The organism is Paracoccus sp. pheM1, from assembly GCF_018499825.1.
Taxonomy (GTDB): domain Bacteria; phylum Pseudomonadota; class Alphaproteobacteria; order Rhodobacterales; family Rhodobacteraceae; genus Paracoccus; species Paracoccus versutus.
This window is the reverse complement of the sequence record NZ_JAGXCX010000001.1, coordinates 835386-891273: the sequence shown is the minus strand read 5'-3', so window position 1 is coordinate 891273 and position 55888 is coordinate 835386. Positions and strand designations below refer to the sequence as shown.

At 67.2% G+C, this 55888-nt stretch carries 59 protein-coding genes and 1 tRNA gene (2 of these 60 only partly in view); 33 read left to right on the top strand and 27 right to left on the bottom strand.

The genetic code is table 11. The features are described from left to right. The 8 genes from KF941_RS04445 to KF941_RS04410 form a co-directional block, all read left to right on the top strand. Positions 1–28 carry the 3' end of a thiolase family protein gene (locus KF941_RS04445; RefSeq protein WP_036761366.1) on the top strand. 1196 nt of this gene lie to the left of the window's left edge, so the window shows 28 of its 1224 coding nt (coding positions 1197–1224); the start codon falls outside the window, past its left edge; the stop codon is at positions 26–28. 11 nt (positions 29–39) lie between these two features. Next, complete coding sequence (locus KF941_RS04440) at positions 40–453, top strand: OB-fold domain-containing protein (protein WP_036761365.1); 414 nt, start codon at positions 40–42, stop codon at positions 451–453. A gap of 57 nt (positions 454–510) precedes the next feature. Further along, on the top strand, positions 511–2007 hold the full coding sequence (locus KF941_RS04435; protein ID WP_214272642.1) for an aldehyde dehydrogenase: 1497 nt from the start codon (positions 511–513) through the stop codon (positions 2005–2007). A 72-nt stretch (positions 2008–2079) separates the two neighbouring features. After that, on the top strand, positions 2080–2841 hold the full coding sequence (locus tag KF941_RS04430; RefSeq protein ID WP_036757619.1) for an SDR family NAD(P)-dependent oxidoreductase: 762 nt from the start codon (positions 2080–2082) through the stop codon (positions 2839–2841). A 292-nt stretch (positions 2842–3133) separates the two neighbouring features. Next, positions 3134–4132 carry a TRAP transporter substrate-binding protein DctP gene (dctP, locus tag KF941_RS04425; protein WP_214272641.1) on the top strand — a complete coding sequence of 333 codons (999 nt, stop codon included), beginning with the start codon at positions 3134–3136 and terminating at the stop codon, positions 4130–4132. A 57-nt stretch (positions 4133–4189) separates the two neighbouring features. Then, a complete protein-coding gene (locus tag KF941_RS04420; protein WP_166435586.1) occupies positions 4190–4579 on the top strand; it encodes a cupin domain-containing protein in 390 nt (129 codons plus the stop codon). A 223-nt stretch (positions 4580–4802) separates the two neighbouring features. Continuing rightward, the gene (locus KF941_RS04415; RefSeq protein WP_214272640.1) at positions 4803–5168 is read left to right on the top strand and encodes a hypothetical protein; all 366 of its coding nucleotides are present in this window, start codon (positions 4803–4805) and stop codon (positions 5166–5168) included. A gap of 63 nt (positions 5169–5231) precedes the next feature. Next, on the top strand, positions 5232–6857 hold the full coding sequence (locus KF941_RS04410; protein WP_214272639.1) for a GMC family oxidoreductase N-terminal domain-containing protein: 1626 nt from the start codon (positions 5232–5234) through the stop codon (positions 6855–6857). 184 nt (positions 6858–7041) lie between these two features. On the opposite strand, the gene KF941_RS04405 is transcribed toward KF941_RS04410, so the two are convergent. Next, a tRNA-Arg gene (locus tag KF941_RS04405) sits at positions 7042–7118 on the bottom strand. Between the two features lie 44 nt (positions 7119–7162). Next, positions 7163–7645, bottom strand: a complete 483-nt coding sequence (locus tag KF941_RS04400; RefSeq protein WP_116222851.1) for a GNAT family N-acetyltransferase — start codon at positions 7643–7645, stop codon at positions 7163–7165. A gap of 277 nt (positions 7646–7922) precedes the next feature. On the opposite strand from KF941_RS04400, the gene KF941_RS04395 reads away from it, so the two are divergent. The 5 genes from KF941_RS04395 to KF941_RS04375 all read left to right on the top strand — a co-directional run bounded on the left by KF941_RS04395 (position 7923) and on the right by KF941_RS04375 (position 12490). After that, entirely contained in the window at positions 7923–9023 is a 1101-nt protein-coding gene (locus tag KF941_RS04395) for a sulfate/molybdate ABC transporter ATP-binding protein (protein WP_114536216.1), read from the top strand. Next, the gene (locus tag KF941_RS04390; protein WP_214272638.1) at positions 9020–10018 is read left to right on the top strand and encodes a sulfate ABC transporter substrate-binding protein; all 999 of its coding nucleotides are present in this window, start codon (positions 9020–9022) and stop codon (positions 10016–10018) included. The genes KF941_RS04395 and KF941_RS04390 overlap by 4 nt, the downstream gene beginning before the upstream one ends. Beyond that, complete coding sequence (cysT, locus tag KF941_RS04385; RefSeq protein ID WP_214272637.1) at positions 10015–10860, top strand: sulfate ABC transporter permease subunit CysT; 846 nt, start codon at positions 10015–10017, stop codon at positions 10858–10860. The genes KF941_RS04390 and cysT overlap by 4 nt, the downstream gene beginning before the upstream one ends. Continuing rightward, a complete protein-coding gene (gene cysW, locus KF941_RS04380; RefSeq protein WP_072463167.1) occupies positions 10860–11684 on the top strand; it encodes a sulfate ABC transporter permease subunit CysW in 825 nt (274 codons plus the stop codon). The genes cysT and cysW overlap by 1 nt, the downstream gene beginning before the upstream one ends. Before the next feature lie 62 nt (positions 11685–11746). Next, complete coding sequence (locus KF941_RS04375) at positions 11747–12490, top strand: molecular chaperone DjiA (RefSeq protein WP_214272636.1); 744 nt, start codon at positions 11747–11749, stop codon at positions 12488–12490. A 217-nt stretch (positions 12491–12707) separates the two neighbouring features. Here the strand turns inward: KF941_RS04375 and KF941_RS04370 are convergent, their stop codons facing one another. From KF941_RS04370 to hmpA, 10 genes are all read right to left on the bottom strand, one after another. Then, entirely contained in the window at positions 12708–13547 is an 840-nt protein-coding gene (locus tag KF941_RS04370; RefSeq protein ID WP_036757629.1) for an ATP-binding cassette domain-containing protein, read from the bottom strand. Then, entirely contained in the window at positions 13544–14383 is an 840-nt protein-coding gene (locus KF941_RS04365; RefSeq protein ID WP_052096078.1) for an ABC transporter ATP-binding protein, read from the bottom strand. Before KF941_RS04365 ends, KF941_RS04370 begins: the two co-directional genes overlap by 4 nt. Positions 14384–14386: 3 nt before the next feature. Next, positions 14387–15289 carry an ABC transporter permease subunit gene (locus tag KF941_RS04360; RefSeq protein WP_036757630.1) on the bottom strand — a complete coding sequence of 301 codons (903 nt, stop codon included), beginning with the start codon at positions 15287–15289 and terminating at the stop codon, positions 14387–14389. Next, complete coding sequence (locus KF941_RS04355; protein WP_036757631.1) at positions 15286–16293, bottom strand: ABC transporter permease subunit; 1008 nt, start codon at positions 16291–16293, stop codon at positions 15286–15288. The genes KF941_RS04360 and KF941_RS04355 overlap by 4 nt, the downstream gene beginning before the upstream one ends. Positions 16294–16365: 72 nt before the next feature. Next, positions 16366–17970: an ABC transporter substrate-binding protein gene (locus tag KF941_RS04350; protein WP_072463165.1), complete on the bottom strand. Its 1605-nt coding sequence runs from the start codon at positions 17968–17970 to the stop codon at positions 16366–16368. 298 nt (positions 17971–18268) lie between these two features. Next, positions 18269–18454 carry a hypothetical protein gene (locus KF941_RS04345; RefSeq protein ID WP_114536211.1) on the bottom strand — a complete coding sequence of 62 codons (186 nt, stop codon included), beginning with the start codon at positions 18452–18454 and terminating at the stop codon, positions 18269–18271. Positions 18455–18843: 389 nt separating this feature from the next. Beyond that, entirely contained in the window at positions 18844–19518 is a 675-nt protein-coding gene (locus KF941_RS04340; protein WP_116222628.1) for a DUF2270 domain-containing protein, read from the bottom strand. Between the two features lie 85 nt (positions 19519–19603). After that, positions 19604–20413: a DUF72 domain-containing protein gene (locus KF941_RS04335; RefSeq protein ID WP_214272635.1), complete on the bottom strand. Its 810-nt coding sequence runs from the start codon at positions 20411–20413 to the stop codon at positions 19604–19606. Positions 20414–20471: 58 nt separating this feature from the next. Continuing rightward, on the bottom strand, positions 20472–21506 hold the full coding sequence (locus tag KF941_RS04330) for a GlxA family transcriptional regulator (RefSeq protein WP_114536210.1): 1035 nt from the start codon (positions 21504–21506) through the stop codon (positions 20472–20474). 121 nt (positions 21507–21627) lie between these two features. Further along, positions 21628–22836, bottom strand: a complete 1209-nt coding sequence (gene hmpA / locus KF941_RS04325; protein ID WP_116222626.1) for an NO-inducible flavohemoprotein — start codon at positions 22834–22836, stop codon at positions 21628–21630. A 123-nt stretch (positions 22837–22959) separates the two neighbouring features. Between hmpA and KF941_RS04320 the strand changes: the two genes are divergently transcribed. Beyond that, entirely contained in the window at positions 22960–23403 is a 444-nt protein-coding gene (locus tag KF941_RS04320; RefSeq protein WP_036757642.1) for an Rrf2 family transcriptional regulator, read from the top strand. A gap of 6 nt (positions 23404–23409) precedes the next feature. On the opposite strand, the gene KF941_RS04315 is transcribed toward KF941_RS04320, so the two are convergent. Further along, positions 23410–24315: a LysR substrate-binding domain-containing protein gene (locus KF941_RS04315; RefSeq protein ID WP_214272634.1), complete on the bottom strand. Its 906-nt coding sequence runs from the start codon at positions 24313–24315 to the stop codon at positions 23410–23412. Between the two features lie 124 nt (positions 24316–24439). Here KF941_RS04315 and KF941_RS04310 point away from each other — a divergent pair, with 124 nt between their 5' ends. Further along, positions 24440–25666, top strand: a complete 1227-nt coding sequence (locus KF941_RS04310) for an aminopeptidase P family protein (RefSeq protein WP_214272633.1) — start codon at positions 24440–24442, stop codon at positions 25664–25666. Positions 25667–25813: 147 nt separating this feature from the next. Further along, positions 25814–27148, top strand: coding sequence for an MFS transporter (locus KF941_RS04305; RefSeq protein ID WP_036757645.1), 1335 nt, complete (start codon positions 25814–25816; stop codon positions 27146–27148). Positions 27149–27210: 62 nt separating this feature from the next. On the opposite strand, the gene KF941_RS04300 is transcribed toward KF941_RS04305, so the two are convergent. Continuing rightward, positions 27211–28140, bottom strand: coding sequence for a LysR family transcriptional regulator (locus KF941_RS04300; protein WP_214272632.1), 930 nt, complete (start codon positions 28138–28140; stop codon positions 27211–27213). Between the two features lie 93 nt (positions 28141–28233). Here KF941_RS04300 and KF941_RS04295 point away from each other — a divergent pair, with 93 nt between their 5' ends. From KF941_RS04295 to cbbX, 7 genes are all read left to right on the top strand, one after another. Then, entirely contained in the window at positions 28234–29226 is a 993-nt protein-coding gene (locus tag KF941_RS04295) for a class 1 fructose-bisphosphatase (protein ID WP_214272631.1), read from the top strand. 21 nt (positions 29227–29247) lie between these two features. Next, positions 29248–30120 carry a phosphoribulokinase gene (locus tag KF941_RS04290; protein ID WP_036757648.1) on the top strand — a complete coding sequence of 291 codons (873 nt, stop codon included), beginning with the start codon at positions 29248–29250 and terminating at the stop codon, positions 30118–30120. Positions 30121–30134: 14 nt separating this feature from the next. Further along, the gene (gene tkt / locus KF941_RS04285) at positions 30135–32138 is read left to right on the top strand and encodes a transketolase (protein ID WP_214272630.1); all 2004 of its coding nucleotides are present in this window, start codon (positions 30135–30137) and stop codon (positions 32136–32138) included. Next, entirely contained in the window at positions 32138–33217 is a 1080-nt protein-coding gene (fba, locus tag KF941_RS04280) for a class II fructose-bisphosphate aldolase (RefSeq protein ID WP_036757649.1), read from the top strand. Before tkt ends, fba begins: the two co-directional genes overlap by 1 nt. A gap of 15 nt (positions 33218–33232) precedes the next feature. Continuing rightward, positions 33233–34696 (top strand): form I ribulose bisphosphate carboxylase large subunit, encoded by a 1464-nt coding sequence (locus KF941_RS04275; protein ID WP_036757650.1) that lies wholly within the window; start codon positions 33233–33235, stop codon positions 34694–34696. A gap of 12 nt (positions 34697–34708) precedes the next feature. Beyond that, positions 34709–35098, top strand: a complete 390-nt coding sequence (locus tag KF941_RS04270; RefSeq protein ID WP_036757651.1) for a ribulose bisphosphate carboxylase small subunit — start codon at positions 34709–34711, stop codon at positions 35096–35098. A gap of 72 nt (positions 35099–35170) precedes the next feature. Next, positions 35171–36097, top strand: coding sequence for a CbbX protein (gene cbbX / locus KF941_RS04265; RefSeq protein ID WP_214272629.1), 927 nt, complete (start codon positions 35171–35173; stop codon positions 36095–36097). A 35-nt stretch (positions 36098–36132) separates the two neighbouring features. Here cbbX and KF941_RS04260 read toward each other — a convergent pair whose 3' ends face one another. From KF941_RS04260 to KF941_RS04230, 7 genes are all read right to left on the bottom strand, one after another. Next, on the bottom strand, positions 36133–36663 hold the full coding sequence (locus KF941_RS04260) for a DUF3016 domain-containing protein (RefSeq protein ID WP_214272628.1): 531 nt from the start codon (positions 36661–36663) through the stop codon (positions 36133–36135). Between the two features lie 68 nt (positions 36664–36731). After that, positions 36732–38330 carry a GMC family oxidoreductase N-terminal domain-containing protein gene (locus tag KF941_RS04255; protein WP_214272627.1) on the bottom strand — a complete coding sequence of 533 codons (1599 nt, stop codon included), beginning with the start codon at positions 38328–38330 and terminating at the stop codon, positions 36732–36734. A 43-nt stretch (positions 38331–38373) separates the two neighbouring features. After that, positions 38374–39372, bottom strand: coding sequence for a branched-chain amino acid ABC transporter permease (locus KF941_RS04250; RefSeq protein ID WP_036757655.1), 999 nt, complete (start codon positions 39370–39372; stop codon positions 38374–38376). A gap of 1 nt (position 39373) precedes the next feature. After that, positions 39374–40261 carry a branched-chain amino acid ABC transporter permease gene (locus tag KF941_RS04245; protein WP_214272626.1) on the bottom strand — a complete coding sequence of 296 codons (888 nt, stop codon included), beginning with the start codon at positions 40259–40261 and terminating at the stop codon, positions 39374–39376. Between the two features lies 1 nt (position 40262). Further along, on the bottom strand, positions 40263–40967 hold the full coding sequence (locus KF941_RS04240; RefSeq protein WP_036757657.1) for an ABC transporter ATP-binding protein: 705 nt from the start codon (positions 40965–40967) through the stop codon (positions 40263–40265). Then, a complete protein-coding gene (locus KF941_RS04235) occupies positions 40964–41740 on the bottom strand; it encodes an ABC transporter ATP-binding protein (protein WP_072463153.1) in 777 nt (258 codons plus the stop codon). Before KF941_RS04235 ends, KF941_RS04240 begins: the two co-directional genes overlap by 4 nt. Next, a complete protein-coding gene (locus tag KF941_RS04230; RefSeq protein WP_116222848.1) occupies positions 41740–42939 on the bottom strand; it encodes an ABC transporter substrate-binding protein in 1200 nt (399 codons plus the stop codon). The genes KF941_RS04235 and KF941_RS04230 overlap by 1 nt, the downstream gene beginning before the upstream one ends. 189 nt (positions 42940–43128) lie before the next feature. On the opposite strand from KF941_RS04230, the gene KF941_RS04225 reads away from it, so the two are divergent. From KF941_RS04225 to KF941_RS04205, 6 genes are all read left to right on the top strand, one after another. Then, entirely contained in the window at positions 43129–44046 is a 918-nt protein-coding gene (locus tag KF941_RS04225) for a LysR family transcriptional regulator (RefSeq protein ID WP_114537477.1), read from the top strand. Between the two features lie 210 nt (positions 44047–44256). After that, complete coding sequence (locus tag KF941_RS04220; RefSeq protein ID WP_214272625.1) at positions 44257–44430, top strand: hypothetical protein; 174 nt, start codon at positions 44257–44259, stop codon at positions 44428–44430. After that, positions 44421–44546 (top strand): hypothetical protein, encoded by a 126-nt coding sequence (locus KF941_RS28280; RefSeq protein ID WP_275600364.1) that lies wholly within the window; start codon positions 44421–44423, stop codon positions 44544–44546. Before KF941_RS04220 ends, KF941_RS28280 begins: the two co-directional genes overlap by 10 nt. A gap of 9 nt (positions 44547–44555) precedes the next feature. Further along, positions 44556–45038 (top strand): autotransporter-associated beta strand repeat-containing protein, encoded by a 483-nt coding sequence (locus tag KF941_RS04215; RefSeq protein WP_214272624.1) that lies wholly within the window; start codon positions 44556–44558, stop codon positions 45036–45038. 11 nt (positions 45039–45049) lie between these two features. After that, complete coding sequence (locus KF941_RS04210) at positions 45050–45235, top strand: hypothetical protein (RefSeq protein WP_214272623.1); 186 nt, start codon at positions 45050–45052, stop codon at positions 45233–45235. A gap of 961 nt (positions 45236–46196) precedes the next feature. Further along, entirely contained in the window at positions 46197–48482 is a 2286-nt protein-coding gene (locus tag KF941_RS04205; RefSeq protein ID WP_214272622.1) for a FepA family TonB-dependent siderophore receptor, read from the top strand. An 82-nt stretch (positions 48483–48564) separates the two neighbouring features. Here KF941_RS04205 and KF941_RS04200 read toward each other — a convergent pair whose 3' ends face one another. The 4 genes from KF941_RS04200 to KF941_RS04185 form a co-directional block, all read right to left on the bottom strand. Continuing rightward, entirely contained in the window at positions 48565–49407 is an 843-nt protein-coding gene (locus KF941_RS04200; RefSeq protein WP_036757660.1) for a metal ABC transporter permease, read from the bottom strand. Further along, complete coding sequence (locus tag KF941_RS04195) at positions 49404–50270, bottom strand: metal ABC transporter permease (RefSeq protein ID WP_214272621.1); 867 nt, start codon at positions 50268–50270, stop codon at positions 49404–49406. The genes KF941_RS04200 and KF941_RS04195 overlap by 4 nt, the downstream gene beginning before the upstream one ends. Next, a complete protein-coding gene (locus KF941_RS04190; RefSeq protein ID WP_276315856.1) occupies positions 50267–51151 on the bottom strand; it encodes a manganese/iron ABC transporter ATP-binding protein in 885 nt (294 codons plus the stop codon). Before KF941_RS04190 ends, KF941_RS04195 begins: the two co-directional genes overlap by 4 nt. 117 nt (positions 51152–51268) lie before the next feature. After that, entirely contained in the window at positions 51269–52171 is a 903-nt protein-coding gene (locus KF941_RS04185; RefSeq protein ID WP_214272620.1) for a metal ABC transporter substrate-binding protein, read from the bottom strand. A 465-nt stretch (positions 52172–52636) separates the two neighbouring features. Here KF941_RS04185 and KF941_RS27810 point away from each other — a divergent pair, with 465 nt between their 5' ends. The 4 genes from KF941_RS27810 (at position 52637) to KF941_RS04165 (ending at position 54658) form a co-directional block, all read left to right on the top strand. Further along, positions 52637–52837 carry a hypothetical protein gene (locus KF941_RS27810; RefSeq protein ID WP_240540215.1) on the top strand — a complete coding sequence of 67 codons (201 nt, stop codon included), beginning with the start codon at positions 52637–52639 and terminating at the stop codon, positions 52835–52837. A 78-nt stretch (positions 52838–52915) separates the two neighbouring features. After that, positions 52916–53467 carry a hypothetical protein gene (locus KF941_RS04175; protein WP_072463141.1) on the top strand — a complete coding sequence of 184 codons (552 nt, stop codon included), beginning with the start codon at positions 52916–52918 and terminating at the stop codon, positions 53465–53467. Positions 53468–53753: 286 nt separating this feature from the next. After that, positions 53754–53939 (top strand): hypothetical protein, encoded by a 186-nt coding sequence (locus KF941_RS04170; protein WP_208861644.1) that lies wholly within the window; start codon positions 53754–53756, stop codon positions 53937–53939. 281 nt (positions 53940–54220) lie between these two features. Further along, positions 54221–54658 (top strand): Fur family transcriptional regulator, encoded by a 438-nt coding sequence (locus KF941_RS04165; RefSeq protein ID WP_181180826.1) that lies wholly within the window; start codon positions 54221–54223, stop codon positions 54656–54658. Positions 54659–54685: 27 nt separating this feature from the next. Here KF941_RS04165 and KF941_RS04160 read toward each other — a convergent pair whose 3' ends face one another. Further along, on the bottom strand, positions 54686–55264 hold the full coding sequence (locus tag KF941_RS04160) for a hypothetical protein (protein WP_214272618.1): 579 nt from the start codon (positions 55262–55264) through the stop codon (positions 54686–54688). A gap of 131 nt (positions 55265–55395) precedes the next feature. Beyond that, positions 55396–55888 carry the 3' portion of an ABC transporter substrate-binding protein gene (locus KF941_RS04155; RefSeq protein WP_214272617.1) on the bottom strand. It continues 329 nt past the right edge of the window, so the window shows 493 of its 822 coding nt (coding positions 330–822); its start codon lies beyond the right edge, outside the window — the gene reads right to left on this strand; its stop codon occupies positions 55396–55398.

Genomic DNA, 55888 nt, shown 5'->3' with positions numbered 1-55888 from the left:
CGTCGCCATCCTCGGCAACCGGACCTAAGGGGAGACGCCATGGAAATCGAATATGTCGACGGCTTTCCGCAGCCTTATGCGCAGATGGACGCCGCGCCCTATTGGCAGGCCTGCGCGCGGGGCGAGCTGACCTACCAGCATTGCACCGGCTGCGGCGCGGTGGTGTGGCCGGCGCGGTCCTTCTGCCCGGAATGCGACGGCGAGGCCTTGGAATGGCGGCGCTCCTCGGGCAAGGGGCGGATCTATTCCCACAGCACGGTGGGCCGCGGCCCGACCCCGGCCTGGCAGGCGATCGCGCCCTACACCGTCGGCTTCGTGGTGCTGGAGGAGGGCTATCACCTCTTCACCCAGATCGAGGGCAAGCCCGAGGACATGCGCATCGGCCGCCCCGTCGAGGTCGCCTTCATCAAGCGCGGCAGACAAACCCTGCCCGTCTTCCGATGCGCAGAATGAAAATGAGCGTTTCCGGCAGGCTGGTCGGGGACGCCGCAGGAATGGGAGGAGGAAATCATGATCTGGGAAGGAAGGCACGACCGGCTTTTCATCGGCGGGGAATGGGTGCGGCCGCATTCGACGGCATTCGTCGATGTGATCTCGCCCTTCACCGAGGAAAGGCTGACCAGCGTCGTCACGGCCGATCGCGCCGATATCGACAGGGCGGTGGCGGCGGCGCGCAACGCCTTTGACCAGGGCCCCTGGCCGCGCATGTCGCTGGCCGAGCGGCGCGAGACCCTGCGCCGCCTGAGCGACGGGCTCAAGGCGCAGGAAGACCTGATCGCCCAGCTCGTGACAGAAGAAATGGGCAGCCCGATCACGCTGTCGAGATGGATGCAGTCGGCGGGGGCGCGGGCGATGCTGGACATCGCGCTGGATGTCGTGGACCGCTATCCGTTCGAGGAACTGCGCCAGTCGCCCTCGGGCTACGGGCTGGTCCTGCGCGAGCCGCTGGGCGTGGTCGCGGCGGTGGCGCCGTGGAACGGCCCGCTGGTGGTGGCGATGCTCAAGCTGGCGCCGGCGCTGCTGGCGGGGAACACCGCCGTCTTCAAGCCGGCGCCGGAAACCCCGGTCGACGCCTATCTGCTGGCCGAGCTGTTCGAGCGGGCGGGCCTGCCCAAGGGGGTGGTGAACGTCGTCCCCGCCGACCGCGAGACCAGCGAATACCTGTGCCTGCATCCGGGCGTGGACAAGGTCAGCTTCACCGGTTCGACCGCGGCCGGGCAGCGCCTGGGCGGGCTTTGCGGCGCCGAGATCCGCCGCATCACGCTGGAGCTGGGCGGCAAGTCGGCGGCGATCATCCTGGACGGCGCCGACATTCCCAAGGCGGTGGAATCGCTGCGCATCGCCTCGCTGCGCAATTCGGGGCAGATCTGCAGCAACAAGACCCGCGTGCTGGTCGCGGCCAACCGCAAGGCCGAGTTCCTGGACGCCTTTTCCGCCATGGTCGCCTCGATGCCGGTGGGCGATCCGATGGACCCGGCGACCGAGATCGGCCCCATGGTCAGCGCCCGCCAGCGCGACCGGGTCGAAGGCTATATCGCCAAGGGCAAGGCCGAGGGCGCACGCCTAGTCCTGGGCGGCGGCCGGCCGGGCCACCTGAACCACGGCTGGTTCGTCGAGCCGACGATCTTTTCGGACGTGGCGCCGGGGGCGGCCATCGCGCAGGAAGAGATCTTCGGCCCCGTCATCGCCGTGATCCCCTTCGACGGCGAGGACGAGGCGGTCGAGATCGCCAACGGCACCCAATACGGGCTGCATGGCGCGATCTTCGCCGCCGAGGACGAACATGCCCTGCGCATCGCCCGCCGCATCAGGACCGGGGCCACGGACATCAACGGCGTCGGGCCCGGATATTACTGCCCGGTGGGCGGCTTCAAGAAATCCGGCATCGGGCGCGAGGCGGGGCTGGAGGCCTTCGATTCCTATGTCGAGGTCAAGTCGGTGGGCATCCCCGCCGGGCTGGCCGGAAAGCTGGAGGTTCCGCTGCGGGACTTCCGGCCGGCGGGGTGATCGCCGCACCCGGTCCGGCCGCTTCCCCCGACGCATCGCGAAAGACCAGAACTCTCGGAGAGGAGGACGAGAATGGCACGGTTTGAAGGAAAGACGGCATTCATCACCGGCGGCGGCAGCGGGATCGGCGCGGCCACGGTCCGCAGGCTGTTCGACGAGGGCGCCAATGTCGTCGTCGCCGACCTGCAGCAGGAAAACGCAAACCGGGTGGTCGCGGAACTGGGCGGCGGCGACCGGCTGCTGGCGGTGGCGGTGGATGTCTCGGACGACGGCCAGGTGGTCGCGGCCTTCGAGGCGGCAAGGCAGCGCTTCGGCGCGGTGGACTATCTGGTCAATGCCGCCGGCATCAAGGGCTGGGGCAGCGCCTCGGACACCACGGACGAGTTGTGGCGGAGCAACATGGGGGCGAACCTGGACGGCTCCTTCCATACCTGCCGCGCCTATGCCCAGGCCAGCGAGGGGCGCGACAGCGGCGCGGTGGTCAATATCTCGTCCCAGGCCGGGCTCGAGGGGCTGCCCGCCCGCCTGCCCTATGTGACCTCGAAACATGGGGTCATCGGCCTGACGCGGGCCGCGGCGATGGACCTGGCGCCGCGCGGCATCCGGGTGAACTGCGTCGCGCCCGGCATCATCAACTCGCCCTTTACCGAGGCGATGTTCGCCGACCCCGAACGCGCCCGCAAGATGCGCGCCGCCCATCCGATCGGGCGCGAGGGGCGCCCCGAGGAAGTCGCCTCGGTCATCGCCTTCCTGCTGTCGGAGGATGCCAGCTTCATGACCGGGGCCGTCGTTCCCGTCGATGGCGGGATCACCGCCGGCGCCGCCTCGTTCTAAGCGCGCCCCAGCGAATGCGGGCGGCGTCCAGCCGCCCTGCCCTGAACACGCGCCGCGACGCCACCGAAGCCGAGCTTCGGAAAAGCGCCTGATCGGCACCAGGACCGGCTTGCGCCATCCTTGTGAGACGGCATCGCATGGCGTGATGCGAAATGCCTGCCGTTTCCTCGTATCGCAGCCGGGAATGACCGCGACGCCGCCCCCTGGGGACGGCGGGCAACAGACAGACCGTTGAGCGAAAACGGCTTCATCCCAGCATATTGGAGGAGAAATGCTGCACAAGACGACGAAAATGGCCGCTGTCGCGATGGCGGGCGTCCTGGCGCTGGGGCAACCGCTGCAGGCGCAGGAAGAGGTGAAGCTGCGCTTTGCGCATCCGCTTTCCTCGACCCATTACGCCTGGGTCGAGGGGCTGGGGCGCATGGCGGATGCCGTGGTCAAGGCCAGCGACGGCACGGTGTCCTATGAGGTCTATCCCGCCGGTCAGCTTGGCAAGGACTATGTCTCGGTCCTCAACAGCAAGCTGGCGGATATCGTGGTCCTGATCCCGTCCTATGCATCCGACAAGATGCCGCTGACGACCGTGGCGGAACTGCCGGTGAAATACGAGGACGCCTGCGATGCGACGCGCAAGCTTTGGGAAATCGCCAGGCCCGGCGGCGTGCTTTCCGAAGCGGAATACAAGCCCCAGGGCATGCGCGCGCTGTTCGTGACTATCCTTCCCGGCTACAAGGTTCCCACCACCACCAAGCCGGTCCGGTCGCTGGCCGACCTTCAGGGCCTGAAGATCCGGGCCTCGGGTGCCGCCATGGAGCAGACGGTCCGTGCCCTGGGTGCGGTTCCGATCCAGCTGACGGCCAGCGAGATCAACGATTCCCTGCGCCGCGGCACCATCGACGGCGCGATCTGGCCCTATCACGCCGCGCCGCCCTATGAGCTTGAATCGCTGTTCAAATACGGCGCCGAGGGGCCAAACCTGGGTTCCGCGACCATCGTATTCGCCATGGCGGAAAGCAAATGGCAATCCCTGCCCGAAAACATCCGGCAAGAGATCACCGCCGCCGCCGCCGAGGCGCAGGAGAACCTGTGCCGATGGACCGAGGGCGAAGAGGCCAGGGTCCGCCAGGACATGATCGACAAATACGGCTATCAGCCGACGGTCCTGAGCGACGAGGAGATCGCGTTGTGGAACGAAAAGACCGCGACGGTGGCCGAGGGTTGGGCGGCGCGCATGAACGACAACCGCAAGCCGGGCACCGAGATCCTCGAGGCGTTCCGGCAGGCTGAATGAATGCGCTCCGGGACGGGCATCCCGTCCCGGAACCGCCGGGAAAAAGGAAGGCGCAGCATGTTCGAAGTCGATCTGGCCACGGGTTGGGAGCCGGTCGCCGGCACCGCCGGCATATTCGTCAAGCCGCTCAGCGGCGCCTGGAACGAGGCGGAAGCCGAGGGGTTTCGCACCCGCTATGTCCGCTTCGAACCGGGCGGCGAGACCTTCGCGGCCTTCACCCATCCGCATTGGGAAGAGGCGCTGCTGATCGAGGGCGCGCTGACGCAGAAGGAAAGCGGCATCACCTTGCGCGCCCCGGCCTATGTCATCCGCCCGCCGGGAACGCCGCACGGGCCGCTGGTCTCGGCGTCCGGCTGCCTGATGATCGAGATGCAGTATTTCGCCCGGCGCCGCCTGGGCCTGGCGGATTATCTCGACCCCAGGGCGCCCCAGGGCCCGGCCGGCTGAACCCGGCGATCCGGCCGCTGCGACAACCCCTTGGCAGGTCGGCTTGTCCTGGCCCGGCGAATTCGTAACCAGCGGGAGGAAAAGGCGATGAAAAGACCGGCGAAGCTTGCCGCCCTGGGCCTCTTGCCGCTCATGACCGCCGGAAATGCGGCGGCGCAAGCGCTTAAGGTCTCCGATCCGTGGCCGGCAAGCAACTCCATGCGGCCAGGTTCTTGTCGATACCGTGGCCGAAGCGACCGGCGGCCGGGCCGGGTTCCATACCGGGCGGCTAGGCAAGGGCCAGCTTTCGGTGCGGCCGTCGGGCATGGCCGACATCGCCCTGGCTCCCGCGCCCTCCAGCCCGGACAGGATGCCGCCGAGCGGCGGCCTCGACCGGCCGCGGATCACCAGGGACACCTGCGACAGGCTCGGCCGGCCGCGGTCGCCGGCGCAGGAAGGCGGCCTGCTGGGCATGCATGCGCTGTTCGCGACCGCGCCGCCGGGCGTGAAGGGGCGCTGGAACGCGCGCATCGCGTCGATCGAGCCCGACGGGGCCGCCTCCGGCAGCCAGAGGCTCGAGACCCATATCGCCGCCGGCGAAACCAACTGACGGGACGAAACAGGACAGCCCGGACGCACCCCCATGCGTCCGCCATTCCGGGAGGGGATTGATATGGAACCATACGATTATCTCGTTGTCGGCGCCGGTTCCGCCGGTTGCGTGATGGCGAGCCGCCTGTCCGAGGATTCCAGGAAAAGCGTCCTGCTGATCGAGGCGGGACCGTCGGCGGATTATTTCTGGATCAACACCCCCGCCGGCATGGGCCCGCTTTTCCTCAACAAGCGCTACAACTGGGCCTTTACCACCGAAACCGTTCCGACCCTTGGCGGGCGCACGGTCTATTGGCCCCGCGGCAAGACGCTGGGCGGATCGAGTTCCGTCAACGGCATGGTCTATTCGCGCGGCCATCCGATGGATTACGACCATTGGGCCAGCCTCGGCAACGAGGGCTGGAGCTACCGCGATGTCCTGCCCTATTTCAGGAAATCCGAGTGCAACGAGCGGGGCGCAGACGCGTTTTTCGGCGGCGACGGCCCGCTGGCGGTCAGCGACCCGGTGATCCGCCACCCCTCGACCGAGGATTTCGTCGCCGCCGCCGTCAGGAACGGCATCCCCGAGATCCGCGGCCTGAACGCGCCGCCCTACGAAGGCGTCTCGTATCAGCAATTCACCATTCGCGGCGGCCGCCGGGAATCCGCCTATACCGCCTTCGTCAAGCCGGTCCTGCATCGCCGCAACCTGACCGTGCTGACCGGGGTCCAGGTTCTGCGCATCGTCCTCCGAAACGGCGAGGCGACCGGCGTCGAGGTGATCCAGGACGGCGCCAGGCGGATCATCCACGCCGCGCGCGAGGTCATCCTGTCCGCCGGCGCGCTGGCCTCGCCGCATCTGCTGATGCATTCGGGGATCGGCGATGCCGGGCAGCTTCGCAAGTTCGGCATCCAGGCGGCAAGGCACCTGCCCGGCGTCGGGCAGAACCTGCAGGACCATTGGTTCGCACCCTTCCTGATGCGGGTGACGCCCGACAGCTCCTATAACGGCCACCTCGTCGGATGGCGCAAATATGTCGAGGGGATGCGCTACCTGCTGACCCGTCGCGGCTACCTGGCGATGGGATCCTCGGCGGTCAGCGCCTATGTCCGGTCCACGCCCGACCAGCCGCAGCCCGACCTGCAACTGGCGATCCGGCCGATGACCTCGAACTTCCTGCCCAGCGGCCAGGTCGTCGTCGACCCCGAGCCGGGGATGAGCGGGGCGACGGTGCTGGTCGGCCCGAAATCGACCGGCCATATGGCGCTGAAATCCGCTGACCCGCTGGCGGCACCGGCCTTTCACCCGAACTATCTGGGCGACGAGGACGACATCCGCCGCACCCTGATCGGCATGAGGCTGTTTCGCAGGATCCTCGCCACCGAGCCGCTGTCGCCGCGGATCGTCAGCGAACTGGCGCCCGGACCCGATGCCGTCACCGACGACCAGCTGCTGGATCATCTGAAACAGGCCGGCAGCACGGGCTGGCACCAGACCAGCACCTGCAAGATGGGCAGGGACGAGATGGCGGTGGTCGATCCGCAGCTGCGCGTTCACGGCATCGGCCGGCTGCGCGTGGTGGACGCCTCGGTCATGCCGCGCATCACCCGCGGCAACACCAGCGCCCCGACCATCATGATCGCCGAGAAGGCCGCGGACATGATCCGCAAGTCGCCGCTGCCGCCTTGGCAGGCTGCGCCGCGCTGAGGCGCATCGGATCGCGGCCCGGCCGGCCAGGCGGGCCCGCCCGAAGCCCGGCGACGCAAAGCAAGGCGCGGGCCGCAAGCGCATCCCCTACGCGGCGGATCAGGCATGGAAACGGGGAACCGATCAGAGCCAGAATGGAAACCGGGCGTCTAGCGCCTGATATTCAAAGCATTCCTTGATAGGATGGCGACCCCGCCAGGACTTGAACCCGGAACCTAGCGCTTAGAAGGCGCTTGCTCTATCCAGTTGAGCTACGGGGCCGCATGGCGGCAGTCATGGCGCAGGACGGCGGCTGAATCAACCGTTCAATCCGAACCGCGCAGCGCAATCGTCATGAAGACGCTGTTCGGATCGGGGTGGTAGTCGCCAAAGGGCGGGCATTCGACGAAACCCGCCCGCGCATAAAGCCCGCGCGCGGCGATGAAGGTCGGCTGCACCCCGGTTTCCAGGCTCAGCCGCGCCATGCCCTCGGCCCGCGCATGGGCGACCAGCGCCCCGAGCATGCGGCGGGAATGGCCGCGCCCGCGCGCCTCGGCCAGCACATGCATGGACTTGATCTCGCCATGATCGGGGGCGATGCGCTTGACCGCGCCCATGCCGACCGGCACGCCGCCCTCGCGCAGCACGAAAAAGGCGATCTCGGGGCCCTCCAGCGCGGCGCGCGGCAGCATGTGGATCGATTCCGGCGGCGTGTCGGCATGCATGTCGGCGGTATGGCGCCGAAACAGCAGCGCCAGATCCTCGCCCAGGGGGCTTTCCCGCCCGATCACCAGATCCCCGCCACCCATCGCGCCGTCCCTTTGCTGCTGCGCGCCGGACCCTAGCAGCGGCCGGCGCGATTGCGAAGCCCCGCGCGGCCAGGCGGCATGAAAAATAAGGAAGAATGCGCGCGCCAGCCCCTTGCGGCCCGGACGCTTTCCGCGCCGGGCCGGCGGCAGGGGAACAGCGGTCCGCCGCCCGGCCAGCCTTGGGAAAACATTCGCCGCCCGCCGGGGCAGCCGGGGCCCGCCCGGCTTGCCCGGCCTCGGCCCGCCCGCTACCTCTGGCGCGGAAACGGAGGCGCCCATGTCCATCGTCATCGAGCACATGACCAAAAGCTTCGACGGCACCGCTGTCCTGCGCGGCATCGACCTGACCATCGAATCGGGCGAGCTGGTGGCGCTGCTCGGACCCTCGGGCTCGGGCAAGACCACGCTTCTCAAGATCATCGCCGGGCTGGAATGGCCGGACTCGGGCGGGCTGGTGGTGCATGGCGCCGACTGGCTGCACCTGGCGGCGCAGGACCGCCGCATCGGCTTCGTCTTTCAGCATTACGCGCTGTTCCCGCACATGAGCGTGCGCGACAACATCGCCTTCGGCCTGACCGTGCGCCCGCGCGCCCAGCGGCCGGGCAAGGCGGTGATCGCGGCCAAGGTGGACCAGCTGCTGGAATTCCTGCAGATCGCGCATCTGGGCGACCGCTACCCGGCTCAGCTTTCGGGCGGCCAGCGCCAGCGGGTGGCGCTTGGGCGCGCGCTGGCCATCGAGCCCACGGTGCTGCTGCTGGACGAGCCCTTCGGCGCGCTCGACGCCGCCGTGCGCCGCGACCTGCGCGCCTGGCTGCGCCAGGTGCATGACGAGACCGGCTCGACCACGATCTTCGTCACCCACGACCAGGAGGAAGCCTTCGAGCTGGCCGACCGCGTCGTGGTGATGGGCGAGGGCCGGATCGAGCAGATCGGCAATGCCGACCAGATCCACGATCATCCCGCCAGCCCCTTCGTCGCCCGCTTCATGGGCGCGACCATCGAATTGCCGGTGATGCTGCAGGCCGGCCGGGCCGAGGCGCAGGGGCTGGACCCGAGCCGCCTGCCGCGCCGCGCCCTGCCCGACGGGCCGGCCACGCTGTTCCTGCGCCCCGCCGACGTGACGCCCCTGGCAGATCCCGCCGGGCGCTGGCAGGTCGCCCATCGCACCAGCAACGGCGCCCTGCTGCGGCTGGAGCTGACCGACGGCACCGGCCAGTTCGGCATCGACCTGCCCCGCCGCGCGCCCGAGGCGCAGGGGCTGGTCCCCGGCGCCCGCGTCAACCTGCGCCCCGAGGCGGGCACGATCTTTCCCGGCCCGCGCGCCCTGGCTTCGCAGGCCGCCACCGCCGCATTCCCCCGCAAGGAGAAAAGCCTATGACGATCCGCAAGCTTCACGTCGCCGCGCTGGCGCTGATGCTGGGCAGCAGCCCGGCGCTGGCCCAGGACAAGATCCTGAACGTCAGCTATGACATCGCCCGCGAGCTGTTCGAGGCGCTGAACCCCGAGTTCCAGGCGCATTGGAAGGAAAAGACCGGCCGCGACGTGACCATCGACCAAAGCCACGGCGGCTCGTCGAAACAGGCGCGCGCCATCCTCGAAGGGCTGCCGGCCGATGTCGTCACCTTCAACCAGGAAACCGACGTGGACGTGCTGGCCCAGAACGGCCTGGTGGCCGAAAACTGGCGCGAGGCCCTGCCGAACGGCGCCTCGCCCTATTACTCGCTGCCCGCCTTCCTGGTGCGCAAGGGCAATCCCAAGGGGATCAAGGACTGGTCGGACCTGGCGCGCGACGACGTGCAGGCGGTGTTCCCCAATCCCAAGACCAGCGGCAACGGGCGCTATACCTATCTGGCCGCCTATGCCTATGCCCTGACGCAAGAGGGCGGCACGCCCGAGACGGCGCAGGAATTCGTCGGCAAGATCTTTGCCAACGTGCCGGTCTTCGACACCGGCGGCCGCGCCGCCACCCAGACCTTCGCCGAGCGCAATATCGGCGACGTGCTGATCACCTTCGAGGCCGAGACCAAGGGCATCGCCAGGCAATACGAGGCCCAGGGCTTCGAGGCCGTGACCCCCGCGACCAGCCTTTTCGCCGCCTTCCCGGTCGCCGTGGTGGCCGAGAACGCCGAAAAGAACGGCTCGACCGAGGTTTCGACGGAATATCTCAACTGGCTCTACTCGCCCGAGGCGCAGGACACCCTGGCCGAGAACCACTATCGCACCACCGACGAGGCGGTGACGGCGAAATACGCCGCCGAGTTCCCCGAGGTGAAACTGCTGACCGTGGACGAGGTCTTTGGCGGCTGGCAGAAGGTGCAGGATGAGCACCTGGCCGAGGGCGGCATCCTCGACAAGGTCTTCGTCAACCAATGAGCGCCGCCGCCGCGCCCATCCGCGCGAAACGCGTGCTGCCGGGGTTCTCGCTGAGCCTCGGCACGACGCTGCTTTACGTCGGGCTGGTGATCCTGATCCCGGTGGTGGCGCTGGTGCTGAAGGGGGCCGAGATCGGGCCGGCGCGGTTCTGGGCCATCGTCACCGCGCCGCGCACGCTGGCGGCGCTGCGGGTGACGCTGACCGCCGCCGCCGCGGCCACCGTCTTCAACGCCTTCTACGGCCTGCTGATGGCCTGGGTGCTGACGCGCTACGACTTTCCCGGCAAGCGCATCCTGGACGCGCTGATGGACATTCCCTTCGCCCTGCCGACCGCCGTCGCCGGCATCTCGCTGACCGCGCTTTATTCGGCGAACGGCTGGTTCGGCGCGCCGCTGGCCGGCGCCGGGATCGAGCTGGTCTATACGCTGGGCGGCGTGATCCTGGCGATGACCTTCACCTCGATCCCCTTCGTGGTGCGCGCGATCCAGCCGGTGCTGGAGGATCTGGACCCGGCGCTGGAGCAGGCGGCGATGACGCTGGGCGCCCGGCCCTTTGCCATCTTCCGCCGCGTGGTGCTGCCGGCGATCCTGCCGGCCTGGCTGGCGGGTTCGACCGTGGCCTTCGCCCGCTCGCTGGGCGAGTTCGGCGCGGTGGTGTTCATCGCCGGCAACCTGCCCTTCAAGACCGAGATCGCGGCGCTGCTGGCCTTCATCCGGCTGGAGGAATACGACTACCAGGGCGCCGCCGCCATCGCGCTGGTGCTGCTGCTGTTCGCGCTGATCCTGCTGGTGGTCTCGAACCTGATCCAGTTCCGCGCCGCCCGCCACCTGGAGGCCTGCTGATGAGCACCGTCGCGCTGACCCACGCCCCCGGCCAAAGCCGCGCGGTGCCGCGGCTGCTGATCGGGCTGGCCTTCGCGCTGACCGCGATCTTCGTGGTGGCGCCCCTGGCCTTCATCTTCTGGCGCGCCTTTGCCGAGGGCTGGGCGGTCTATCTGAAGAACATCGCCGATCCGCTGGTCCTGCATGCGATCTGGCTGACGACGCTGGTCGCGGTGATCGTGGTGCCGGTCAACATCGCCTTCGGCATCGCCGCCGCCTGGGCCATCGCCCGCTTTCGCTTTCCGGGGCGCAAGCTCTTGATGGTGCTGATCGAGATCCCCTTCTCGATCTCGCCGATCATCGCCGGCATCTGCTACCTGCTGCTTTACGGCCGGCAGGGCCTGCTGGGCCCGTGGCTGGCCGCGCATGACCTGAAGGTCATGTTCGCCCTGCCCGGCATCGTGCTGGTCACCATGTTCGTCACCGCCCCCTTCGTCGTGCGCGAGGTGCTGCCGCTGATGCAGGCGCAAGGCTCGGAACAGGAACAGGCGGCGGTCACGCTGGGCGCGCGCGGCTGGCAGGTGTTTTCCCGCGTCACCCTGCCCAATATCCGCTGGGCGCTGCTTTACGGCGCGGTGCTTTGCACGGCGCGGGCGGTGGGCGAGTTCGGCGGCGTCTCGGTCGTCTCGGGCTCGATCCGCGGGCAGACCAACACCCTGCCCCTGCAAATCGAGCTGATGTTCAACGACCTCAACACCACCGGCGCCTTTGCCGCCGCCTCGACGCTGACCGTGATCGCGCTGGTGGTGCTGGTCGTCAAGGCCGCGTTGGAAAGCCGCAGATGACGGCTCGTAACTGGCGGGAATGTCAGTGGACTTGACCCGCCACCCCGCCTAGGCTGCAGGCCATGGACGCCGCGATCAAGGACCAGAAACAGCCCTGCCCCGAACTGCCGAAGCCCCGCAGCTTCTGGCAGCGCATTGCCGACCGGCTGGCGGCGATCGTCGGCGCGCGCCGCCCCGCCACCCCGCCCGAGAAATCGGTGGCCTTCACCATCGCCGTGATCGCGCTGGGGGCCAAGCTCGCCAAGGCCGACGGTGCCGTGGCGCGGTCCGAGGTGGCGGCCTTTCGCCGCGTCTTCATCATCCCGCGGTCCGAGGAAAAGAACGCCGCCCGCGTCTTCGACCTGGCGCGACAGGACGTGGCCGGCTTCGACGCCTGGGCGCGGCGCATCGCGGCGATGTTCCCGGCGGGCGACCCGGTGCTGGCCGATGTGGTCGAGGGGCTGTTCATCATCGCCGTCGCCGATGGCGACCTGCACGAGGCCGAGATCATTTTCATCGACGAGGTGGCGCGCATCTTCGGCCTGCCCGCCGCGCAGGTCGCGGCGATCCGCGCCCGCCACGACCGCCGGCAGGGCTGCCCCTCTTGCGAGGTGCTGGGCGTGACGCCCGACACGCCGCTGCCCGAGGCGCGGCGGCGCTGGCGCGAACTGGTGCGCGAAAGCCATCCCGACCGCGCCCTGGCCCGCGGCCTGCCGCCCGAGGCGATCCGCCTGGCCGAGGCGCGCACCCGCGCGCTGAACGAGGCATGGGAAAACTTCCGCAACATGCACCCCAAGCGTTGCGCCGGCCCCAGCCTGTCGACCTAGGCGGGCTGCGGAAAAACTGCCCGGGTGTCTCGATCCGGCTCTGGAAGCCGGGAAATTCGCCGCAAAATGACCCGGAAACCTCAAACTCCTGGACCAGTTGCGCCGGATCGGGGACCAATTCCTTTGCAGAAGAGGCCCAGGATCCTTTTCCAGCAGCCTGCCAGGGGCCAAGGCATTGCCGGGACGCCTGTGACCTGCGCGCCCCGGCATCCTCGCGTCAGGCCATCGCCGCGCGCAGCGCCTTGCGGCGCGCCACGCGCTCGCGGATCGCCTCGATGTCCGTCACCGGGGTCGCGGCGAACAACTCGCGCGTATAGGGGTGGCGGGGGTCTGCGAAGACCTCTTCGCGGCTGCCCTGCTCGACCGCCTCGCCCTTGTTCATCACCAGCACGTCGTCGGCGATATAGCGCACCACCGACAGGTCGTGGCTGATGAAGACATAGGCCAGGTTGAACTCGTCCTGCAGGTCGGCCAGCAGGTTCAGCACCTGCGCCTGGACCGAAAGGTCCAGCGCCGAGACCGGCTCGTCCAGCACCAGCAGCGTCGGGTTCAGCATCAGCGCGCGGGCGATGGCGATGCGCTGGCGCTGCCCGCCCGAGAACATGTGCGGATAGCGGTTGAACACCTCGGGCGGCAGGCCGACCTTGGCCAGCATCTCCTCGGCGCGGCGGCGACGCTCGGCGGCGGGGGTGTCGGTGTTCAGAAGCAGGGGTTCCATCAGCACGTCGCCGATCTTCTGGCGCGGGTTCAGGCTGCCATAGGGGTTCTGGAACACCATCTGCACCTTGGAGCGCATCTCGCGCGTCAGCCGCGCCTTGCCGATGTCCACGGGCTTGCCGTCGATCAGCAGCTCGCCGCCCGAGGCCGGGTCGATCAGCGCGATGATCCGCGCCAGCGTCGACTTGCCCGAGCCGGATTCGCCGACGATGGCCAGCGTCTTGCCGCGGTCGACCGAGAAGCTGATGCCCTTGACCGCACGCACCATCTTGGCGGCGCGGGTCAGCGAGCCGGGGACGTAATAGTCGCGGATCAGGTTGCGCCCTTCGACGACACTCATGGCTGCACCTCCGGTTCAAGGAAGCTGCCGACGGTGGGCAGCCGGTCGCCCGTCGCGTTCTCGGGCAGGGCCGAAAGCAGCGCGCGGGTATAGGGATGCGAAGGCGCCTCGAACAGCGTCAGCACGTCGGCCTCTTCCATCTTGCGGCCCTTGTATTGCACCTGCACGCGGTCCGCCGTCTCGGCCACCACGCCCATGTCGTGGGTGATCAGGATCAGTGCCATGCCGGTCTGTTCCTGCAGTTTCATCAGCAGGTCGAGGATCTGCTTCTGGATCGTCACGTCCAGCGCCGTCGTCGGCTCGTCCGCGATCAAGAGGCGCGGGCCGGTGGCGATGGCCATGGCGATCATCACCCGCTGGCATTGCCCGCCGGACATCTGGTGCGGATAGCTTTTCAGCTTTTCCTCGGGGTCGGGAATGCCGACCTGGCGAAACAGCTCCAGCGCGCGGGCGCGGGCGGCGCGTTTCGACAGGCCTGCGTTGAAGCGCAGCACCTCCTCGATCTGGTAGCCGGTGGTAAAGCTGGGGTTCAGGGACGCGATGGGTTCCTGGAAGATCATGGTGATCTCGCGCCCGATGATGCGGCGGCGCTGGCGCGGGGTCATGCGCAGCAGGTCTTGCCCGTCGAAGGTCATCTCGTCGGCGGTGACGGTGGCGGTGTCGGGCAAAAGCCCCATCGCCGCCAGCATCGACACCGACTTGCCCGAGCCCGACTCGCCCACGATGGCCAGCACCTCGCCCTTGTCCACGGTCACGTCGATGCCGTCCACGGCGGTAAAGCTGCCGGTCGAGGTGGCGAAGCGCACGGTCAGGTTGCGGATTGTCAGAAGCGCCATCGGTCAGCTCCGCTTCAGTTTCGGGTCGAGCGCGTCGCGCAGCCCGTCGCCCATCAGGTTGATCGCCAGCACCGAGACCAGGATGGCGAGGCCGGGGAAGGTCACGACCCACCAGGCGCGCAGGATGAACTCGCGCGCCTCGGCCAGCATGGTGCCCCATTCGGACGCCGGCGGCTGCGCGCCCATGCCGAGGAAACCCAGCGCGGCGCTGTCGAGGACCGCCGAACTGAAGGAAAGCGTCGCCTGCACGATCAAGGGCGCCAGGCAATTGGGCAGGATGGTCTTGAACATCAGCCGCAGGTTGCCGGCGCCCGCCACCTTGGCGGCGGTGACATATTCGCGCGCCTTCTCGCCCATCACCGCGGCGCGGGTCAGGCGTGCGAAATGCGGCTGGTAGACGATGGCGATGGCGATCATCGCATTGGTCAGCCCCGGCCCCAGCACGGCGACCAGCACCAGCGCCAGCAAGAGCGAGGGAAAGGCCAGCACCACGTCCATGACGCGCATGATGACGGTATCGACCCAGCCGCCGAAGAAACCGGCGACCAGCCCGATGATGATGCCGCCGGTCAGGGCGATGGCGACGACGACGATGCCGATGAACAGCGAATATTGCGCGCCATGGATCAGCCGCGACAGCATGTCCCGGCCCACGGCATCGGTGCCCAGCAGAAAGCCCGCGCGCCCGCCCTCTTGCCAGATCGGCGGCACCAGCAGCGCGTCGCGATATTGCTGCGTCGGGTCATGCGGCGCGATCAGCGACGCGAAGATCGCGGTCAGCACCAGCAGGACGAAGACGACGAGGCCGATCACCGCGCCGCGGTTCTGGCTGAAATAGAACCAGAACTCGCGCAGCATCCGGCGGCGGATGGCCGCGTCCGAAATCTTGACGGTGGTATCGGTCATTTGTGCCGGATCCTCGGGTTGATGAGACCATAGGTCAGGTCGACGATCAGGTTCACGATCATCACGATGGCGGCGATCAGCAGCAGGCCCGACTGCACCACCGGATAGTCGCGGCGCGAGATCGAATCGATCATCCACTTGCCGATGCCGGGCCAGGAAAAGATCGTCTCGGTCAGGATGGCGCCCGCCATCAGCACGCCGACCTGCAGGCCGATGGTGGTGATGACCGGGATCATGGCATTGCGCAGCGCATGGACCCCGATCACCCGGCGGGTCGACAGGCCCTTGGCCCTGGCGGTGCGGACGTAATCCTCGCCCATCACCTCCAGCATGGCGGATCGGGTCTGCCGCGCGATCACCGCCAGCGGAATGGTCGCCAGCACGATCGAGGGCAGGATCAGGTGGCTCAGCGCCGAGGCGAAGGCGCCCTTCTGCCCGGAAATCAGGCTGTCGATCAGCATGAAGCCCGTGACCTGCGGAAAGAAATACATCAGCGAGATGCGGCCCGAGACCGGGGTCCAGCCCAGCACGCCGGAAAACAGGATGATGAGCAGAAGCCCCCACCAGAAGATCGGCATGGAGAACCCGACCAGCGCCGCGGTCATCGAGACCTGGTCGAACCAGCTGCCACGCTTGATCGCCGCGATCACGCCCACCGGCACGCCGATCACCGTGGCGATGATGATGGCCACCAGCGCCAGCTCGACCGTGGCCGGGAACAGCGCCAGGAACTCGGTCAGCACCGGCTTCTTCGTCACCAGCGAATTGCCCAGGTCGCCCTGCAGCAGGTTGCCGAGATAATGCAGGTATTGCTGCCAGACCGGCTTGTCATAGCCAAGCTGCGCCGCGATCTGGGCATAGCGCTCGGGCGAGACGCCGCGCTCGCCGGCCATCAGCAGCACCGGATCGCCCGGCAGCAGGCGGATGAAGCCGAAGGCCACCAGCGTGATCCCGATCATCGTCGGGACCAGGTAAAGCAGTTTCTTGAGGATGAATCTGAGCATCGAACCCTAACCTAAGGGCCGTGCAAGGAAATTTCCCTGCACGGCCGCGAGAGTTTCAATCCGGGCGCGACCTTATTCGGTCAGGTCCACGGTGTCGAAGACATAGTCGCCCAGCGGCGACTGCACGAAGCCGGTGACGTTCTTGGCCATCGGCACGTATTGGGTCGAATGCGCCAGCGTGGCCCAGGGTGCCTCGCGCTTGAAGATGACCTGCGCCTCTTCGTAAAGCTTGACCCGCTCGTCATGGTCCGAGGTCGCCTTGGCCTTGGCCAGCAGGTCCGAGAATTCCTGGTTGCACCAGAAGGCACGGTTCGCCCCGCCCGGCGTGGCCGCGGCGCAGGACAGAAGCACCGACAGGAAGTTGTCGGGATCGCCGTTGTCGCCGGTCCAGCCCAGGATGACGGCGCCCTTGCGACCCTCTTCCATCGACTTCTTCAGGTATTCGCCCCATTCGTAGCTGACGATCTCGACCTTGACGCCGACCTTGGCGAAGTCGCTCTGGATCATCTCGGCGGTGCGGCGGGCGTTGGGCATGTAGGGGCGCTGCACCGGCATGGCCCAGACTTCCATGGTCAGGTCCTTGACGCCGGCTTCCTCCAGCATCGCCTTGGCCGCCTCGGGATCGTATTTGTCGTCCTCGATGGCGTCGTTATAGGACCACATGGTCGGCGGGATCGGGTTCTTGGCGACCTCGGCATTGCCCTGGTAGACGGCATCGATCAGCGCCGGCTTGTCCATGGCCATGTTCAGCGCCTTGCGGACCTGCGGGTTGTCGAAGGGCGCGACGGTGGTGTTATAGGCCAGGTAGCCCACGTTCAGGCCGGGCTGCTCGTCCAGCTTGAGGTTCGGGTCGGCGCGGATCTCGTCCAGGTCGGCGGGCGCGGGATAGGGCATCAGGTGGCATTCGCCGGCCTTGAGCTTTTGCAGCCGCACCGAGGCGTCGGGGGTGATGGCAAAGACCAGGTCGTCGATCTTGGGCGCCTCGCCCCAGTAGTCGGCGTTCTTCTGATAGCGGATCACCGCGTCCTTCTGGTAGGCGACGAACTTGAAGGGGCCGGTGCCGATGGGGGCGTTGTTCAGGTCTTCGCGGGTGCCGGCGGCGTCCAGCGCATCGGCATATTCCTTGGACACGATCGAGACGAAGGGCATGGCCACATTGGCCAGGAACGGCGCCTCGGGCTGGTTGAGGGTGAACTTCACCGTATGGTCGTCGACCTTTTCGATGGACTTGATCAGCTTGTCCATCTCCATCGAGGAATAATACTCATAGGTGATGCCGGGGATGTATTCGTGCCAGGGATGGTCGGCGCTGGCCTGGCGCTCGAAGGTGAAGATCACGTCGTCGGCGTTGAAGTCGCGCGAGGGCGTGAACTTGTCGTTGGAATGGAACTTCACGCCCTGGCGCAGATGGAAGGTGTATTCCAGCCCGTCCTCCGACACGTCCCAGCTTTCGGCCAGGGCCGGCTCGATCTCGGTGGTGCCCGGCTTGAACTGCACCAGACGGTTGTAGACCGCATGGCCCGAGGCGTCGAAGGTGGTGCCCGCGGTATAGGGCGCGGCGTCGAACCCTTCCGGCGAGCCCTCCGAGCAATAGACGAAGGTCTTGGCATGCAGCGGCGCCGCAGCCATCAAGGCGAAAGCCGATGCCGCAAGCATCCGGGTGGAGAAGAGTGACATAATGCCTCCCATGTCTAGAGATATTCCCTGTCCCGATGCAAACGAATCTGCCTGACAGGTCAAGTGCTTTGCCGGGTCTGATCGTCGATTTGCCGCGATGACGCTGCGAAACGCCGGAATCATCGGGCGAATCTTGGCGTTCCACCGGGTAGCCATGGGAGGGGCCCCGCCGCAAAAACAGACAGAACCGGACTGTTCAGACGCTGCCGCGCAGCCGGTTCCCGCCCTGGGCGGGATGATTCTCGGCCCGGCATCTGCGGATCGGCGCGGCAGGCGGGTCCGCACCGGCGGCGGGACATCATCCGCCGTCGCCGCGACCCAGGAAAAGCGCCACGAAAAGATAGATCCCCGCCGCACCGAACAGGATGGCCCAGAAGAAGGCGCCGCCCGCCGCCTCGAACGCCGCCCAAAGCAGGGGCAGCAGGACGCACAGGACGCGGACCCAGAGCGGGCGGAAGAACGGGTGTTTGGGATCGACCAGCATCCCGCCAGCCTAGTGCAGCGCGGCTGCCGGCGCCATATCCTTCGGCGCCTTGGGCCGATGGGCTGGCATTGCGCCGGCTCCAGCCTGCCGAGGCCTGGCCGCCTCGACCACCGGCGGCGGCGCCTGCCCTTCTTTCGTGCCCAAATATCCTGGGGGGACGTTTCCTCCACCCCGTCGAGGGGTGGAGGAAACGCGGGGGGCAACGCCCCCCGACGCCAGCGGCGCAGCCGATCCCGGCGCGGCCGTCCGGCACCCGGCCGCACCGCCGGGACACAAACACCGGCCGCCCCGGCCACACCCTCGATCCTGGATCGCCCCGCCATGCATCCTGCATTCAGCCGGGGGAATGCGTCAGGAAAAGCGCGCGCTTGCATCGGCCCGACGGGCCCTCACCCCATGCCCAGCGGATCCTGGCGCCAGCGGGCGCGCTGGCGGTCCTCGCGCAGGCTCCACAGGGCGATGGCGCCCCAGGACAGGCAATAGGCCAGCCCCAAGGCCAGCACCAGCCAACCCGGAATCGGGCCGATGGCGGCGCGCTCCAGCAATTCGCCCGCCGATTGCAGCGGGGTCGGATGCACCCCCAGCTTGCCCAGATAGGCCGCGGTCTGGATCAGCAGGATCCAGAAGTAATTGCGCCGGATGCGCCGGCCGATGGCGGTGCGCAGGCTGACGTGATAGGCGGGGCGGCGGTAATCCTCGGCCAGCCGGTCCTGCCAGCCGGTTTCCAGCCGCAAATCGCCGTCGCGCAGCATCGGCGCCATGAAGTTCAGCTCCATCCAGCGGCAGCGCGCGCGCCAGACGTTGAAATAGCGATAGCGCCGGGCCTCCAGCATCAGGAAGAAGATGATGAGGATGCCGACCAGAACCAGCGGCAACGGCGATGCCTGGGGCGAGGAAAAGGTGATCGACAGCGCCACCCCCAGCGTCACCACCGACCAGTTCGTCGTGGTGTCGAGCCGCGTGCGCCAGATGGTCGAGCGATAGATTTCGGCCCGGTAAAGATGCGCAAGCGCGCCGATTTCCGCCGTGTCCAGCGACTTGCGGCTGTTCTGCTGTCCGTCCATATGCGCGTTCTCCCTGCCTTGCAGCTTGGCAGGGCCGGACCTTGCCGGCAAGACCCCCGGTCCGCGGCCGGACCCTCCGCGGCCTTCAGCCCAGCCGCTCGATCAGCGCCATCGCGGCTTGCGGATTATGCGCCTTGTGGCCGCCGATGACGTAAAGATAGACGTCGCGCGGCCCCGGGACCGCGTTCGGCCCGACATCGTCCAGCCCCTCGGGCAGCCCGCCCGCGGCCCAGATCCGCGCCCTTTCCGCCCAAAGATCCAGCGCGGCCGGCGAATAGCCCAGCGCCTCGTCCGCGCTGGTGCCCATGATGCGCGCATAGACGAAGGGCGCGGTCGGATCGGCGATCTGCGGATACTTGCCGTCCGCGGCGACCACGGCCGCCACCCCATGCTCGCGCAGCATCTCGGTAAAGGCGGGCGTGCGGAAGCTCTCGTGGCGGACCTCGACCACATGGCGCAGCGCCCTGCCCTCGGCCGAGGCGGGCAGCAGCTTCAGGAAGGCCTCGAAATCCGCCGGCTCGAATTTCTTCGTCGCCATGAACTGCCAGTTGATCGGCCCCAGCTTGTCGCCCAAGAGCATCACCCCGCCGGACAGGAAGCGCGCGATGGTTTCGCCCGCATCGGCCAGCACCTTGCGGTTGGTGGCATAGCGCGGCGCCTTCAGCGAAAAGACGAAATCCTCGGGCGTCTCGTCATGCCATTTGCGAAAGCTCTCGGGTTTTTGCGCGCCGTAATAGGTGCCGTTGACCTCGATCGAGGTCAGCCGGCGGCTGGCATGTTCCAGCTCGCGCCGCTGCGCCAGCCCCTCGGGATAGAAGCTGCCGCGCCATGGCTCATAGGTCCAGCCGCCGATGCCGATGCGGATGCGTCCCGCCGCCGCCCTGCCCTTGTCCATCCCCCGTCCTCCTGCGCTGGCGATTCGGCCGATCATAGCGCAGGGCGCGGACCAGGCCCTAACCCGGCCGCTTGCGCGTCAGCGAGAACTTGTAGGGCGACATGCCGTATTGCCCCCGGAACACCTTGGAGAAATACGAGGACGAGCCGAAGCCGCAGGCCACCGCCACCTGCATGACGCTGAGATTGGTCTCGGTCAGCAGCGAGCGGGCATGCTGCAGCCGCACCCTGTTGAGGTATTGCAGCGGCGTCGTGTCCAGGTAGCGCTGGAACAGCCGCTCGAGCTGGCGGCGCGAGATGCCCAGGTGGCGGGCGCATTCGGCCAGGTCGATCTCGTCCTCGACATGGGCCTCGATATAGGCCACGGCGCGGATCAGGTGGTCGTTGCGCGTGCCCAGGCGGACGGAAAGCGAACTCAGCTGTTCGTCCTCGCCGCGGCGGATCTGGCCCAGCAGGCACATGTTCATCACCGCCTGGCCCAGCTCGGCGCCGTAGTAATCCTCGATCAGCTTCAGCGCCAGCTCGGCCGAGGCGACGCCGCCGGCGCAGGTGACGATGCGCTCGTCGATGCAGAAGATGCGCCGCTCGGGCACCAGGTCGGGATATTTCTCGGTGAAGTTCGGGATGTTTTCCCAATGCAGGGTAAAGCGGCGGCCGTTGAGGATGCCGGCACGGGCCAGCGCATAGGCGCCGGTGCAAAGCCCGCCCACGGTGCCGCCGTGGCGCCATTGCTTGCGCAGCCAGTCGGTCAGCTCGGCGCTGCACCCCGCATCCGGCTCGACCCCGCCGCAGACCAGCACGTAATCCGAGGCCGGCGCCTCGGACAGCGGCGCGTCGGGCAGCAGCGGCACCCCGTTCGAGCAGGTGATCGGCGCGCCGCTTTCGCTGTGGATGCGCCATTTGAACAGCACCTGCTCGGTCAGCTGGTTGGCCACCCGCAAGGGCTCGATCGCCGAGGTGAAGGCCAGCATGGTAAAGCGCGGCATCAGCACGAAGGACACGGTGATCGGCGCCCGGACCGGCGTCGCAAGCTTCACATGGGCGATGCCCCGCGCGATATAGCGTTCGCTGTCGTCAGCAACAGATTGCGGCACGATGGTTTCCCGGATGCTGCACCCGGCCGGGGGACCGGGCGTCCGTTCCGCATTGCCACAAGCCGCGGCGCGCTGCCAAGCCCCTTGGCAAGGGGCCGGGCAGCGTCGGCCCAAGGCCGCCTCAGGCGGCCAGCAATTCGTCGGCCGGGCCGAAGAACTCGTAATGGATGCGGTCCGCGGGCACGCCCGCCAGCGACAAGGCCGCCACCGCCGCGCGCAGGAAGGGGCGCGGGCCGCAGATATAGTAATCCGCCGCCTCCGAGGGGGTATTGGCCAGCAGCCATTCCTCGGTGATCAGCCCGGCATGGTCGTAGTCGCGGCCCGCGACCTCGTCCGCCAGCGGCGTCTGGTGGAAATCGGTGACGGTGATCTGCGGCCGCCGCTTGGCCAGCGCGCGGACATGGGCGCGCATCGCATGGGTGTCGCGGTCGTGGGTGCCGTGGATGTAATGCACCGGCACCGGCGCATCCGATTGCACCAGCGCCTCCAGCATGGCGACCATGGGCGTCAGCCCCACGCCCCCCGACAGCAGCACCACCGGCCGCTCGGGCCGGTCGGGCAGGAAGAACTCGCCCGCGGGGGCCGCGACCTTCAGCACCGTGCCCGGCCTTTGCTGGTGCAGCCAGCCCGAGACCAGCCCCTGCGGCTCGCGCTTGACCGAGATGCGATAGGTCTGGCCGTTCGCCGCGGCCGAGATCGAATAGTTGCGCTTGGCCGGGGCATGGCCGGGGATCTCCAGCCAGAAGGTCAGGTATTGGCCCGGCTTGTGCGCCATCACCGGCCCGCCATCGACCGGGCGCAGGATGAACGAGGCGATGGTGCTGCTTTCGCGGATCACCTCGTCGATGCGGAAGTCGCGCCAGCCGTTCCAGCCGCCCTCGACCGCCAGCTGCTCGTCATAGATCCGCCGTTCGCGCGCGATCAGGATATTGGCAAGGAACCAATAGGCCTCGCCCCAGGCATCCAGCACCTCGTCGGTGGCCGCATCGCCCAGCACCGCCTGGATGGCGCCCAGAAGCGCCTCGGCGACATGGGGGTAATGTTCGGGCAGGATCTGCAGGCCGACATGTTTCTGGGCGATGCGCTCGACCGCGGGAACCAGCGCCGTCACGTTGTCGATATTGTTGGCATAGGCCAGGATCGCCCCGGTCAGCGCGCGTGGCTGCGATTCCGAACCGCCCTGGTGCGTCTGGTTGAACAGGTCGCGGATGTCCGGGTTCTGGAACATGCGCGCATACATTTCGCGAATGATGTCAAGGCCATGCGCCTCAAGCGCGGGGACGGTGGCTTTGACCAGGGCGATGGTCTGCGCGCTCAGCGGCTGCGGCATTCGGCTTCTCCTGCAAGGGGGCGCGGCAGGGGATCGGCCGCGACTCAAAACATGTATCGCGGATACATGTATCTTTGCCGCCAGAAACATGCAATCAGGATACATGTTTTATCGGAGCCTGCGATGCGCCTGACGCGCTATACCGATTATGCCATGCGCGTGCTGCTGTATCTGGGCCGCGAGCCCGAGCGGCTCTGCTCGATCGGCGAGATCGCGCAGGCCTATGGCATTTCGCAAAACCACCTGATGAAGGTCATCAACGACCTGGTGCATGCCGGCTTCCTGGCCAGCCTGCGCGGGCGCAACGGCGGCATCCGCCTGGCCCGTCCGCCGGCCGAGATCAACATCGGCGCGCTGGTCCGCCATACCGAGGACGATTTCGACCTGGTCGGCTGCGGCACCTGCATCATCGCGCCGGCCTGCGGGCTGACCTCGGTGCTGGACGAGGCGATGGCGGGGTTCATGGCGGTGCTGGACGGCTACAGCCTGGCCGATGTGCTGGCGCGGCGGCCGGATTTCTCGCATCTGCTGCACCCGGTCGCGGCGCGCGAACCGGCACGGTCCTGACCCGGATCAGCCGTCCGGCCCGGTATCCCTTTCGCGGAATGCCCAGTCCTGGAACGCCTGGGCGTTCTCGGCCAGGTCGGCGGGCTGCGGATCGTTGGCCAGCAGGTAGTAGCCATAGTTCTCCAGCACCGTGACCGGGGACAGCTGCACCAGCCGGCCGCTGTCCAGGTCGTCGCGGATCATCGCCAGCGGGCATAGCGCCACCCCCTGCCCGGCCAGGGCGGCGGCGCGTAGCAAGTTGAAATCCTCGAACACCGGCCCGGCCTCGTCCGGGCCGATGCCCTCGCCCATCCGCGACAGCCAGGCGCGCCAGGCGGATGTGTCGGTGTCGTGCAGCAGCCCCGCGGCCCTGATCCCGGCGGCCGAGGGCGGCGCCTCGCCCAAGCCGGACAGCAGCGAGGGGTTGCAGACCGGCGCGCTTTCGCCGGGCAGGAAGGCCAGCACCCGCACCCCCGGCAGGACCGGCGGGCCATCCGAGAAGACGAAGGCGAAATGCGTGCTGCGAAAGTCGATCTCTTGCCCGTGCATGGCATAGACCACGCGCAGCGCCAGGTCGGGATGCGCCTGCCGAAAGCGCGAAAGCCGCGGGATCAGCCAGCAGATCGCGACCGAGGGGATGGCGGCGATCACCAGCGGCTGCGCGCCGCCGGCCATGCGCACCCGCTTGCAGGCCGCCTCGATCTCGGCCAGCGACAGGCTCAGCGTGCGCGCCAGCTCCTGCCCGCGCGGCAGGAGGCGCGGCCGCGGCCCCGAGCGGTCGAACAGCGCAACCCCCAGGAATTCCTCGAGATGGCGGACCTGGTGGCTGACCGCCGACTGGGTGACGAACAGCGCCTTCGCTGCCTCCTTGAAGCTTTTCAGCCGGGCGACGGCCTCGAAGGCACGCAGGGCATTGAGCGGCAGAAGCGACATGGGAAGCGACCCGCAACGGTTGAGATTTTCTCAATCGAAGCATGAGAAACGGTCTTTTGACAAGACCCCTTGCACGCCCGATCCTGACGCCATCCGAACCCCCAAAGAACAAAGAGGACATCCCATGCAACGCGACAGGCTTCAAAGTTTCGTCGGCAATGGCGAGAAGGCGGCCCCGACCTTCTCGGCCACGGAAATGCAGCGCCGCCAGGACGCGATCCGCGCGCATATGGCGCAGGCGGGCGTCGATGCGGCGCTGTTCACCTCGTATCACAACATCAACTATTACGCGGATTTCCTCTATTGCCAGTTCGGCCGCCGCTATGGGCTGGTGATCGACCATGACAAGGCGACGACGATCAGCGCCGGCATCGACGGCGGCCAGCCCTGGCGGCGCAGCTTCGGCGGCAACGTCACCTATACCGACTGGCAGAAGGACAATTATTTTCATGCCCTGCGCCAGCTTGCCGGCAGCGCCAAGCGCATCGGCATCGAGTTCGACCATGTGAACATCGACCTGCTCGACCTGCTGAAGGCGGAATTTCCCGGCGTCGCGTTCGTCGACATCGCCGCCCCCGCCATGCGGCTGCGCATGATCAAGTCGGCCGAGGAGATCGCCCATATCACCGAGATGGCCCGCATCGCCGATGTCGGCGGCGCGGCCTGCGTCGAAGCGACCGCCGTCGGCGTGCCCGAGCACGAGGTGGCGCTGCATTCCACCGCCGCCATGGTGCGCGAGATCGCCAAGACCTGGCCGCATGCCGAGCTGCTGGACACCTGGACCTGGTTCCAGTCCGGCGTGAACACCGACGGCGCCCACAACCCGGTGACGAGCCGCAAGATCCAGCGCGGCGACATCCTGTCGCTGAACTGCTTCCCCATGGTCGCGGGCTATTACGTCGCGCTGGAGCGCACGCTCTTCGCCGAGGAGGCCAGCGACGAACACATCCGGCTGTGGGAGTTCAACTGCAAGGTCCATGACCGCGGCAAGGAACTGCTGGTGCCGGGCAAGAAATGCTCGGAGATCGCGGCCGAGTTGAACGAGATGTATGCGGCCGAGAACCTGCTGCAATACCGCAGCTTCGGCTATGGCCACAGCTTCGGGGTGCTCTGCCACTATTACGGCCGCGAGGCGGGGCTGGAACTGCGCGAGGATTGCGAGACGGTGCTGGAGCCCTGCATGGTCGTCTCGATGGAGCCGATGATCACCATCCCCGAGAACATGCCCGGCGCCGGCGGCTATCGCGAGCATGACATCCTGGTGATCGAGGAAGGTGGGAACCGCAACATCACCGGCTTCCCCTATGGACCCGAGCATCTGATCGTCAAGGGCAAGGCCAAGGCCGCCTGACCCCCCGCCGCCCGCCGGACCACCCGGCGGGCGGATCGCGTAACGGCGGTTCCGACCGCCGCCACCGGCCCGCATCCCCCGCGGGCCGGGCCGAAAGGTCATTGCCGGCAGAGGAGGCCGGCAGGAACACCCAAGGGAGGGTAATCAATGTCCAATCCAACGCTCGCCGCGGCGGCCGGCATGCCGCAGGATGCGGCGCCGGACGCCGAGGTCTCGCGCGATGTCGTCAGGAAGGTGCTGGGCGCCAGCTTCGTCGGCAATTTCGTCGAATGGTTCGACTATGCCTCATACGGCTATTTCGCCACCGTCATCGCCCATGCCTTCTTCCCCGAGATCGCGCCGACCAGCGCGCTGCTGGCGACCTTCGCGGTCTTCGCCATCTCGTTCATCATCCGCCCGGTCGGCGGCATCATCTGGGGCGCGATCGGCGACCGGGTCGGGCGGCGCACGGCGCTGTCCTGGTCGATCCTGATCATGTCGGGCGCCACCACCGTCATCGCGCTGCTGCCGTCCTATCACCAGATCGGCCTGCTGGCGCCGGTGCTTCTGCTGCTGGTGCGCATGGTGCAGGGCTTTTCCGCCGCGGGCGAATATGCCGGCGCCACCTCGTTCATCGCCGAATATTCGCCGACCCACCGCCGCGGCCTTTACACCAGCATCGTGCCGGCCTCGACCGCCGCGGGGCTGCTGGCCGGCTCGCTGATGTCGGCGGGGCTCTTCGCCTTCCTGGACGAGGCGCAGATGCAAAGCTTCGGCTGGCGCATCCCCTTCCTGCTGGCGCTGCCGCTGGGCTTCATCGGCCTTTATATCCGGCTGCGGCTGGAGGATACGCCGAAATTCCGCGAGCTGGAAAAGACCCATCACGTCGAGGCCACCCCGGTGCGCGAGCTGTTTCGCAACCATCGCCGGCAGATCGCCATCGCCTTCGGCGTCACCTGCCTCAACGCCGTGGGCTTCTACCTGATCCTCAGCTACATGCCCACCTATCTCTCGACCGAGATGGGCATGGGCAAGGCGCAGGCCTTCCTGGCCACCAGCATCTCGCTGGCCAGCTACATCTTCCTGATCTTCCTGATGGGCATGCTGTCGGACCGGCTGGGGCGCAAGACGGCGCTGATCACCGCCTCGGTGCTGTTCATGGCACTGACCGTGCCGCTGTTCAGCATGCTCGACGGCGCGAGCTTCCTCACCATCGTGCTGATCCAGATCGCCTTCGGCGCGCTGCTGACCATCAACGACGGCACCCTGCCCTGCTTCCTGTCCGAGATCTTTCCGACCCGCGTGCGCTATTCCGGCTTCGCCTTCAGCTTCAACGCGGCGAATGCGCTGTTCGGCGGCACCGCGCCCTTCGTCGCGACCTGGCTGATCAGCGTGACCGGCAGCAAGCTGGCGCCGGCCTGGTACCTGGTCGGCGCCGCCGCGCTGGCGCTGGTCGCCATGCTGATGGCGCGCGAGACCGCCGGCAAGCCGCTGGAGGACTGATCGCGTAAGGTCAAAGGCAAGGCCCAGGGGGCCGGCCGCCGGCGATCCGCCGCGGCCGGCCCCTAGGATTCGACCGCGGGCAGGAAGGTGCCCTTCAGCCCCAGGATATGGTCATGCACCCGCCGCCCCGCCGGCGACAGCGCCATGTCCTCGCGCCGGATCAGGAACCAGTTGCGCTGGATCGGCAGCCCCTCGGCCTTCAGCGCCACCAGCCGGCCGGCGCGCAATTCCTCGGTCACGGTATGCTGCGAGATCAGCGCAATGCCCAGCCCGGCGATCACCGCCTGCTTGATGGTCTCGTTCGTGCCCATCTCGACCATGCGCCAGGGCGTGCCGTCGCCGATCCGGTCCAGGAAGCGCGTCATCAGGATCCGCGTGCCCGAGCCCGGCTCGCGCGCCAGATAGGTTTCGGCCAGCAGATCCCGCGGCGTCGCCGGATCGGCTGTGGCCAGCCGGTGATCGGGGGGCGCGACGATGATATGGGGATGCGGGCCGATGGGCTCGGCCACCACCGCCGGGTTGCGCGGCGGCCGGCCCATGATCGCCAGGTCCAGCGCGCGCGAGGTCAGCCACTGGATCACCGCGTCGCGGTTGCCGATGCGCAGCGTCACCTCGACCTCGGGCAGCGCGCGGCGCAGGTCGGCGACAAGGCGCGGCGCGAAATACTTGCCGGTCGAGACCACCCCCAGCGAGACGTTGCCGGTATGGCCGCTTTGCAGCGCCGCCACCCGCCGCGCGCAGGTTTCCAGGGCGATGGCGATCTGCGCCTCGGCCTCCAGCACCGTCCGCCCCTCCTCGGTGGCAAGGAAGGCGCCATGCTCGCCGCGGATCACCATGGGCGCGCCCATCAGGTCTTCCAGCGCGCGCAGCTGGCTGTGGATCGCGGGCGGGCTGAGGCTGAGCTGCCCCGCGGCGCCCGTCAGAGAACCGCTGTCGATCACCGCGCGCAGCACGCGCAGCTGGCGCAGGGTAATGGCACTGATCCGCTTCATTCAGAATTTCCGAAATACTTTTTTGCATTATTAAATGTTCCTTAAAATCTGGACATGTCAACAAGAAGACGGGACGCGCCAGAGGAGGGGCAGATGACCGCCGAGACAATCCAGACCGACCGCATTCCCGAGGAGCTTCGGCCCGTGATGCAGGCGATGGCCGAGGCCGGCGCCCGGCTTGCCGCGATCATCCGCCGGGGCGGCGACCTTGCCTCGCCGGTCGGGACCAATGCGGATGGCGACGGGCAAAAGGCGCTGGACGTGATGGCGGACGACCTGTTCCGCCAGGCACTGGCCGGCGCGGGGGTGCGCTGGCTCGCCTCCGAGGAACAGGACGAGGCCGTGGCGCTGGACCCCGCGGGGCGCCTGGCCGTCGCCATCGACCCGCTGGACGGTTCTTCGAACATCGACACCAATGTCTCGATAGGCACGATCTTTTCGATCTACCCCGCCGAGGCGACGGCCGAGGCCAGCTTCCTGCGCCCGGCGCGCCAGCAGATCGCCGGCGGCTATATCATCTACGGCCCGCGCTGCGCCATGATGGTGACGTTCGGCGACGGCGTGCAGCATTACGCGCTGGACCCCGACAGCGACGGCTTCCGGCTGGTCATGGCCCGGCAGGAGATGCCCGAAAGCGCCCTGGAATTCGCCATCAACGCCTCGAACTACCGGCATTGGCCGCAGCCGATCCGGGCCTATATCGACGATTGCCTGGCCGGCAGCGACGGCCCGCGGGAACAGAACTTCAACATGCGCTGGATCGCCTCGCTGGTGGCGGAAACCCATCGCATCCTGATCCGGGGCGGCGTGTTCCTGTATCCGGGCGACGCGCGCAAGGGCTACGGCTCGGGCCGGCTGCGCATGCTCTACGAATGCGCGCCCATCGCCTTTCTGGTCGAACAGGCCGGCGGCCGCGCCACCAACGGGCTGGTCCCGATCCTCGACCAGGGCGCAGCGAGCCTGCACCAGCGCACGCCCTTCGTCTTCGGCTCGGCCGAGAAGGTCGCCCGCATCGCCGCCTATCACGAACTGCCCGAGACCGAGGTTTCGGCGCTGTTCGGCCATCGCGGCCTGTTCCGGGCCTGATCTGGAAAAAGAAGGGACACCATGAGCAAGAAACACCCGATCATCTCTGTCACCGGCTCGTCGGGCGCAGGCACCACCACGATCAAGAACACCTTCGACCAGATCTTCCGCCGCGAAAGCATCACCGCCGTCAGCATCGAGGGCGACGCCTTCCACCGCTTCGACCGCGCGGCGATGAAGGCGGAACTGACGCGCCGGACCGAGACGGGCGACCACACCTTCAGCCATTTCAGCATCGAGGCCAACGAGCTGGAGCGCCTTGAGCAGGTGTTCCGCCACTACGGCGAGACCGGCACCGGCCAGACCCGGCATTACGTCCACGACGACCGCGAGGCCGAGAAATACGGCACGCCCCCCGGCCAGTTCACCGCGTGGGAGGATTTCGCCCCCGACTCGGACCTGCTGTTCTACGAGGGGCTGCATGGCGCGGTCAGGTCGGACGGCATCGACATCGCCGGCCAGGCCGACCTGAAGATCGGCGTGGTGCCGGTCATCAACCTGGAGTGGATCCAGAAGATCCACCGCGACAAGGCCAGCCGCGGCTATTCGACCGAGGCCGTGACCGACGTGATCCTGCGCCGGATGCATGCCTATGTGCATGTGATCTGCCCGCAGTTCACCGAAACCGACATCAACTTCCAGCGCGTGCCGGTGGTGGACACCTCGGACCCGTTCATCGCGCGCTGGATCCCCACCGCGGACGAAAGCCTGGTGGTGATCCGCTTCAAGAACCCGCGCGGCATCGATTTTCCCTATCTGACCTCGATGATCCAGGGCTCGTGGATGAGCCGCGCCAATTCCATCGTCATTCCGGGGCCGAAGCTGGACCTCGCCATGCAGCTGATCCTGACGCCGATGATCCTGCGCCTGGTCAACGAATCGAAGCGCGCCTGAAGGGAGGGAAGAACATGAACCAGATGGCAAGGATCGACACCGGCATGGAGGCGCAGATGGCCAATGCCATCCGTGCGCTGGCGATGGATGCGGTCGAGGCGGCGAAATCCGGCCACCCCGGCGCGCCCATGGGCATGGCCGACGTCGCCGCGGTGCTGTTCAACCGCTTCATGAAGATCGACCCGGCGGATGCCGCATGGCCCGACCGCGACCGTTTCGTGATGTCGGCCGGCCATGGCTCGATGCTGGTCTATGCGATCAACCACATGCTGGGCTATGACGACATGGACATGGACCAGCTGCGGAATTTCCGCCAGCTGGGCGCACGCACCGCCGGCCATCCCGAATATGGCCATGCCAAGGGGATCGAGACCACCACCGGCCCGCTGGGCCAGGGCATCGCCACCGCCGTCGGCATGGCGCTGGCCGAGCGGATGATGAACGCCCGCTTCGGCGACGGGCTGGTCGATCACTGGACCTATGTCATCTCGGGCGACGGCTGCCTGATGGAGGGCATCAGCCACGAGGCCATCGACTTTGCTGGCCACCAGCGGCTGGGCCGGTTGATCCTGCTGTGGGACGATAACGGCATCACCATCGACGGCCATACCGACCTGTCCACCTCGACCGACCAGCTGGGGCGCTTTGCCGCCGCGGGCTGGCATGTGCAGGCGGTGGACGGCCATGACCGCGAGGCGGTGGCCGCCGCCATCGAGGCCGCGCGCGCGGACGAGCGCCCCTCGCTCATCGCCTGCAAGACGGTGATCGGCTATGGCGCGCCGAACAAGCAGGGCAGCCACGACGTGCATGGCGCGCCGCTGGGCGCCGACGAGATCGCCGCGGCGCGCGCGCATCTGGGCTGGAGCCATCCGCCCTTCGAAATTCCCCAAGACATCCTGGACTCCTGGCGCAATGTCTCCGCGCGAGGGGCCGAGGCGCGGTCAGCATGGCAGAAGCGGCTGGAAACGTCCCCAGATCAGGGCCGTTTCAACGCCATGCTGGCCGCGCCCGATGCGGCGGCGCTGCGCAGCGCCATCCGCGACTATACCGCCAGACTGGCCGCCGACCGGCCCAAGGTGGCGACCCGCAAGGCGTCCGAGATGGCGCTGGAGGTGGTGAACGCCACGCTGCCGAACACGGTGGGCGGCTCGGCCGACCTGACCGGCTCGAACAACACCCGCAGCAAGGGCATGGTCTCGGTGACGCCGGCCGAGCGCCTGGGCCGCTATGTCCATTACGGCATCCGCGAACACGGCATGGCCGCGATCATGAACGGCATCGCGCTGCATGGCGGGCTGATCCCCTATGGCGGCACCTTCCTGGCCTTCAGCGACTATTCCCGCCCCGCCATCCGGCTGGGCGCGCTGATGGGGGTGCCGGTGATCCATGTCATGACCCATGACAGCATCGGCCTGGGCGAGGACGGCCCGACCCACCAGCCGGTCGAGCATGTCGCGGCGCTGCGGGCGATCCCGAACCTGATGGTCTTTCGCCCCGCCGATGCCGTCGAGACCGCCGAGGCCTGGGAGATCGCGCTGACCGCGCCCGCCACGCCCTCGGTCCTGTGCCTGTCGCGCCAGAACCTGCCCGCCGTGCGGCTGGAGGCCGATGACGAGAACCTGAGCCGCCAGGGCGCCTATGTCCTGCGCGAGACCGAGGGCGCGCGCGACGTGACCCTGATCGCCACCGGCTCCGAGATCGAGATCGCGCTGGAGGCCGCCGACCTGCTGGCGGCGCAGGGCGTGCGCGCCGCCGTCGTCTCGGCCCCCTGCTTCGAGCTGTTCGCCCGGCGTCCCGAGACCGAGCGCGAGGCGGTGCTGGGCCGCGCCCCGCGCATCGCCATCGAGGCGCTGATCCGCCAGGGCTGGGACGGGCTGTTCCTGCGCCCCGGCGACGGCTTCATCGGCATGGCGGGCTTTGGCGCCTCGGCCCCTGCCCCCGCGCTTTACCGGCATTTCGGCATCTCCGCCGAACGTGCCGCCGACCTTGCCAACCAGCTTATCCAGGGAGGAAAGTGATGGCCCTCATCACGCTGCGACAGCTTCTGGACCACGCCGCCGAACATGGCTACGGCGTGCCCGCCTTCAACATCAACAACATGGAACAGGGCCTGGCCATCGTGAAGGCCGCGGCCGAGGTCGATGCCCCGGTGATCCTGCAAGCCAGCCGCGGCGCCCGCTCCTATGCCGGCGACATCATGCTGCGCCGCATGGTCGAGGCCCTGGCCGAGATGAACCCGACCATCCCGATCTGCCTGCACCAGGACCATGGCAACAACCTGGCCACCTGCATGTCGGCGATCCGCCACGGATTCACCAGCGTGATGATGGACGGCTCGCTGCACGAGGACATGAAGACGCCCGCGGATTACGACTATAACGTCGCGGTGACGGCCAAGGTGGCCGAGGCCGCCCATGCCGTCGGCGCCTCGGTCGAAGGCGAGCTGGGCGTGCTGGGCAGCCTGGAGACCGGCGAGGCCGCGGCCGAGGACGGCTCGGGCGCCGAGGGCAAGCTCGATCACAGCCAGCTGCTGACCGACCCGGACCAGGCGGTGGACTTCGTCTCGCGCACCCGCTGCGACGCGCTGGCCATCGCCTGCGGCACCAGCCATGGCGCCTACAAGTTCAGCCGCAAGCCCGATGGCGACATCCTGGCCATGCATGTGATCGAGGCGATCCACGAGCGCCTGCCCGGCACGCATCTGGTCATGCACGGCTCCAGCTCGGTGCCGCAATACCTGCAGGATCTGATCAACGATGCCGGCGGCGCGATGCCGCAGACCTATGGCGTCCCGGTCGAGGAAATCGAGCGCGGCATCCGCCACGGCGTGCGCAAGGTGAACATCGACACCGACTGCCGCATGGCGATGACCGGGCAGTTCCGCAAGATCGCCCGCGACAAGCCCGAAGAATTCGATCCGCGCAAGTTCATGATCCCGGCCATGAAGGAGCTGACGGCGCTGTGCCGCGACCGCTTCGAGCGTTTCGGCACCGCGGGCCACGCCAGCAAGATCAGGGTCATCCCGATGGACGAGATGGCCAAACGCTATGCGTCGGGGGCGCTGGACCCGGCAATCACTGGCGCGAAAGCCGCCTGAGGAGGAGGAAGCCCGATGAACGAGATGAGCAAGTCCGAAATCACGGACAAGAAAAAGCGCTACGCCGCCGGCGTGCTGAAATACGCCCAGATGGGCTATTGGGACGGCGACTACCAGCCCAAGGACACCGATGTGCTGGCGCTGTTCCGCATCACCCCGCAAGAGGGCGTGGACCCGATCGAGGCGGCGGCGGCCGTGGCCGGCGAAAGCTCGACCGCGACCTGGACCGTGGTCTGGACCGACCGGCTGACCGCCTGCGACCAGTATCGCGCGAAAGCCTATAAGGTCGAGCCGGTGCCGGGCACGCCGGGGCAGTATTTCTGCTATGTCGCCTATGACCTGATCCTGTTCGAGGAAGGCTCGATCGCCAACGTCACCGCCTCGATCATCGGCAACGTCTTCAGCTTCAAGCCGCTGAAGGCCGCGCGGCTCGAGGACATGCGCTTTCCGGTCGCCTACATGAAGACCTTCGCCGGCCCGCCCACCGGCATCGTGGTCGAGCGCGAGCGCCTGGACAAGTTCGGCCGCCCGCTCCTGGGCGCCACCACCAAGCCCAAGCTGGGCCTGTCGGGCAAGAACTACGGCCGCGTGGTCTACGAGGGGCTCAAGGGCGGGCTCGACTTCATGAAGGACGACGAGAACATCAACTCGCAGCCCTTCATGCATTGGCGCGACCGCTTCCTCTACTGCATGGAGGCGGTGAACAAGGCCACCGCCGCCACCGGCGAGACCAAGGGCCATTACCTCAACATCACCGCCGGCACGATGGAAGAGATGTATCGCCGCGCGGAACTGGCCAAGGAGCTGGGCTCTGTCATCGTCATGGTGGACCTGATCGTCGGCTGGACCGCGATCCAGTCGATCAGCAACTGGTGCCGGCAGAACGACATGATCCTGCACATGCACCGCGCCGGCCACGGCACCTATACCCGGCAGAAGAACCACGGCATCAGCTTCCGCGTCATCGCCAAGTGGCTGCGCATGGCCGGGGTCGATCACCTGCATACCGGCACCGCCGTCGGCAAGCTGGAAGGCGACCCGATGACCGTGCAGGGCTATTACAACGTCTGCCGCGAGACGGTGAACGCGGTGGACCTGCCGCGCGGCATCTTCTTCGAGCAGGACTGGGCCAACCTGAAAAAGGTGATGCCGGTCGCCTCGGGCGGCATCCATGCCGGGCAGATGCACCAGCTGCTGGACCTGTTCGGCGACGACGTGGTGCTGCAATTCGGCGGCGGCACCATCGGCCACCCGATGGGCATCCAGGCCGGCGCGACCGCGAACCGCGTGGCGCTGGAGGCCATGGTTCTGGCGCGCAACGAGGGCGTCGATATCGCCAATGAGGGCCCGGAAGTCCTGCGCAAGGCCGCCAAATGGTGCAAGCCCTTGGAAGCGGCGCTGGATACCTGGGGCAACATCACCTTCAACTATACCTCGACCGACACCTCGGACTTCGTTCCGACCGCGTCCGTCAGCTAAGGGAGAGATCAGATGCGTATCACTCAGGGCTGCTTTTCCTTCCTGCCCGACCTGACCGACGAGCAGATCCGCGACCAGGTGGAATACATCCTGTCGCGCGACTGGGCGGTCGGGATCGAATGGACCTCCGAGCCCCATCCCCGCAACACCTATTGGGAGATGTGGGGCAACCCGATGTTCGACCTCAAGGACGCCAAGGGCGTGATGATGGAGCTGGACGACTGCCGCAAGGCGCATGGCGACAAGTATATCCGCATCAACGCCTTCGACAGCACGCGCGGATGGGAGACGGTGATGATGTCCTTCATCGTCAACCGCCCGGAAAACGAGCCGAGCTTCAAGACCTGGCGCATGGAGGCCGATGGCCGCCATATCCGCTATACCCACGAGATGATCGGCTGACGGCACTGCCGGACCGGGGGGCTGTCTGCCCCCCGGACCCCCCGAGAGTATTTGTGAAACGGAGAAAGGCTGATGGACGGCGATATGGGCGAGACGCTGGCGACCGTGGATCTGAAGGCCGAGTATGAATCCTCGGGCGTGCGCGAGATCCTGGACGAACTGGACCGCGAGTTGATCGGGCTGGCGCCGGTGAAGCAGAGGATCCGCGAGACGGCGGCGCTGCTGCTGGTAGACCGGGCGCGGCGCGACCTGGGGCTGGCCCATGAGGTGCCGACGCTGCACATGAGCTTTACCGGCAATCCCGGCACCGGCAAGACCACGGTGGCGCTGAAGATGGCCGGGCTGCTGCACCGGCTGGGCTATGTGCGCAAGGGCCACCTGGTTAGCGTGACCCGCGACGACCTGGTCGGGCAATATATCGGCCATACCGCGCCCAAGACCAAGGAAGTGCTGAAGAAGGCCATGGGGGGCGTCCTGTTCATCGACGAGGCCTATTACCTCTACAAGCCCGACAACGAGCGCGACTATGGCCAGGAGGCGATCGAGATCCTGCTGCAGGTGATGGAGAACAACCGCGACGACCTGGTGGTCATCATGGCCGGCTATGCCGACCGGATGGACCGCTTCTTCTCGGCCAATCCCGGCTTTCGCTCGCGCATCGCCCATCATATCGAATTTCCCGACTATACCGACGAGGAGCTGGGGCGGATCTCGGCCGCGATGCTGGAGAACCAGGGCTATGTCTTCGACGAGGCCGGGCGGGCGGCGATGGAGGAATATATCCGCCTGCGCCGCGAGCAGCCGCATTTCGCCAATGCCCGCTCGATCCGCAATGCGCTGGACCGGGCACGGCTGCGGCAGGCGAACCGGCTGTTTTCCGGCGAGGTGCCGGTCGATGCGCGGGCGCTGTCCACCATCACCGAAAGCGACATTCGCGCGAGCCGGGTGTTTTCCGGCGGGTTGGACATCGACGGCAGCCGCCGCATGATCGAGGATTGAGGGCGGGCCGCTTGCGGCCTGCCGGGGCTTGCCGGTCAGCCGGAAAGATCGGGACGGGCGGGTTGCCGCGGCGTGGCGAAGGTCTTGCGGAACCAGTCCTGCACCATCAGCTTGTCATAGACGAAGCGCCGGCTGTCGCCATGCCCGCGCGGGTCCGAGAGATAGTTCATGTCGGTCAGCCGTTCTTCGCCCGCGCGGATGACGGTGTCGCCCTGCATCAGCCGATAGCGCAGGTGGATGCGCGGCGGCGTGGTGTCGCGCAGGAAGCGCACGTCGTTGAAGCCGCTGCGCCAGGGTTCGAACTCGCCGGCAAGGTCGATGTCCAGCACCTCGATGGCAAGGCTTTGCCCGGCGGGCAGGGAGCGCGCGCCAAGCTCGGCAAACCAGCGGTCGAACTCGGCCAGGGCCGAGGTCCGGCTGCGTTCGCGGCGGAACTCGCGGTCGCGGAAGCTCTCGGGCGCGACATAGGTGACGGTGACGTTTCCCCCGGCCGATGCGGCCGGCCCGGCCATGGCGGCAGGCGCGGCGAGCGCCAGGGAAAGGGACAGGCAGATGGTCCTGAGCATGGCTTGCCTCCGCGCTTCCAGCCCTGTGCCAAGATATGGGCATGGGACGCGAAAAGTCAAAGCCGGGTTCAGGCCCTGGCGTCCTCGAGCATCATCCGCGCGGCCTTTTCGGCGATCATCATCACCGGGGCGTTGGTGTTGCCGCTGGTGATGGTCGGCATGACCGAGGCGTCGGCGATGCGCAGCCGGCCAAGCGCGCGCATCCGCAGCCGCGGGTCGACCACCGCCGCGTCGTCGGCGCCCATGCGGCAGGTGCCGACCGGGTGGAAGATCGTGGTGCCGATGGCGCCGGCGGCGCGGACCAGATCCTCGTCGCTCTGGAAGGCGATGCCGGGGATATGCTCCTCGGGGTCGAAGCGGTTGAAGGCGGGCTGCGCGGCGATCCTGCGGGTCAGGCGGATGGCGCGCGCGGCCACGTCGCGGTCGGCCTGGGTCGACAGGTAATTCGGCCGGATCGCGGGATGGGCGCGGAAATCCGGCCCGGCGACATGGACCGAGCCGCGGCTTTCCGGCCGCAGGTTGCAGACCGAGGCGGTCATCGCCGGGAAGGGATGCACCGGGTCGCCGAACTTGTCGAGGCTGACCGGCTGGACGTGGAACTCCAGGTCCGGCGTCGCCTTGTCCGGCCCCGAGCGGGTGAAGATGCCAAGCTGGCTGGGCGCCATCGACATCGGGCCCGAGCGTTTCAGCAGGTATTCCAGCCCGATCGACGCCTTGCCCATCAGGCGCGAGGCCTTTTCGTTCAGTGTCGGCACGCCGCGGACCTTGTAGACCAGCCGCAATTGCAGGTGGTCCTGCAGGTTCTCGCCCAGCGAGGGCACCTCGACCTGGGGCGCGATGCCGGCGGCCTGCAGCACCTCGCCGCGGCCGACGCCGGAATGTTCGAGGATCTGCACCGAGCCGATGGCGCCCGCGGCCAGCACCGTCTCGCGCGCGGAGCGGACCTCGCGCCGCTGGCCCTGGTGGTGAAAGACCACGCCCGCGACCTCGCCCGCCTCGATCACCAGCCGCTCGACCTCGGCGCCGGTCAGGATGCGCAGGTTCGGGCGGTGGCGCACCGGGCGCAGAAAGGCCTTCGCCGCGCTCCAGCGCCAGCCGCGGCGCTGGGTCACGTCGAAATAGCCGCCGCCCTCGTTGTCGCCGCGGTTGAAGTCCTCGGTCCGTGGGATGCCGGCCTGCTCGGCCGCCTCCATGAAGGCGTCGAGCACGGCCCAGCGGACCCGCGCCGTCTCGACCCGCAATTCGCCGCCGGCGCCATGCATGTCGTCGGCGCCGCGATAATGGTCCTCTTGCGCCTTGAACAGCGGCAGCACGTCGTCCCAGCCCCAGCCGGTGCAGCCGAGCTGGCGCCAATGGTCGTAATCCGCCGCCTGCCCGCGCATGTAGATCATGCCGTTGATCGAGGAACAGCCGCCCAGCACCCGGCCGCGCGGGTAAAGCAGCGCGCGGCCGTTCAGCCCCGGCTCGGGCTGGGTGCGAAAACCCCAGTCGGTACGCGGGTTGCCGATGCAATAGAGATAGCCGACCGGGATATGGATCCAGTGGTAATTGTCGCGCCCCCCGGCCTCGAGCAGCAGCACCCGGTTGCCGGGATCGGCGCTGAGGCGGTTGGCCAGCACGCAGCCGGCGCTGCCCGCGCCGATCACGATATAGTCGTAGCTTTCCATCGGACACTCCATGATGGCCCCCGCCGGCGCGGGGGCCGCACCATCACGATTCGGAACGGAACCCCATTTTCCGGCCGATTTTCGTTGCGAAGAACTCTCCCACCAGGCCGCGGCGGAACAGCAGCACGCAGACCATGAAGACGAGGCCGGTGATGATCGTCACCGGGAAGTCCGAGGTGGCCAGGTAGTTCTGCAACGTGACCACCAGGCCTGCGCCGACGATGGGACCCAGGAGCGTGCCGATGCCGCCCAGCAGCGTCATCAGGATCACCTCGCCCGACATCTGCCAGGTCACGTCGGTCAGCGTCGCGAACTGGAAGATCAGCGCCTTGACCCCGCCCGCCAGCCCCGCCAGCGCCGCCGACATCACGAAGGCGCCCAGTTTGTAGCGCTGCACCGAATAACCCAGCGAGATCGCGCGCTGCTCGTTTTCCCGGATCGACTTCAGGATCATGCCGAAGGGCGAGTTCACGAAACGCCGGATGATCAGGAGCCCGATCACGAACACCGCCAGCACGAAGTAATACATGTTCATCGGCCGGTTCAGGTCGATCAGCCCGAACAGGTGCCCGCGCGGCACCGACTGGATGCCGTCCTCGCCATGGGTGAAGGGCGCCTGCAGGCAGAAGAAGAAGAACATCTGCGACAGCGCCAGCGTGATCATGGCGAAATAGATGCCCTGGCGGCGGATGGCGATGGCGCCCATCACCAGCCCCAGCAAGGCCGCGCCGGCGACGCCCAGCAGGATGCCCGCCTCGGGCGACCAGCCCCAGACCTTGACCGCATGGGCGGTGAAATAGGCCGCGCCCCCGAAGAAGGTGGCATGGCCGAAGGACAGAAGCCCCGTGTAGCCCAGCAGCAGGTTGAAGGCCGAGGCAAACAGCGCGAAGGCCAGAAGCTTCATCAGGAAGATCGGGTAGAGGAACATCGGCGCCACCAGCAGCCCGGCCAGGGCGATGGCGACCAGCGCCAGTTGCACCTGCCCCGCGCGCGGATGGGCCGCGACATGTTCCGAGGCGACGGTTTCGGATTTTGCGGCCATGTCAGGCATCCTTTCCGAAAAGGCCCGCGGGCCGCAGGATCAAGACGATCGCCATGATGACGAAGATCACGATGTTCGAGGCCTCGGGGTAGAAGACCTTGGTCAGCCCCTCGACCACGCCCAGCATGTAGCCGGTGACGATGGCGCCCAGGATCGAGCCCATGCCGCCCACGACCACCACCGCGAAGACGATGATGATCAGGTTCGAGCCCATCAGGGGCGAGACCTGGTAGACCGGCGCCGCCAGCACGCCGGCAAAGCCCGCAAGCCCGGCGCCGAGCGCATAGGTCAGCGTCAAGAGCAAGGGCACGTTGACGCCGAAGGCCTGCACCAGCACCGGGTTTTCCGTCGCCGCGCGCAGGTAGGCGCCGAGCTTGGTCTTTTCGATCAGCAGCCAGACCCCGATGCAGACCGCCAGCGAGGCGATGACCACCCAGCCGCGATAGATCGGCAGGAACATGAAGCCCAGGTTCACCGCCCCGGTCAGCTGCGGGGGCGGCGCATAGGGCTTGCCCGAGGCGCCGAAGAAATAGCGGAAGGTGCCCTCGATCGCCAGCGCCAGGCCGAAGGTGAACAGGAGCCCGTAAAGGGGATCGAGCTTGTAGAGCCGCGACAGCATGGTCTTTTCGACCAGCGCCGCGAACAGGCCCACGAACAGCGGCGCCAGGATCAGCGCCAGCCAGTAGTTGATGCCGCCCACGGTCAGGAGCAGCAGCGCCGCGAAGGCGCCCAGCATGTATTGCGCGCCATGGGCGAAGTTGATCACGCGCAACAGCCCGAAGATCACCGCCAGGCCCAGCGACAAGAGCGCATAGAAGCTGCCGTTGATCAGCCCGACCAGCAATTGCCCCATCAGGGCCTGGAGGGGCACGCCGAAAATCATCGTCATCTCACACCCCCAGTTCCCGATGCAGCATGTCCATCTGCGCCGGCAGTTCGGCGACCGGGAACTCTGCCGTCATGCGGCCGTGGTCCATCAGGTAGAAGCGGTCGGCGACCTTGGCGGCGAAGCGGAAGTTCTGCTCGACCAGCACCACGGTCATGCCGCGGCCCTTCAGCTTCTGCAGCACCTCGCCGATGGCCTGGATGATGACCGGGGCCAGCCCCTCGGTCGGCTCGTCGAGCAAGAGGCAGCGCGCGCCGGTGCGCAGGATGCGCGCCATGGCCAGCATCTGCTGCTCGCCGCCCGACAGCTTGGTGCCCTGCGAATTGCGGCGCTCCTCGAGGTTCGGGAACAGCGCGTAGATCTCCTCGACCGACATGCCGCCCTCGGCGACCTTCGGCGGCAGCATCAGGTTCTCCTCGACCGAGAGGCTGGCGAAGATGCCGCGTTCCTCGGGGACGAAGCCCAGCCCGGCGCGGGCGGTCTGGTGCAGGGGCAGCGCCATCATGTCGCGCCCGGCGAACTGGATGCGGCCGGTGCGCTTGCGCAGGATGCCCATGATGCTGCGCAGCGTCGTGGTCTTGCCCATGCCGTTGCGGCCGAGGATGCAGATGGTCTCGCCTTCGTTCACATGCAGGTTCACGCCGTGCAGGACGTGGCTTTCGCCATACCAGGCCTGCAGGTCGCGGACGTTCAGAAGCGGCGCGCTCATGCCTCGGACCCCATATAGGCGGTGCGCACGCGCGGATCGGCCGAGACGGTGGCATAGTCGCCCCGCGCGATGATCTCGCCGCGCTGCAGCACGGTGACGTGGTGGCAGATGTCGGCGACGACGCTGAGGTTGTGCTCGACCATCAGCACGGCACGTTCGGCGGCGACGTCGCGGATGATGCCCGCGACCATGGCCACGTCCTCCTGCCCCATGCCGGCCATCGGCTCGTCCAGAAGCAGCACCTCGGGGTCGAGCGCGAGGGTGGTCGCGATCTCCAGCACGCGCTTGCGGCCATAGGACAGGTCGGCGGCGCGGTGGTCGCGGTATTGCGCCAGGCCCAGCTGCTCGATCAGCTGGTCGGCGCGCGCATCCAGCCGGTCGAGCGCGGACAGCGGCAGCCAGAACTGCGTCGAAAGCCCGTTGGGGCGTTGCAGCGCGACCTTGACGTTCTCGCGCACGGTCAGGTGCGGGAACACCGCCGAGATCTGGAAGCTGCGCACCAGCCCCATCCGCGCCACCTTGTCGGGCCGGGTGTTGGTGATGTCCTGGCCCAGGAGCGTGATCTGGCCCCGCGTCGGCTGCAGGAACTTGGTCAAGAGGTTGAAGACCGTGGTCTTGCCGGCGCCATTGGGCCCGATCAGCGCGTGGATGCGCGCATGCTCCACGTCCAGATCCACGTTGTTGACCGCCGTGAAACCCGCGAAGTCCCGGCCGAGGCCGCGGGCGGACAAGACCACCCGCGGCTCGGACTGCGTTGCAAGCGTCGCCGCCATCACTGGACCAGCGGGCAGCCGCTTTCGGCCGGGTTCAGGAAGGCCTGATCGCCCGGAATCGTGGCCAGGACGTTGTAATAATCCCAGTCCTCGGTCACGTCGCCGGGCGCCTTGACCTCCATCAGGTAGACGTCCTTGATCAGCCGGCCGTTGGGCCCGACCTTGCCGCCCTGGGCAAAGATGTCGTCCACCGGCATCTCGTGCATCTTGGCGGCGACGGCCTCGGTCTCGTCGGTCCCTGCCTCCTGGATCGCCTTGAGGTATTGGGTGACGGCGGAATAGGTGCCGGCATGGACCATGTTCGGCATGACGCCGGTGCGTTCCTTGAAGCGTTCGCCGAACTCGCGCGATTCCGGCGTGCGGTTCCAGTAGAAGCTTTCGGTCAGCGTCAGCCCCTGCGCGGCATCCAGCCCGATGCCATGCACCTCGGCCAGGGTGAAGAGCAGCGCCGCCAGGCGCTGGCCGCCGGCGGTGATGCCGAATTCGGCCGCCTGCTTGATGGCGTTCTGCGTGTCCATGCCGGCATTGGCCAGGCCGATGACCTTGGCCCCCGAAGCCTGGGCCTGGAGCAGGAACGAGGAATAATCCGTCGTCGCCAGCGGGTGGCGCACCGCCCCCGCGACCGTGCCGCCCTGCGACTTGACGAAATTGCCGGTCTGCTCTTCCAGCGAATAGCCGAAGGCATAGTCGGCGGTCAGGAAGAACCAGCTGTCGCCGCCCTCCTTCACCAGCGCGCCGCCGGTGCCCACGGCCAACGCATGGGTGTCATAGGCCCAGTGGAAGCCATAGGGGGTGCATTGCGGCCCGGTCAGCTCGGTCGTGGCCGCGCCGGTGTTGACGGTGATCTTCTTCTTTTCCTGGCTCAGCGCCTGCACCGCCAGGCCGACCGACGAGGTGGTCAGTTCCATGATCGCATCGACCTGCTCGGTGTCATACCATTGCCGGGCGATGTTCGAGGCGATGTCGGGCTTGTTCTGGTGATCGGCGGTGACGACCTCGACCGGCGCATCCAGCACCTTGCCGCCGAAATCCTCGACCGCCATCCGCGCGGCCTCATAGGAATACTTGCCGCCGAAATCGGCATAGACCCCGGACTGGTCGTTCAGGATGCCGATCTTGACCACCCCGTCCGAAACCTCGGCCAGGGCAGGCGTGGCAATAAGGCCGACCGCGGCGGTCGACAGCAGAATCTTTCGCATTATGTCCTCCCAAAGGCGCATCCCTTCCACCGGCCGCTTCTGCCTGCCGGGTGGGAATACTGTCCTGTTACCCGCGAGGGGGCTACTCTCGCCTTGCCCCTCCCGCATGGAACGATGCAGGCAATTCGGCTTTGACACAAGTGTTCAGAGAGGTTTAATTTCTTACAGGGCGTGTGCATTTTCGAACAGATGGCCAATCTCAGCTGGGACGACCTGCAATTCTTTCTGGCGGTTGTGCGCGAAGGGCAGCTTTCGCGCGCGGCGCGACAGCTGGGCACCTCGCATGTCACCGTCTCGCGCCGCATCGACCGGCTGGAGCAGGCGCTGAACACCCGCCTGTTCGAGCGCAATCCCCGCGGCTACGAGCCCACCCCCGCCGGCCAGCGCCTGATCGAGGCGGCCGAGCGGATGGAGCAGGCCGCCGGGCTGATCCCGCTGGAGCAATCCGCCGCCACCGGCCAGGCGCGGCCGCTGCGGCTGGCCATGCCCGAGGGCTTCGGCAGCCTGTTCTCGACCCATCTGCTGCCGGCCTTTGCCGCGGAATTTCCGCTGATCTCGCTGGAACTCATCACCATGCCGCAGGTGTTGTCGCTGTCGCGGCGCGAGGCGGACATCTCGATCACGCTGGACCCGGTCACGAGCGGCCCCTATCGCTCCGAGCGGCTGGTGGACTATACGCTGCACCTCTACGCCACGCGCGAGCATCTGCGCAGCCTGCCGCCGATCGCCAGCCCCGAGGATCTGCCCCGGCTGCGCTTCGTCGGCTATATCGAGGAGATGATCTTCGCCCCCGGCCTGGACTACCTGGGCGAGATCCATCCCGCGATCCGGGCCGGGGTGAAAAGCTCCAGCATCTTCAACCAGCTTGCGGCGGTGCGGGGCGGGCTGGGGATCGGAGTGCTGCCCTGGTATATCGCCGCGAAATATCCCGAATTGCAGATCGTGCTGCCCGAACGGGTCCGCCTGACCCGGACCTATTGGCTGACCTGCCACCGCGACCTGCGGGTGATGCAATGGGTGCGCGCGGTGATCGGCTTTCTGTCGGCAAGGCTGGCCGAACGCGGCCACGAACTGTCCCGCCCCCTCGGCCATGCCGGGCCGGGCTGAGGCCCGCCCGGCAAGCCCCTATGGGCGAGGAATCGATCAAATCCTTCGGAAATGCCTCGGGGCTTCGGCATGCCGCTTGACCTTCTCTTAACGTTCCTTTGCCAGAAGGGTCGCAATGAATGGCGACACGATGGGGGAAAGCCCGCCAGATGGCATCGCGACATGCCCTTCCGACGGCCCTGCTGGCGAGGGTTGCCCCAAAAGGCCCGTTTGCGCGGGGCATCGGCCGTCCACGATCCGCTGTATTCGACCGCGCTGGCCCTTGTCCTCGGCAGCGTCATGGGCAGCCCCGCCGCCTTGGCGCAGACCGTGGCCGCCAGCGGCGACGTGCTTCCCGGCATCCCGCCGCCCCCGCTTGCGGCCTGGAACCTTGCGTGGGCGTGAACGCCCAGGATGCAATCGACATCGACGGCGGCGGCGGAACGCTGGCGATCCAAGCGGGCGGCCGGCTGGACACAGAGCCCGGCGTCATCGGCAGCGAGGCCGGCAAGTCCGGCTGAGTCAACGTCATGGGCGACGGATCGAACGGCCATGGCCGTGCCTATGCCTCTCGGGGCAGCCTGCGGGCGGGGGCTGCCGGCAGCTTTGCGACCCTCGGCGCGCATGCCGTCGATGCCGGGGCCTCGCTCGACCTGGACGGGTTCGACCAGACCATCGGCTCGCTTTCCGGGGCCGGGGACGTCACGCTTGGCCAGGGCACGCTGACCACGGGCGGGGACGGCAGCGACACGGGCTTCGGCGGCACGATCTCGGGCACGGGCGGGTTGGTGAAAGAGGGCGGCGGCACCTTGATCCTGAGCGGCACCAACACCCACAGCGGCGACATCCTGGTGGCCGGCGGCGTGCTTCAACTGGGAAGCGGCAGCATCGGCACCCTGATGATCGCGGGCGACATGGAACTCGGCACCGGCTCCGTCCTCGGCTTTGATCTGGGCGCCCCCCGGCCCCCGGCGGCGGCACAAGCGATCACGTCACCGTCGGCGGGCAGCTGACCCTGGACGGCGTGCTCAGGCTTTCCAATGCGGGCGGCGCGGGCCTGGGCTATTACCGGCTGCTGAGCTATGGCGGGCTGACCGACCATGGCTTTGGGATCGCGACGACGCCGGCACTGGGAACAAGCACCTATGAAATCGTGACCGGCGGCGGCCATGTCGACCTGGTGGTCGGCACGGCGGCGATGCGGCGGTGAAGATCTGGCGCGGCGGCAGCGGCGTCTGGAGCGCGGCGAACCTAGCCTGGCGGGACCGTGGCGGCGACATCCCCATGGCCTTGGGCCGGCGGCCACGGCGCCTTCAACGGGACCGGAGGGCTGGTCGAGGTCCAGGGCGATTTGTCCTTCAAGGGCCTGCAATTCGTCGCCGACAGCTATGCCCTGGCCGGCGGCGGGATGCTGGAGACAGAGGCGGGCGGCGGCGAATTGCGCGTCCTTGCGGGGGCGACGGCCACCGTCGGCACCCGGATCGGCGGCACGGGTGCTCCCCTGTCGCTGCCGCTCCCGCTTACGATGGCACTGCAACTGTTCGGCGCTTGTGTCAATCGCGTGATGGCGGCGGGCGGCCCGCCTGGCAACCCTGCGGGGCTGCATTGCCGGCCGGAAGATCCGTGCCGACGGCGGGTCGATCCGGCCGGTCTTGACCTCTGCAGTTCGCACAACGCAGGCCGCCTTGCTCAGATGGCAGCCGGGGCAACTCCACCTCCCCCTCCGCGCCGAAGAGGGCGATCAGCCCATCCGCCGGCACCCCACGCCAGACCAGATAGTCCTAGCCGCCTGCATATTTCCGCCACGCGACCTCATCGCCCTCAAGCCGCAATTCGCGCAGTTACGGCGAGGCTTCCAGAATACCCGCAGTGCCCGCACGCCCGGGCTGCGTCTGGTGGAGGGCTTGTCCTTGGTCGAACGGTCCAAGGCTGCCTGCCTCGCCGCCAATCCTGTAAACCGATTTCCTGCCGGACACCACGCTGCGAAAATCAGAGGCCAGACTTCGAAAGCTCTGCTCTTGCAGGCTCGGCCGTGGCAGAACAGCCACAGATGCGGCGCGATTGCCGCAGCCTCGGCATTCTTTGCGTTGAAGACTTAATTCACAAATGGTTGAAGCCAGCAAGCGCGCGAGACGCCAGCCATCCCTGACCCTTTCCAACAGGAGCATGCGATGGCGACGCCTTTCCCGCGCCCGACCACGGGCACCGCACTCTGTCTGCTGATGTCACTGCCGGTCTTCGCCGGTTCCGCCTTGGCACAGGAGACAACCACCGAGGACACGGTCGTCCTTGAAACGATCGTGATCACCGCCGAGGAACAGGCCAAGCAGGCGCTCGGCACCTCGACCGTGACAGCCGAGGACATCGAGAAAGCCCCTCCGGTCAACGATATTTCCGAAGTCGTGCGCAAGATGCCCGGCGTGAACCTGACCGGCGCCACCGCCAGCGGCCAGCGCGGCAACCAGCGCCAGATCGACATTCGCGGCATGGGGCCGGAAAACACCCTGATCCTGATCGACGGCAAGCCGGTCATGTCGCGCAACTCGGTCCGTATGAGCCGCAATGGCGAACGCGACTCGCGCGGCGATTCGAACTGGGTGCCCGCCGAAATGATCGAGCGCATCGAGGTGCTGCGCGGTCCGGCGGCGGCGCGCTATGGCTCGGGCTCGTCGGGCGGGGTGGTCAATATCATCACCAAGCGCCCCGAGACCTTCTCGGGCCAGGTCGGGATGCATTACAATTCGCCCGAAAGCCGCAAGGAAGGCGACACGGTGCGCAGCAACTTCATGCTGGCCGGGCCCGTGGGTGAAAACCTGACCTTCCGTCTGTTCGGCAACTACAACAAGACCGACGGCGACGCCCCCGACATCAACCGCGTTCCCTTGCTGGATGATGATGGAAGTCCGGTTCTGGACGACGACGGCAACCCGGAATATCTCAACCTCGCGGGCCGCGAAGGCGTGGTGAACAAGGATCTGGGCGGCTTGCTGAGCTGGCAGGTCGCGCCCGGTCATGTCATCGACTTCGAGGCGAATTTCTCGCGCCAGGGCAACATCTATGCCGGCGACACGATGTTCGGCAGCGTGAAAGAGGATCAGGACGGCGTCAACCTGATCGGCACCGAGACCAACCGCATGTATCGCCGCGCCCTGTCCCTGACCCATCGCGGCGAGTATGATTTCGGCGAGTCGTTCAGCTATCTGCAATGGGAAAACACCCGCAATGCCCGGCTTTGCGAAGGCACGGCCGGCGGAGGCGAAGGCGCGATCACCAATTGCGTCGATACCGATGGCGACGGGGAAAACGACGCGATGGCGTTCAGCACCATCACGCTGGACAACATCACCGCCAAAAGCGAATGGATCCTGCCGATGAAGCTTGCCGGCCGGGACAGCCGCGTGACCTTCGGCGCCGAATATCGCGGCGAGTTCATGGAGGACGGCGTGTCGATCCGCGGCGGGCTCGACCCTTCGCTGGTGCCCGATACCGGCGTCGATCCCGACGGCGAGAACCGCGACCCCAAGACCGACCAGCAGACCATCGGGCTTTACGCCGAGGCGAACATCCAGTGGAACGACAAGCTGACCCTGACCCCCGGCCTGCGCTTCGATTATAATGACAATTTCGGCAGCGCATGGTCGCCCAGCCTGAACGCGACCTATGCCTTCAACGACGAATGGACGATGAAGCTGGGCGTGGCGCGGGCCTTCAAGGCGCCGAACCTGTATCAGCTGAACCCGAACTACGTCTATGTCACCCGAGGCAATGGCTGCCCCTATGTCGACGGCGTGCGCCTCAGCGGTCCCTGCTACGTTCTGGGCAACCCGGATCTGGAGGCCGAGCGCAGCCTGAACAAGGAGATCGGCGTCGCTTATGCCGGTCACAACGACATCAGTGCCAGCCTGACCTGGTTCCACAACGACTATGACAACCGCATCGCCTCGGGCCGGATCCAGCACAACCCGGATGCGACGACAAACCGTCTGTTCCGCTGGGAAAACCAGAAGAACGCGGTGATCTCGGGGATCGAGGGCAATTTCTCGACCCCGCTGGGCGAAAGCTTCGCCTTCAACACGAACTTCACCAAGATGATCAAGTCCGAGGACGAGAACGGCCAGCCGCTGAGCCTGGTGCCGGACTATACGATCAACGCCTCGCTCGACTGGTATGCCACGCCTGACCTGACCCTGACGCTGGGTGCGACCCACTACGGCAAGATCGAGCCGGCGACGATCGGCAACAGCATGGGCAACGAGATCGAGGATCCCGAAACCCGCGGCAGCTATACGCTGGTCAATCTGGGTGCTAACTGGGCGGTAAGCGAGTCGGCGCGGCTGTCGGCCGGGGTGACGAACCTTTTCGACAAGCGGATCCTGCGCACCAATACCAGCGACGGAACGAACACCTTCAACGAACCGGGGCGCGCCTTCTATATCGGGCTGACCTCGACCTTCTGACGCGACGGGGCGGTCCCGCCCCTCGCGCCGAAAAGCCCCCGTGACGGCGGTGCCTCGTGCGCCGCCGTTTCCCTATATACACTCAAGTGAGCTCAAATGATGCCGTGGCGCGCCTGATCTGCCAGGTCCGCCGGACGAGGGCCGCGACGAAGGCCGCGGTCAGGATCAGGACGATGGTCGGCGCCGGTGCGCTGTCCAGGAAGAAGCTGGCGTGGACCCCGGCCAGCATCGCCCCCATGCAGACCGCGACAGCCACGATCAGCATCCGTCCGAAGCTGCGCACCAGCAGGAAGGCGATGGCCCCCGGCGCGATCAAGAGGCCCACCGCCAGGATCAGTCCCGTGGCGGTCATCGTGGCGACGCTGGCCAGCGACAGGATGGTCAGCAGCCCGTAATGCAGCAGCCCGACCGGCAGGCCGGAGGCCCGCGCCTGCACCGGATCGAAAGCGTGCAGCATCAGGTCCTTCCACTTCAGGGCCAGCACGACGGAAACCGGCACGGCGATCCACAGCGCGGTGCGCAGGTCCGCCGGCACGATCCCCAGCATGTTGCCGAACAGGATATGGTCCAGATGCACGTCCGAGGTGATCGAGGTGTAAAGGACGATCCCCAGCCCGAACATGCCCGAGAAGACGACGCCCATGACCGTGTCCTGCTTGACCCGGCTGTTGGCCGACAGATAGCCCGTCGCCAGCGCCGTCACCATCCCGGCGCCGAAGGCCCCGAGGATCAGCGGAAAGCCGAAGATATAGGCCAGCACCACGCCGGGCAGCACCGCATGGCTGACGGCGTCGCCCATCAGGGCCCAGCCCTTCAGCACCAGGAAGCACGACAGCAGCGCCGTCGGCACCGAGACGATGGCGGCGATCAGGAAGGCATTCTGCATGAAGCCGAACTGGAACGGCATCAGAAGCGTGTCGATCATTGCGCGCCTCCCTCTGCCAGAAGCGCCGCGCGGGCCTTGGCGCGGGCGGCCAGCAGCCCGTGCTTGGGCGCCCAGACGAAGGCGCTAAGAAAGACCAGCGTCTGCAGCAAGACGATGATCCCGCCCGTGGCGCCATCCAGGAAATAGCTGAGATAGGCGCCGAGGAAGCTGGTGGCCGCGCCGATGGCGACCGAAAGCGCGATCAGCCGCGGGAAGCGGTCGCAGAGCAGATAGGCCGTGGCGCCGGGCGTCACCACCATGGCGATGACCAGGAACGCCCCCACGGTCTGCATCGCCGCCACCACGCAGGCCGACAGCAGGACGAAGAACACGCCCTTCAGCAGCCCCGGCCGCAATCCGATGGAACGCGCATGGGCCTCGTCGAAGAAGACCACCATCAGATCCTTCCATTTCAGCGCCAGCACCGCCAGCGAAACAAGGCCGATGAGGGCGAGTTGCAAGGTATCCTCGGGCGTGATGGCCAGGATGTTGCCCATGGTGATGGTCTGCACGGAAACCGCCATCGGGTTGATCGAGACCATGAACAGCCCCAACCCGAAGAACGCGGTGAAGATCAGGCCGATCACCACATCGACCTTGAGCCCCGAGCGATCGGACAGAAACAGCATCGCCGCCGCCGCCAGCCCGCCCGAGATGAAGGCGCCAAGCGCGAAGGGCAGGCCCAGCATATAGGCCCCGGCGACGCCCGGCACGACCGAATGGGACAGCGCGTCGCCGATCAGCGACCAGCCCTTGAGCATGAGGTAGGCCAACAGGAACGCGCAGACCCCGCCGACCAGCGCCGAGACCCACATGGCGTTCGTCATGTAGTGATAGCCGAAGGGTTCAAGCAGCAGGTTCATCGGACGCCCTCGCGCGTGCGGGTGCGGTCGCCATATTGCACCAGCGGGCGTTCGTCGTCGGTCAGGATGGTGACGTGGCGGCTGTCCTCGTCGTCATGCAGCGCCTGCCCGCCCAGGGTGAAATGGCGCAGCACGCCGCCGAAGGCCGCCTCGAGGTTTTCGCGGGTGAAGGTGGTCTCGGTCGGGCCATGGGCCAGCACGGTGCCCTTGACCAGCACCACCCGGTCGCAGAATTCCGGCACCGAGCCCAGGTTGTGGGTCGAGACCAGCATCACCCGCCCCTCGTCCCTCAATTCGCGCAGCAGCGCCACGATCTGCTCTTCGGTCTTGACGTCGACGCCGGTGAAGGGCTCGTCCAGCAGGATGACGCGGCCGTCCTGCGCCAGCGCGCGGGCCAGGAAGACGCGCTTCTTCTGGCCGCCGGACAGCTCTCCGATCTGGCGATGGCGGTAGTCCTGCACGTTGACGCGGGCCAGCGCCCGCCCCACCGCGTCGCGATCCGCCTGCGACGGGCGGCGCAGGAAACCCATGTGGCCGTAGCGGCCCATCATCACCACGTCCTCGACCAGAACCGGAAAGGACCAGTCCACCTCCTCGGCCTGGGGCACATAGGCGATCAGGTTGCGGCGCAGCGCCTCGCGGACCGTCATGCCCAGCAGCCTGATCTCGCCCCTGGCCACCGGCACGAAACCCATGATCGCCTTGAAAAGCGTCGATTTCCCGGAACCGTTCACGCCGACCAGCGCGGTGACGGTCCCCGTGGGAATCGCGAAACTGGCATTGCGTAGCGCGGTCAGGCCGTTGCGGTAGGTCACCGACACGTCGCGCGCCACGATGCCACCGCCGGGGTCCGTCCCAGGATCGCTGTCCCTCATGGTCATTCTGTCGTCGCGCATCATGGTCATCGCTTTCTGCCGGAACGGGACGGCCGCCCTTTGAACGGGAAACCCGCCGCGCGGAAGGCGCCGCGGCAGGGCAGTCCTTTTGCAAGCCAGGCCTTAGCTCACGCCGGCCGCGAGCCCTTTCGCCACGGTCTCGGACGTGACCTTCAACAGGTCCAGGTAGGTCGGCACCGGCCCGTCCGACTCGGACAGGCTGTCCACGTAAAGAACGCCGCCGTAATGCGTTCCCGTTTCGCGCGCGACCTGTTCGGCGGGCGCGGTATTCACCGTGCTTTCGCAGAAGACGGTGGGGATCTGATGCTCCTTCACCCCGTCGATCACCGCACGCACCTGCTGCGGCGTGCCCATCTGGTCCGAGTTCATCGGCCAGAGATACAGTTCCTGCATCCCGAAATCGCGGGCCAGATAGCTGAAGGCGCCTTCGCAGGTCACCAGCCAGCGCCGGTCCTCGGGGATGCGGGCGATCTCGGCCTTCAGCGGCTCAAGCGTGGCGCGAAGCTGCTTCTTGTAGGCGTTGGCGTTCCTGACATAGCTTGCCGCGTTCTGCGGGTCGTGTTCGCTGAAAGCCTCGGTGATGTTGTCGATGTAGATCAGCGCGTTGTCGAGACCCATCCAGGCATGGGGATTGGGCTTGCCCTCATAGGCGCCGGCGGCGATCGGGATCGGGTCGATGCCCTCGGTCAGCGTGGCCGAGGGGACATCGCCCAGGTTGACCAGAAACTTCTCGAACCAGAGTTCCAGGTTCATGCCGTTCCAGAGGATCAGGTCGGCATCCTGCGCGGCAATGATGTCCTGCGGCGTCGGCTCATAGCCGTGGATCTCGGCCCCCGGCTTGGTGATCGACACCACCTCGGCGGCATCCCCCGCCACCTGCCTTGCCATGTCGGCGATCACGGTGAAGGTCGTCACCACCTTCATCTTGTCCTCGGCCGTCGCGGCGCCCGCCATCAGCGCCGTTGCCGTCACCGCACCAAGCAGGCGCGCCAGTGTCGAAGACATGGGAATTCCTTTCCTGTTTCCATGGTCGAAAGCCCGCCTGCAAGGCCAGTCGCAGCATAGTTGCGAGCGAGTCGCAGTAAGGAATATCGATTCGAAGCAATATTGCAAGTGCAATTCACTTGCATCTGTGCTTGACGAATGACGGCGCTTTCGCCATCCATTGTTGCGACTTGCTCGCAACAATGTCGGAGCCGCCAATGACCGCCAGCGATGACAGCCCATTCGGTTCCCACCGCGCCCGCAGCATCCTGGCCGAAGCGGGCCTGCGGGCGACGCGCCAGCGGCTCGCCATCGTGGACATCCTGTCCGGGCAGCCACCGCGCCATGTCTCGGCGGAAGATCTTTTCGACGCATTGCAGAGCCGCGGCGCACCGGGATCCCTGAGCAGGGTCTATGGCAGCCTGAAACGCTTTTGCGAAACCGGGTTGGTGCGGCGCGTGCCGGCCTATGGCAACACGGTCTGGTATGAAGGGCGAAGATCACCATCATTTCTATATCGACGAAGAGGATCGCTTGCTCGACATCCCGGCTGGGATGATCCACCTCGCCGAGCTTCCCCCTGCCCCGCTGGGCTATGAGCTTGCGGGTATCGACGTGCTGTGCCGCATCCGCCGCACCGCGTCGGAAGCCGGACCGGGCGCAAGCCGCGGCGCACAGACACGGTGACGCCCCTTCCGATCCGAAGGGCGCCCGACGCCCGAGCGATGTCGCGCCGCCGGCATGGTCATTCCCAAGGAGAAGACGATGAATGCCTTTACAGACCTCGATGCCATGAACGCCGCCTCCGCGACGCCGGCCGGCCGCGACCACCTCTGGCTCGAACTGACAGCCATCGCCAACAAGGCGTTTTCAGCCGGAGAACATGCTGCGGCCAGGACGCTCTACATGCGGGCCCTGACCGAGGCGGAGCGGCTTTTCGCGCTGCAACGACCCGAGGCGCTGACCGTTCCCCTGCCGGTGATCGTCAATGTCTCGTGCCACAACCTGGCGGCGCTTCTGGTCCATGAGGGCAAGGACGCCGAGGCGACGGAACCCCTTGCCCGCGCCTTCGACCTGCTGACCGGGACCGCGAGCCGGCGCTCCGCCCCGATAGCGTTGCGGATCAGCTGTGCGCAGCATCTGAAATATGCCCTGGCCGAACTGGCGGCGCATATCGGCAAGCAAGGCGCGACCGGGGCGGAAATCGACAGCCATGTCGCCCGCGCGAAAGCCGCCGCGCTTTCGGTGCATCATGCCGTCGAGCATCTGCGCCGCATCGCGCAATCGGCCTGCGGGCATTGCCGCCTGCTCAACTGATCCGCCCGGTCGGCATCGGGATTGCCGGACCAGGACGGCACCTCCCGCAGGATGCAGGCCGGGAACCATTGACCCAAGCCAGAAGGGTCGAGGGGCATGAAGGCCCTGACCGATGCGATGAAGAACATGCTGGCGAAACAGACGCCGATCCAGGCGACGGTGACGAAAACCGGCATCCCGACCATCGACCCAAGCGCAGCCTGTGGGTCCATGACGACACGCCGATCTTCGACGAAAAACCGGCGGCCAGACGCCGAAGACGACGCAAAGCGGATCGAAGATCGCCGTGGCGGTGATCGACCACGAAAAGCTGGACGACTATCGCTTTCTCGGCACGCCCCAGATCGTCGGCGCGGACGCCCCCTTCGACAATGCCGTGGCATTCGCCGGAAACGGGATGAAGGCGCCGAAATGCGCCGTTCTGGTCCATAGAGACGATTTGCTCACCCGACGCGGGCAGGCGGATGGATGACCCGACGGCCTGATCGCGGCCGAGATGGAACCGGCGCCTCCAAGGGCTGAAGGCAGGCGCCGGGCTAACCTTTACCCCCAGCGACGGATTCGCAGCGGCAGTCGCCCCATGCCGCGTCGTGCTTCGTCATCCGGCCCAGCGGCGGCAGGGTGCGGACACCCCGACCCAGGCCGGCCGGAACGGTCCCGGATGCCGGGCGGGATAGGGTGATGACCCCCGCAGGCCGAACTGCTATCGTGCCTGCTCACCCGCCGGGGGACCAACAGGGCGAAATCGAGCGAATGACCGTGAATCTCGAAAAGAAGCTGGCCGAGCTCTGCAAGGAAAAGGGCATGCGCCTGACCGGCCAGCGCCGGGTGATCCTGCAGGTTCTGAGCGATTCAGCCGACCATCCCGACGCCGAGGAACTTCATCGGCGGGTAAGCAAGATCGCGCCGGGGATCTCGATCGCCACGGTCTATCGCACGGTCAGCACGCTCGAAAGCTGCGGGCTGATCGAACGCCACAGCTTCGCCGACGGGCGCGCGCGCTACGAAACCAGCGGCTCGGAACACCACGACCATTTCATCAATGTCGAGACGGACGAGGTGATCGAGTTCCGCTGCGACGAGATCGAGCAATTGCAGGACAGGATCGCCCGCGAACACGGTTTCGAAATCGTTGGCCACCGGCTGGAGATCTACGTCAGGCCGAGAGACGACAAGAATGGCGGCAAGTAGCGACCAGGATCAGCGCGATCCGCGACGTCAGGCGGCGCAGCAGAGGAGATCCACGATCCTTTCCGCCTTTCCGGGGCAGAGATGCAGGAACAGCGCGGGTTCGATCAGCTCGATCTCGGTCACCAGAAATTCACGCCCTGGCCGGGCGATGCCATCCACCCGCACATAGGCCGGGGGCGTGGGCAGCGCCGCAAGCGCGCGGCGGGCCACCTCGATGACGGCCTTGTCGGGCCGGATCCGTTCCAGCGCAACGCCATATTGCGAGTTCGCCCGCCACTCTCCTGCAGCGGGACGGCGCAGAACGGCATGTGAGAATGCGCCGCCGAAAAAGGTAAGCGTGGTCTCGCCCGTCTCGCCGATATCGGCCTGAAACTCCTGAAGGACATGCGCGCCCGGCGGCATCTGCGGCCAGTTCCCGATCCGGGCCAGTTCAAGCAGCGTGACGCCGTTCCCGCTCTGCCCGATGGCGGGTTTCAGGACCGCCCTGCCCCAGCCCTCTTCCCGCATCCGCGCCGCGACCGTCCCGGCAGAGGGATCGGCGATCACATGGGTCCGGGGCACAGGAACGCCGCGCGCGGCAAGGTCCAGCAGGTAGGACTTCTCCATATTCCACAACATCAGGTCCGGCGCGTTGGCAAAGCGGCCACCCCCTGCCGCGATCCGGGCGATCCAGTCGCGGAACGCCCGCGGGGCGGCGGCATAGTCCCAGGCACAAAGCGGCAGGATGACCCGCGCGGTCAGGAAGGCCTGCTCATCGACGCTCTGCCAGGGCAGGCAGGCTCGTGGATGAGGTTCTGGTCCAGCAGCGCCGCCTGCGAGACCGGGATCGCCTCGACGACATGGGCGGTGCCGGTGCGCAGCGCCGCCGCGCGGGCCGTACCGTCGGGGACGTAATCGGCGTCGATCCCGGCGACCTGCGCGCGTTCGCCCCAGTAGCCGTCGAAACGGTCCAGCTTCGCGCTGGTGGTGCCGTTGATCTCCTTCAGCACAAAGGGCCCGGTGCCCGCCTCGATCGGGTTCACGCGACCGTCCGCCCCATAGGCGCGCTCGGCCAGGATCGCCAGTTGCGGACTGGACAGCCGGTTCGGGATCAGCGGATCGACATCGCGCGACCGCACCAGCACGGCGTCGTCGCCATCGGCGGTGATTTCCAGTTCCACCCCGTCGAGGATGCGCGGCTTCGGCGCGGCCTGCGTGGCGGCAACCAGCGAGGCGACGACCCGTTCCGGC

Coding starts and splice junctions, on each gene's coding strand:
- KF941_RS04215 (WP_214272624.1), top strand. CDS start 44,556: ATGGGCGACGGATCGAACGGCCATGGCCGTGCCTATGCCTCTCGGGGC.
- KF941_RS04395 (WP_114536216.1), top strand. CDS start 7,923: ATGTCCATCGTCATCGAGCACATGACCAAAAGCTTCGACGGCACCGCT.
- KF941_RS04420 (WP_166435586.1), top strand. CDS start 4,190: ATGTTCGAAGTCGATCTGGCCACGGGTTGGGAGCCGGTCGCCGGCACC.
- KF941_RS04255 (WP_214272627.1), bottom strand. CDS start 38,330: ATGGAAAGCTACGACTATATCGTGATCGGCGCGGGCAGCGCCGGCTGC.
- KF941_RS04205 (WP_214272622.1), top strand. CDS start 46,197: ATGGCGACGCCTTTCCCGCGCCCGACCACGGGCACCGCACTCTGTCTG.
- KF941_RS04310 (WP_214272633.1), top strand. CDS start 24,440: ATGCAACGCGACAGGCTTCAAAGTTTCGTCGGCAATGGCGAGAAGGCG.
- hmpA (WP_116222626.1), bottom strand. CDS start 22,836: ATGCCGCAGCCGCTGAGCGCGCAGACCATCGCCCTGGTCAAAGCCACC.
- KF941_RS04430 (WP_036757619.1), top strand. CDS start 2,080: ATGGCACGGTTTGAAGGAAAGACGGCATTCATCACCGGCGGCGGCAGC.
- KF941_RS04375 (WP_214272636.1), top strand. CDS start 11,747: ATGGACGCCGCGATCAAGGACCAGAAACAGCCCTGCCCCGAACTGCCG.
- KF941_RS04400 (WP_116222851.1), bottom strand. CDS start 7,645: ATGGGTGGCGGGGATCTGGTGATCGGGCGGGAAAGCCCCCTGGGCGAG.
- KF941_RS04435 (WP_214272642.1), top strand. CDS start 511: ATGATCTGGGAAGGAAGGCACGACCGGCTTTTCATCGGCGGGGAATGG.
- cysT (WP_214272637.1), top strand. CDS start 10,015: ATGAGCGCCGCCGCCGCGCCCATCCGCGCGAAACGCGTGCTGCCGGGG.
- KF941_RS27810 (WP_240540215.1), top strand. CDS start 52,637: ATGAAGGGCGAAGATCACCATCATTTCTATATCGACGAAGAGGATCGC.
- KF941_RS04345 (WP_114536211.1), bottom strand. CDS start 18,454: ATGCTGGTCGATCCCAAACACCCGTTCTTCCGCCCGCTCTGGGTCCGC.
- KF941_RS04290 (WP_036757648.1), top strand. CDS start 29,248: ATGAGCAAGAAACACCCGATCATCTCTGTCACCGGCTCGTCGGGCGCA.
- KF941_RS04300 (WP_214272632.1), bottom strand. CDS start 28,140: ATGAAGCGGATCAGTGCCATTACCCTGCGCCAGCTGCGCGTGCTGCGC.
- KF941_RS04160 (WP_214272618.1), bottom strand. CDS start 55,264: ATGGAGAAGTCCTACCTGCTGGACCTTGCCGCGCGCGGCGTTCCTGTG.
- dctP (WP_214272641.1), top strand. CDS start 3,134: ATGGCCGCTGTCGCGATGGCGGGCGTCCTGGCGCTGGGGCAACCGCTG.
- KF941_RS04295 (WP_214272631.1), top strand. CDS start 28,234: ATGACCGCCGAGACAATCCAGACCGACCGCATTCCCGAGGAGCTTCGG.
- KF941_RS04340 (WP_116222628.1), bottom strand. CDS start 19,518: ATGGACGGACAGCAGAACAGCCGCAAGTCGCTGGACACGGCGGAAATC.
- KF941_RS04315 (WP_214272634.1), bottom strand. CDS start 24,315: ATGTCGCTTCTGCCGCTCAATGCCCTGCGTGCCTTCGAGGCCGTCGCC.
- KF941_RS04350 (WP_072463165.1), bottom strand. CDS start 17,970: ATGTCACTCTTCTCCACCCGGATGCTTGCGGCATCGGCTTTCGCCTTG.
- fba (WP_036757649.1), top strand. CDS start 32,138: ATGGCCCTCATCACGCTGCGACAGCTTCTGGACCACGCCGCCGAACAT.
- KF941_RS04235 (WP_072463153.1), bottom strand. CDS start 41,740: ATGGCGGCGACGCTTGCAACGCAGTCCGAGCCGCGGGTGGTCTTGTCC.
- KF941_RS04390 (WP_214272638.1), top strand. CDS start 9,020: ATGACGATCCGCAAGCTTCACGTCGCCGCGCTGGCGCTGATGCTGGGC.
- KF941_RS04185 (WP_214272620.1), bottom strand. CDS start 52,171: ATGTCTTCGACACTGGCGCGCCTGCTTGGTGCGGTGACGGCAACGGCG.
- KF941_RS04270 (WP_036757651.1), top strand. CDS start 34,709: ATGCGTATCACTCAGGGCTGCTTTTCCTTCCTGCCCGACCTGACCGAC.
- KF941_RS04410 (WP_214272639.1), top strand. CDS start 5,232: ATGGAACCATACGATTATCTCGTTGTCGGCGCCGGTTCCGCCGGTTGC.
- KF941_RS04320 (WP_036757642.1), top strand. CDS start 22,960: ATGCGCCTGACGCGCTATACCGATTATGCCATGCGCGTGCTGCTGTAT.
- cysW (WP_072463167.1), top strand. CDS start 10,860: ATGAGCACCGTCGCGCTGACCCACGCCCCCGGCCAAAGCCGCGCGGTG.
- KF941_RS04260 (WP_214272628.1), bottom strand. CDS start 36,663: ATGCTCAGGACCATCTGCCTGTCCCTTTCCCTGGCGCTCGCCGCGCCT.
- KF941_RS04200 (WP_036757660.1), bottom strand. CDS start 49,407: ATGATCGACACGCTTCTGATGCCGTTCCAGTTCGGCTTCATGCAGAAT.
- KF941_RS04230 (WP_116222848.1), bottom strand. CDS start 42,939: ATGCGAAAGATTCTGCTGTCGACCGCCGCGGTCGGCCTTATTGCCACG.
- KF941_RS04275 (WP_036757650.1), top strand. CDS start 33,233: ATGAACGAGATGAGCAAGTCCGAAATCACGGACAAGAAAAAGCGCTAC.
- KF941_RS04175 (WP_072463141.1), top strand. CDS start 52,916: ATGAATGCCTTTACAGACCTCGATGCCATGAACGCCGCCTCCGCGACG.
- KF941_RS04245 (WP_214272626.1), bottom strand. CDS start 40,261: ATGACGATGATTTTCGGCGTGCCCCTCCAGGCCCTGATGGGGCAATTG.
- KF941_RS04365 (WP_052096078.1), bottom strand. CDS start 14,383: ATGGCGCTTCTGACAATCCGCAACCTGACCGTGCGCTTCGCCACCTCG.
- KF941_RS04165 (WP_181180826.1), top strand. CDS start 54,221: ATGACCGTGAATCTCGAAAAGAAGCTGGCCGAGCTCTGCAAGGAAAAG.
- KF941_RS04195 (WP_214272621.1), bottom strand. CDS start 50,270: ATGAACCTGCTGCTTGAACCCTTCGGCTATCACTACATGACGAACGCC.
- KF941_RS04225 (WP_114537477.1), top strand. CDS start 43,129: ATGGCCAATCTCAGCTGGGACGACCTGCAATTCTTTCTGGCGGTTGTG.
- KF941_RS04360 (WP_036757630.1), bottom strand. CDS start 15,289: ATGACCGATACCACCGTCAAGATTTCGGACGCGGCCATCCGCCGCCGG.
- cbbX (WP_214272629.1), top strand. CDS start 35,171: ATGGACGGCGATATGGGCGAGACGCTGGCGACCGTGGATCTGAAGGCC.
- KF941_RS04190 (WP_276315856.1), bottom strand. CDS start 51,151: ATGACCATGAGGGACAGCGATCCTGGGACGGACCCCGGCGGTGGCATC.
- KF941_RS04250 (WP_036757655.1), bottom strand. CDS start 39,372: ATGGCCGCAAAATCCGAAACCGTCGCCTCGGAACATGTCGCGGCCCAT.
- KF941_RS04370 (WP_036757629.1), bottom strand. CDS start 13,547: ATGAGTGTCGTCGAAGGGCGCAACCTGATCCGCGACTATTACGTCCCC.
- KF941_RS04355 (WP_036757631.1), bottom strand. CDS start 16,293: ATGCTCAGATTCATCCTCAAGAAACTGCTTTACCTGGTCCCGACGATG.
- tkt (WP_214272630.1), top strand. CDS start 30,135: ATGAACCAGATGGCAAGGATCGACACCGGCATGGAGGCGCAGATGGCC.
- KF941_RS04240 (WP_036757657.1), bottom strand. CDS start 40,967: ATGAGCGCGCCGCTTCTGAACGTCCGCGACCTGCAGGCCTGGTATGGC.
- KF941_RS04335 (WP_214272635.1), bottom strand. CDS start 20,413: ATGGACAAGGGCAGGGCGGCGGCGGGACGCATCCGCATCGGCATCGGC.
- KF941_RS04305 (WP_036757645.1), top strand. CDS start 25,814: ATGTCCAATCCAACGCTCGCCGCGGCGGCCGGCATGCCGCAGGATGCG.
- KF941_RS04440 (WP_036761365.1), top strand. CDS start 40: ATGGAAATCGAATATGTCGACGGCTTTCCGCAGCCTTATGCGCAGATG.